The sequence below is a fragment of the Amycolatopsis orientalis DSM 43388 genome (genome assembly GCF_000411975.1).
Lineage (GTDB): Bacteria > Actinomycetota > Actinomycetes > Mycobacteriales > Pseudonocardiaceae > Amycolatopsis > Amycolatopsis orientalis_D.
In genome coordinates this window covers 115,344-169,294 of the sequence record NZ_ASXG01000077.1, presented here as the reverse complement: position 1 = coordinate 169,294, position 53,951 = coordinate 115,344, and the positions used below count along the sequence as shown (strand labels likewise).

The 53,951-nt window shown below is 68.9% G+C and carries 66 protein-coding genes and 1 pseudogene (1 of these 67 only partly in view); 9 read left to right on the top strand and 58 right to left on the bottom strand.

Annotated features, from left to right (window positions below; translation table 11 throughout):
• Positions 1–430: 430 nt before the first annotated feature.
• The 4 genes from L942_RS15000 to shbA form a co-directional block, all read right to left on the bottom strand.
• A complete protein-coding gene (locus tag L942_RS15000) occupies positions 431–814 on the bottom strand; it encodes a DUF6188 family protein (RefSeq protein WP_037360311.1) in 384 nt (127 codons plus the stop codon).
• Between the two features lie 2 nt (positions 815–816).
• Positions 817–1,992 carry a putative T7SS-secreted protein gene (locus L942_RS44910; RefSeq protein WP_200862816.1) on the bottom strand — a complete coding sequence of 392 codons (1,176 nt, stop codon included), beginning with the start codon at positions 1,990–1,992 and terminating at the stop codon, positions 817–819.
• Positions 1,982–2,326 (bottom strand): hypothetical protein, encoded by a 345-nt coding sequence (locus tag L942_RS44285; RefSeq protein ID WP_051165973.1) that lies wholly within the window; start codon positions 2,324–2,326, stop codon positions 1,982–1,984. The genes L942_RS44910 and L942_RS44285 overlap by 11 nt, the downstream gene beginning before the upstream one ends.
• A 382-nt stretch (positions 2,327–2,708) precedes the next feature.
• Positions 2,709–3,197 (bottom strand): RNA polymerase sigma factor ShbA, encoded by a 489-nt coding sequence (gene shbA, locus L942_RS14985; RefSeq protein ID WP_037360309.1) that lies wholly within the window; start codon positions 3,195–3,197, stop codon positions 2,709–2,711.
• Between shbA and L942_RS14980 the strand changes: the two genes are divergently transcribed.
• Together L942_RS14980 and L942_RS14975 are read left to right on the top strand one after the other, a co-directional pair.
• Complete coding sequence (locus tag L942_RS14980) at positions 3,187–3,708, top strand: DUF1345 domain-containing protein (RefSeq protein WP_081655071.1); 522 nt, start codon at positions 3,187–3,189, stop codon at positions 3,706–3,708. The two genes, shbA and L942_RS14980, sit on opposite strands and share 11 nt — an antisense overlap.
• Positions 3,709–3,717: 9 nt before the next feature.
• Complete coding sequence (locus L942_RS14975) at positions 3,718–4,695, top strand: cation diffusion facilitator family transporter (protein ID WP_037360305.1); 978 nt, start codon at positions 3,718–3,720, stop codon at positions 4,693–4,695.
• Between the two features lie 3 nt (positions 4,696–4,698).
• On the opposite strand, the gene L942_RS14970 is transcribed toward L942_RS14975, so the two are convergent.
• Genes L942_RS14970 through dnaK form a run of 8 tightly spaced genes read right to left on the bottom strand, consistent with a single transcriptional unit; the run spans position 4,699 to position 13,866 of the window.
• Positions 4,699–6,093 (bottom strand): glucose-6-phosphate dehydrogenase, encoded by a 1,395-nt coding sequence (locus tag L942_RS14970; RefSeq protein ID WP_037360301.1) that lies wholly within the window; start codon positions 6,091–6,093, stop codon positions 4,699–4,701.
• Positions 6,090–6,434 (bottom strand): hypothetical protein, encoded by a 345-nt coding sequence (locus tag L942_RS14965; RefSeq protein ID WP_037360298.1) that lies wholly within the window; start codon positions 6,432–6,434, stop codon positions 6,090–6,092. Before L942_RS14965 ends, L942_RS14970 begins: the two co-directional genes overlap by 4 nt.
• A complete protein-coding gene (locus L942_RS14960) occupies positions 6,427–7,614 on the bottom strand; it encodes a PucR family transcriptional regulator (RefSeq protein ID WP_037360296.1) in 1,188 nt (395 codons plus the stop codon). Before L942_RS14960 ends, L942_RS14965 begins: the two co-directional genes overlap by 8 nt.
• Positions 7,615–7,642: 28 nt before the next feature.
• Positions 7,643–10,267, bottom strand: coding sequence for an ATP-dependent chaperone ClpB (clpB, locus tag L942_RS14955; RefSeq protein ID WP_037360294.1), 2,625 nt, complete (start codon positions 10,265–10,267; stop codon positions 7,643–7,645).
• Between the two features lie 2 nt (positions 10,268–10,269).
• Positions 10,270–10,581, bottom strand: coding sequence for a chaperone modulator CbpM (locus tag L942_RS14950; RefSeq protein WP_051165970.1), 312 nt, complete (start codon positions 10,579–10,581; stop codon positions 10,270–10,272).
• Complete coding sequence (locus tag L942_RS14945) at positions 10,578–11,495, bottom strand: DnaJ C-terminal domain-containing protein (RefSeq protein WP_037360292.1); 918 nt, start codon at positions 11,493–11,495, stop codon at positions 10,578–10,580. Before L942_RS14945 ends, L942_RS14950 begins: the two co-directional genes overlap by 4 nt.
• On the bottom strand, positions 11,495–11,980 hold the full coding sequence (locus L942_RS14940) for a nucleotide exchange factor GrpE (RefSeq protein ID WP_081655070.1): 486 nt from the start codon (positions 11,978–11,980) through the stop codon (positions 11,495–11,497). Before L942_RS14940 ends, L942_RS14945 begins: the two co-directional genes overlap by 1 nt.
• 5 nt (positions 11,981–11,985) lie before the next feature.
• Entirely contained in the window at positions 11,986–13,866 is a 1,881-nt protein-coding gene (dnaK, locus tag L942_RS14935) for a molecular chaperone DnaK (protein ID WP_037360289.1), read from the bottom strand.
• Between the two features lie 187 nt (positions 13,867–14,053).
• Between dnaK and L942_RS14930 the strand changes: the two genes are divergently transcribed.
• Positions 14,054–14,266 carry a hypothetical protein gene (locus L942_RS14930; protein WP_037360287.1) on the top strand — a complete coding sequence of 71 codons (213 nt, stop codon included), beginning with the start codon at positions 14,054–14,056 and terminating at the stop codon, positions 14,264–14,266.
• A 35-nt stretch (positions 14,267–14,301) separates the two neighbouring features.
• Here the strand turns inward: L942_RS14930 and L942_RS14925 are convergent, their stop codons facing one another.
• From L942_RS14925 to L942_RS14895, 7 genes and pseudogenes are all read right to left on the bottom strand, one after another.
• Positions 14,302–15,060, bottom strand: coding sequence for a glycoside hydrolase family 75 protein (locus L942_RS14925; RefSeq protein WP_235079134.1), 759 nt, complete (start codon positions 15,058–15,060; stop codon positions 14,302–14,304).
• A gap of 392 nt (positions 15,061–15,452) precedes the next feature.
• A pseudogene (locus L942_RS45390) lies at positions 15,453–15,671 on the bottom strand (hypothetical protein); the annotation flags it as partial.
• A gap of 69 nt (positions 15,672–15,740) precedes the next feature.
• Positions 15,741–16,643 carry an NADP-dependent oxidoreductase gene (locus L942_RS14915; protein ID WP_037360279.1) on the bottom strand — a complete coding sequence of 301 codons (903 nt, stop codon included), beginning with the start codon at positions 16,641–16,643 and terminating at the stop codon, positions 15,741–15,743.
• Positions 16,644–16,838: 195 nt separating this feature from the next.
• A complete protein-coding gene (locus L942_RS14910) occupies positions 16,839–17,555 on the bottom strand; it encodes a TetR/AcrR family transcriptional regulator (RefSeq protein ID WP_037360276.1) in 717 nt (238 codons plus the stop codon).
• A gap of 204 nt (positions 17,556–17,759) precedes the next feature.
• Positions 17,760–19,358 (bottom strand): ABC-F family ATP-binding cassette domain-containing protein, encoded by a 1,599-nt coding sequence (locus L942_RS14905; protein WP_037360274.1) that lies wholly within the window; start codon positions 19,356–19,358, stop codon positions 17,760–17,762.
• 270 nt (positions 19,359–19,628) lie between these two features.
• Positions 19,629–20,045 (bottom strand): Dabb family protein, encoded by a 417-nt coding sequence (locus L942_RS14900; RefSeq protein WP_037360271.1) that lies wholly within the window; start codon positions 20,043–20,045, stop codon positions 19,629–19,631.
• A gap of 12 nt (positions 20,046–20,057) precedes the next feature.
• Complete coding sequence (locus L942_RS14895) at positions 20,058–20,900, bottom strand: SDR family oxidoreductase (protein ID WP_037360268.1); 843 nt, start codon at positions 20,898–20,900, stop codon at positions 20,058–20,060.
• Between the two features lie 114 nt (positions 20,901–21,014).
• Between L942_RS14895 and L942_RS14890 the strand changes: the two genes are divergently transcribed.
• Positions 21,015–23,675, top strand: a complete 2,661-nt coding sequence (locus tag L942_RS14890) for an AAA family ATPase (RefSeq protein WP_037360265.1) — start codon at positions 21,015–21,017, stop codon at positions 23,673–23,675.
• Here L942_RS14890 and L942_RS14885 read toward each other — a convergent pair.
• From L942_RS14885 to L942_RS14870, 4 genes are read right to left on the bottom strand one after another with little or no spacing between them, the layout of a single operon-like run.
• Positions 23,672–23,947 carry a hypothetical protein gene (locus L942_RS14885; protein ID WP_037360262.1) on the bottom strand — a complete coding sequence of 92 codons (276 nt, stop codon included), beginning with the start codon at positions 23,945–23,947 and terminating at the stop codon, positions 23,672–23,674. The two genes, L942_RS14890 and L942_RS14885, sit on opposite strands and share 4 nt — an antisense overlap.
• Complete coding sequence (locus L942_RS14880) at positions 23,944–24,393, bottom strand: membrane protein (protein ID WP_037360260.1); 450 nt, start codon at positions 24,391–24,393, stop codon at positions 23,944–23,946. The genes L942_RS14885 and L942_RS14880 overlap by 4 nt, the downstream gene beginning before the upstream one ends.
• Positions 24,390–24,695 carry a hypothetical protein gene (locus L942_RS14875; protein WP_037360257.1) on the bottom strand — a complete coding sequence of 102 codons (306 nt, stop codon included), beginning with the start codon at positions 24,693–24,695 and terminating at the stop codon, positions 24,390–24,392. Before L942_RS14875 ends, L942_RS14880 begins: the two co-directional genes overlap by 4 nt.
• Before the next feature lie 10 nt (positions 24,696–24,705).
• Positions 24,706–25,347, bottom strand: coding sequence for a DJ-1/PfpI family protein (locus tag L942_RS14870; protein WP_037360253.1), 642 nt, complete (start codon positions 25,345–25,347; stop codon positions 24,706–24,708).
• A 122-nt stretch (positions 25,348–25,469) separates the two neighbouring features.
• On the opposite strand from L942_RS14870, the gene L942_RS14865 reads away from it, so the two are divergent.
• Positions 25,470–26,438, top strand: coding sequence for a GlxA family transcriptional regulator (locus L942_RS14865; RefSeq protein ID WP_037360251.1), 969 nt, complete (start codon positions 25,470–25,472; stop codon positions 26,436–26,438).
• Positions 26,439–26,709: 271 nt separating this feature from the next.
• Positions 26,710–27,363: a TetR/AcrR family transcriptional regulator gene (locus tag L942_RS14860; RefSeq protein ID WP_051165967.1), complete on the top strand. Its 654-nt coding sequence runs from the start codon at positions 26,710–26,712 to the stop codon at positions 27,361–27,363.
• On the opposite strand, the gene L942_RS14855 is transcribed toward L942_RS14860, so the two are convergent.
• Positions 27,311–28,501: an MFS transporter gene (locus tag L942_RS14855; protein ID WP_051165984.1), complete on the bottom strand. Its 1,191-nt coding sequence runs from the start codon at positions 28,499–28,501 to the stop codon at positions 27,311–27,313. The two genes, L942_RS14860 and L942_RS14855, sit on opposite strands and share 53 nt — an antisense overlap.
• A gap of 98 nt (positions 28,502–28,599) precedes the next feature.
• Between L942_RS14855 and L942_RS14850 the strand changes: the two genes are divergently transcribed.
• Entirely contained in the window at positions 28,600–29,250 is a 651-nt protein-coding gene (locus L942_RS14850) for a hypothetical protein (RefSeq protein WP_326929339.1), read from the top strand.
• 66 nt (positions 29,251–29,316) lie between these two features.
• Here the strand turns inward: L942_RS14850 and L942_RS14845 are convergent, their stop codons facing one another.
• Positions 29,317–30,621 carry a carboxylesterase/lipase family protein gene (locus L942_RS14845; protein WP_037360249.1) on the bottom strand — a complete coding sequence of 435 codons (1,305 nt, stop codon included), beginning with the start codon at positions 30,619–30,621 and terminating at the stop codon, positions 29,317–29,319.
• A 10-nt stretch (positions 30,622–30,631) separates the two neighbouring features.
• Complete coding sequence (locus tag L942_RS14840; protein ID WP_037360247.1) at positions 30,632–31,537, bottom strand: MBL fold metallo-hydrolase; 906 nt, start codon at positions 31,535–31,537, stop codon at positions 30,632–30,634.
• A gap of 102 nt (positions 31,538–31,639) precedes the next feature.
• Here L942_RS14840 and L942_RS14835 point away from each other — a divergent pair, with 102 nt between their 5' ends.
• A complete protein-coding gene (locus L942_RS14835) occupies positions 31,640–32,551 on the top strand; it encodes a helix-turn-helix domain-containing protein (protein WP_051165966.1) in 912 nt (303 codons plus the stop codon).
• Here the strand turns inward: L942_RS14835 and L942_RS14830 are convergent.
• The 27 genes from L942_RS14830 to L942_RS44905 all read right to left on the bottom strand — a co-directional run bounded on the left by L942_RS14830 (position 32,478) and on the right by L942_RS44905 (position 49,976).
• Entirely contained in the window at positions 32,478–34,052 is a 1,575-nt protein-coding gene (locus L942_RS14830) for a hypothetical protein (protein WP_235079133.1), read from the bottom strand. The two genes, L942_RS14835 and L942_RS14830, sit on opposite strands and share 74 nt — an antisense overlap.
• 790 nt (positions 34,053–34,842) lie before the next feature.
• On the bottom strand, positions 34,843–35,289 hold the full coding sequence (gene rplO / locus L942_RS14825; RefSeq protein WP_037360245.1) for a 50S ribosomal protein L15: 447 nt from the start codon (positions 35,287–35,289) through the stop codon (positions 34,843–34,845).
• Positions 35,286–35,471: a 50S ribosomal protein L30 gene (gene rpmD / locus L942_RS14820; RefSeq protein ID WP_004558875.1), complete on the bottom strand. Its 186-nt coding sequence runs from the start codon at positions 35,469–35,471 to the stop codon at positions 35,286–35,288. The genes rplO and rpmD overlap by 4 nt, the downstream gene beginning before the upstream one ends.
• A gap of 1 nt (position 35,472) precedes the next feature.
• On the bottom strand, positions 35,473–36,114 hold the full coding sequence (rpsE, locus tag L942_RS14815) for a 30S ribosomal protein S5 (RefSeq protein WP_009072328.1): 642 nt from the start codon (positions 36,112–36,114) through the stop codon (positions 35,473–35,475).
• A 31-nt stretch (positions 36,115–36,145) separates the two neighbouring features.
• Positions 36,146–36,547, bottom strand: a complete 402-nt coding sequence (rplR, locus tag L942_RS14810) for a 50S ribosomal protein L18 (protein ID WP_037360242.1) — start codon at positions 36,545–36,547, stop codon at positions 36,146–36,148.
• Complete coding sequence (gene rplF, locus L942_RS14805) at positions 36,547–37,086, bottom strand: 50S ribosomal protein L6 (protein WP_009072324.1); 540 nt, start codon at positions 37,084–37,086, stop codon at positions 36,547–36,549. The genes rplR and rplF overlap by 1 nt, the downstream gene beginning before the upstream one ends.
• 16 nt (positions 37,087–37,102) lie before the next feature.
• The gene (gene rpsH, locus L942_RS14800) at positions 37,103–37,501 is read right to left on the bottom strand and encodes a 30S ribosomal protein S8 (protein WP_009072322.1); all 399 of its coding nucleotides are present in this window, start codon (positions 37,499–37,501) and stop codon (positions 37,103–37,105) included.
• Positions 37,502–37,607: 106 nt separating this feature from the next.
• Positions 37,608–37,793, bottom strand: coding sequence for a type Z 30S ribosomal protein S14 (locus L942_RS14795; RefSeq protein ID WP_009072321.1), 186 nt, complete (start codon positions 37,791–37,793; stop codon positions 37,608–37,610).
• A 1-nt stretch (position 37,794) separates the two neighbouring features.
• Positions 37,795–38,358: a 50S ribosomal protein L5 gene (rplE, locus tag L942_RS14790; protein WP_009072319.1), complete on the bottom strand. Its 564-nt coding sequence runs from the start codon at positions 38,356–38,358 to the stop codon at positions 37,795–37,797.
• A 1-nt stretch (position 38,359) separates the two neighbouring features.
• A complete protein-coding gene (gene rplX, locus L942_RS14785; protein ID WP_009072317.1) occupies positions 38,360–38,674 on the bottom strand; it encodes a 50S ribosomal protein L24 in 315 nt (104 codons plus the stop codon).
• Entirely contained in the window at positions 38,674–39,042 is a 369-nt protein-coding gene (gene rplN, locus L942_RS14780; protein ID WP_004558867.1) for a 50S ribosomal protein L14, read from the bottom strand. The genes rplX and rplN overlap by 1 nt, the downstream gene beginning before the upstream one ends.
• Positions 39,043–39,117: 75 nt before the next feature.
• Positions 39,118–39,396 (bottom strand): 30S ribosomal protein S17, encoded by a 279-nt coding sequence (gene rpsQ / locus L942_RS14775; protein WP_009072315.1) that lies wholly within the window; start codon positions 39,394–39,396, stop codon positions 39,118–39,120.
• The gene (gene rpmC, locus L942_RS14770) at positions 39,393–39,638 is read right to left on the bottom strand and encodes a 50S ribosomal protein L29 (protein WP_009072314.1); all 246 of its coding nucleotides are present in this window, start codon (positions 39,636–39,638) and stop codon (positions 39,393–39,395) included. The genes rpsQ and rpmC overlap by 4 nt, the downstream gene beginning before the upstream one ends.
• Positions 39,638–40,054, bottom strand: coding sequence for a 50S ribosomal protein L16 (rplP, locus tag L942_RS14765; protein WP_009072313.1), 417 nt, complete (start codon positions 40,052–40,054; stop codon positions 39,638–39,640). Before rplP ends, rpmC begins: the two co-directional genes overlap by 1 nt.
• A 3-nt stretch (positions 40,055–40,057) precedes the next feature.
• Positions 40,058–40,903 (bottom strand): 30S ribosomal protein S3, encoded by an 846-nt coding sequence (gene rpsC / locus L942_RS14760; protein WP_037360238.1) that lies wholly within the window; start codon positions 40,901–40,903, stop codon positions 40,058–40,060.
• Positions 40,903–41,316: a 50S ribosomal protein L22 gene (gene rplV, locus L942_RS14755; RefSeq protein ID WP_037360236.1), complete on the bottom strand. Its 414-nt coding sequence runs from the start codon at positions 41,314–41,316 to the stop codon at positions 40,903–40,905. The genes rpsC and rplV overlap by 1 nt, the downstream gene beginning before the upstream one ends.
• A 28-nt stretch (positions 41,317–41,344) precedes the next feature.
• On the bottom strand, positions 41,345–41,626 hold the full coding sequence (gene rpsS, locus L942_RS14750; RefSeq protein WP_003102083.1) for a 30S ribosomal protein S19: 282 nt from the start codon (positions 41,624–41,626) through the stop codon (positions 41,345–41,347).
• Positions 41,627–41,644: 18 nt separating this feature from the next.
• Positions 41,645–42,478, bottom strand: coding sequence for a 50S ribosomal protein L2 (gene rplB, locus L942_RS14745; protein ID WP_037360233.1), 834 nt, complete (start codon positions 42,476–42,478; stop codon positions 41,645–41,647).
• Between the two features lie 15 nt (positions 42,479–42,493).
• Complete coding sequence (rplW, locus tag L942_RS14740) at positions 42,494–42,805, bottom strand: 50S ribosomal protein L23 (protein ID WP_009072304.1); 312 nt, start codon at positions 42,803–42,805, stop codon at positions 42,494–42,496.
• Positions 42,802–43,491, bottom strand: a complete 690-nt coding sequence (rplD, locus tag L942_RS14735) for a 50S ribosomal protein L4 (protein WP_037360231.1) — start codon at positions 43,489–43,491, stop codon at positions 42,802–42,804. Before rplD ends, rplW begins: the two co-directional genes overlap by 4 nt.
• A gap of 2 nt (positions 43,492–43,493) precedes the next feature.
• Positions 43,494–44,144, bottom strand: a complete 651-nt coding sequence (gene rplC / locus L942_RS14730; protein ID WP_037360228.1) for a 50S ribosomal protein L3 — start codon at positions 44,142–44,144, stop codon at positions 43,494–43,496.
• Between the two features lie 30 nt (positions 44,145–44,174).
• Positions 44,175–44,480, bottom strand: coding sequence for a 30S ribosomal protein S10 (gene rpsJ, locus L942_RS14725; RefSeq protein WP_003102098.1), 306 nt, complete (start codon positions 44,478–44,480; stop codon positions 44,175–44,177).
• Between the two features lie 387 nt (positions 44,481–44,867).
• A complete protein-coding gene (gene tuf, locus L942_RS14720; RefSeq protein WP_037360226.1) occupies positions 44,868–46,061 on the bottom strand; it encodes an elongation factor Tu in 1,194 nt (397 codons plus the stop codon).
• Between the two features lie 126 nt (positions 46,062–46,187).
• A complete protein-coding gene (gene fusA / locus L942_RS14715; protein ID WP_037360223.1) occupies positions 46,188–48,287 on the bottom strand; it encodes an elongation factor G in 2,100 nt (699 codons plus the stop codon).
• 63 nt (positions 48,288–48,350) lie between these two features.
• Positions 48,351–48,821: a 30S ribosomal protein S7 gene (gene rpsG, locus L942_RS14710; protein ID WP_009072291.1), complete on the bottom strand. Its 471-nt coding sequence runs from the start codon at positions 48,819–48,821 to the stop codon at positions 48,351–48,353.
• Positions 48,821–49,195: a 30S ribosomal protein S12 gene (rpsL, locus tag L942_RS14705; protein WP_003102113.1), complete on the bottom strand. Its 375-nt coding sequence runs from the start codon at positions 49,193–49,195 to the stop codon at positions 48,821–48,823. The genes rpsG and rpsL overlap by 1 nt, the downstream gene beginning before the upstream one ends.
• A 628-nt stretch (positions 49,196–49,823) precedes the next feature.
• Positions 49,824–49,976, bottom strand: a complete 153-nt coding sequence (locus L942_RS44905; RefSeq protein ID WP_101436018.1) for a hypothetical protein — start codon at positions 49,974–49,976, stop codon at positions 49,824–49,826.
• Positions 49,977–50,050: 74 nt separating this feature from the next.
• Between L942_RS44905 and L942_RS14700 the strand changes: the two genes are divergently transcribed.
• Complete coding sequence (locus L942_RS14700; RefSeq protein ID WP_037360408.1) at positions 50,051–50,539, top strand: GNAT family N-acetyltransferase; 489 nt, start codon at positions 50,051–50,053, stop codon at positions 50,537–50,539.
• On the opposite strand, the gene L942_RS14695 is transcribed toward L942_RS14700, so the two are convergent.
• The 5 genes from L942_RS14695 to L942_RS14675 form a co-directional block, all read right to left on the bottom strand.
• Complete coding sequence (locus tag L942_RS14695; protein ID WP_037360221.1) at positions 50,532–51,023, bottom strand: MmpS family transport accessory protein; 492 nt, start codon at positions 51,021–51,023, stop codon at positions 50,532–50,534. The genes L942_RS14700 and L942_RS14695 overlap by 8 nt on opposite strands.
• Before the next feature lie 76 nt (positions 51,024–51,099).
• Positions 51,100–51,333: a hypothetical protein gene (locus tag L942_RS14690; protein ID WP_037360219.1), complete on the bottom strand. Its 234-nt coding sequence runs from the start codon at positions 51,331–51,333 to the stop codon at positions 51,100–51,102.
• An 18-nt stretch (positions 51,334–51,351) separates the two neighbouring features.
• The gene (locus L942_RS45385; protein WP_037360217.1) at positions 51,352–51,750 is read right to left on the bottom strand and encodes a hypothetical protein; all 399 of its coding nucleotides are present in this window, start codon (positions 51,748–51,750) and stop codon (positions 51,352–51,354) included.
• Between the two features lie 32 nt (positions 51,751–51,782).
• Positions 51,783–53,543, bottom strand: coding sequence for a hypothetical protein (locus tag L942_RS14680; RefSeq protein ID WP_037360215.1), 1,761 nt, complete (start codon positions 53,541–53,543; stop codon positions 51,783–51,785).
• 60 nt (positions 53,544–53,603) lie between these two features.
• On the bottom strand, positions 53,604–53,951 hold the end of the coding sequence (locus tag L942_RS14675; RefSeq protein WP_235079130.1) for a selenium-binding family protein. 1,515 nt of this gene lie beyond the right edge of the window; 348 of the gene's 1,863 nt are visible here — the last part of the coding sequence; its start codon lies beyond the right edge, outside the window; its stop codon occupies positions 53,604–53,606.

Sequence of the window (53,951 nt, the reverse complement as noted above, 5' to 3'; positions counted from 1 at the left end):
CAACGGGATCGGCTGGAAGCTCCAGTGCGCGCAGCAACCGGGCGGCCTTCTCTGTCTGGTTGTCGGCAACACCCACCCACGCCCCGCTCGCACGGAGGGCAACCAACGCCAGCCGGGCACCTACGCTTCCCTCGATCGCCTCGCCGGCACCGGCATACCTCACGCCGCTGCCGCTCGGCTGCGAGGTCGAAACCGGGCCGCAGCATTTGGAAGGCCTCGGCGTTGTTCAGCGCTGACGCCGTGACGGTGCGCCGGGGGACGCCGAGCTCATCCGTCCATCTGCCAAGCTCGACGCTGTCGTCCAACGAAGGCTCGCCAGGGCCGAGCACGACCGGCTCGATCGCAATACGCCCGGCTATCTCGATGTCCCGCCACCCGGAACGTAGCCAACCACCTTCTCACCATCGCGCGGGGCGGCGGGCGAACCTCGTCAAGGGGCGTCGGGCTTGGCGTCCCAGGTTGCGAGTTCTCCGCCAGGCATGGAGACGACCAGGAATCCGTCGGGCCCGGATACTGTCCAGGCTTCGTATTCGTCGTCTTTCTCCGCCTGGATCGCGGCTCCGTTGCCGAATGCGATTCGCAGTGTGCCAGAATCGTCGGCATCGGATTTCACCACGACTTGAGACACCAAGACATCCATCGGCTGGAATGATTCTTGCGGATCGCTCTCCGGGGAAAAACTATACTGCTTCCCCGGCACGTTGAAGCTGAACGGCGATTCGATGCGCGCCGTGTAGTCGTCGGAGAAACGCAGAACGGCACTGTATTCGACCGTTACGGTGAGCAGCTTCTTTCCCTCAAGGCCGAGATTCACGGCTACCATCCTTCCGGCGTCGGGTACGATCCGTCTGCATTGCGTGGGATATGGGTTTCCGCCCGGGATCCCGGCTTGCCGTCAAGTTTAACGGGCTGGTTGTGTTCGTTGGTGAACTTGACGTAGCCGTTCGGGTATCGCGGATCCGCGCCGGGTTCCATGACTCGGACGGAATTCGCGTCGCCGGAGGAACCAGGTTTCTGCCAGACGGTTCCCTTGCCATTGTTGGACGGCCGGGAGGCCCAGCCGTCCTGGGCGCCCGCCGGCGGCGACGAGTCCGCAGCAGAACTTCCCGCGCTCTCGCTGCTGCTGTTGACTTTGAGCGGTTCAACCCGGTCGTCGCCGGCGGCGTGACCTGCCAGATCTGTGACAGCAGCCCCCGTCATCGAGACCCCGGCCGCGATGCCCGCCGCGGAGGCGATGTTGAGCGGTACGCCGGCGACCGCGCCGACGCCCGTCGCGTCCAGGGCACCGCCCAAGCCTTCCCCGGCGCCGCTGATCACGGTCAGGCCGATGCCGCCCGCAGCTGCGAGGGTATCGAGGGGGTGGTTGAGCATGGCGTTCCCGGCCGACGCCATCGCGTTGACCACATCCGCGCCGGCCTGCGCGAGCGTATCCCCTACGTCGTCGAGCCAGCTTGATTTCTGCGGCGCCTGACCTGCACGGTCACGCAGGGTCTGCGCGGTGATGTTGCCGCTGTCCGCGAGCTGGGCGCGGGCGCGGTTGAGCGCGTCCCGAGCGGCTTGCCGCTGCCTCTCACCTGTATCGGTGAAGACAGGCGGAGGCTGGTTGTTCGCCTGTGCCTGTGCGGCCGCCTGGTCGTAGGATGCCTTGGCCTGCTGTGTCGCGGCTTGGCCTTGGTTCCACAGGGAGACGGCCTCGGCCGCCTGAGCTTGCGCCCATCGCAGTGTGCCGGCGTAGTCGTTCAGCGCCCCGCTCGCGGCTTGCAGGGAGTCGGCCGCCGCGTACCACTTTCCGGGTTCGTACGAGAATTTGTCGTGGAACGCGGTTGCGGCCGGGCCCTGCCAGGCACCGGTGTCGATCGCCTTCAGGCCGTCGGCCGCACCACCGGCCTCTCCCGCGCGTGCTTGCAGGACGCGCGCGTTCTGTTCGATCGCCTCCGGGTTGCCGGGGATCAGGGCGGCCGGGTCCTGGGTTTCGCCGAGCTCAGCCATCATTGACCGCCCGCTGACCGGGATCGGTCCGGAGGGTCCGGGCTGTCGCATCGTCGATGCCGCGGTACGCGTTCGCGGCCCTGGTAAGGGCGGCGCCGATCTTGTCGGCGTCGTCGGTGAGGATGTCGAGGCCGTCGGACCACCGCGTACAGAAGTCCATCAACCCGTCGTGCACACCCTGATGGCCATACAACTCCGCCTCACCGCACAGACCGCGGAGCTGGAACCCCTGTTGGTCTGTGACGCTACGGCTGATCCCGCTCCCGGCCTCCGCCACCTTGTCGACGTCGACGTGGAATCCCGGCCCGTCTACCACTGAAACGACCCCCTCCGACACTCTCCGTACTCGGCCATCCTCTCTATCGGACCACACGATAAGCAACCACGGGGTCACTTTGTGCAGGTTTCCCACCTGCGCCGATGCGATCCCGATGCCGCCCGGTCGATGTCGTCGCAGGTTGAGGGGATGCGCGACATGCAGAATCTGGCGCCGGAACGCCGCATGGTGTCGATCCTCGCGCACACGCGGCAACACCGGCGTCGGGGTCGCGCGCAGCTTCGGCGGTGGGTGCGTCGGTTCTCGACGGCTCCTGCCAGCGAGCAGGCGTGTTCACAGGTGGGGTCGTTGGGCGGATCCAGACAATCGCTCCCGTGGTCGGCTATCAAGCCTCGCTCACGAAGGATCTCGCTGGCGTCGGCGGGGACGGGGTGGTCCTTGGTCATCGCTGCCGGGTCACCCGTCGGCGGAGGCTGTTGAGCGCACGGTGCTGGGCAACGCGCACTGCGCCGGGCGTGGACGACAGGAGTTCGGCGGTCTCCTCCGAGGTCATTTCCCCCATGATGCGGTGCACGAGGATGTCCTGATGTTTCTCCGGCAACGTGCCGATGAGCTCTCGCACCATCTGCCGCATCTCTGCCTGCAACAGCGCCTGTTCGGGGCCGTTGCCGGGATCCGCTCGCTCGGGGACGTCGGCGACGGCCGTGGATGGCTCGCGGCGCTGTTTTCGGTGAAAGTCCGCGATCTTGTGGGCTGCGATGCCGAACATGAAGGAGAGAAAGCTCTTGCCTTCGTCCCGGTAAGATGGGAGCGCGGTGAACACCGCGAGCAGCACATCTTGCGCGACGTCGTCGGCTGAGGCGTAGCCCTGGCGAGAGGGGCCGATTCGGGCTCGGCAGTACCGGATCACCTTCGGCTGGATGGTGGCCATCGCCGCGGCCGCGGCCGTGTTCGTCGTCTCCGGCTGGCTCGCGTTGTGGCCCATGGCGGCAGACCGGACCCGCCGATACGCGCGTCGCGAGGACCTTCGTCCGGCGGTTGAAGAAATGATCGTGGTCACCGCCGCGCTGTGCGGATTGGCCGGCATCGTGGTGTTGCTGGTCTCCGGACAGTCGGCCGGACCCGCGACCGCGGCCGTCGCGCTCGGCGGCGTGTTTTCCGTGTGGGCGGCTTTGCATCTCATGTACGCGACGCGTTACGCGGACCTGTACTACGCGGAATCGTCCGCCGGGATCGACTTCAATTCCGGCAATCCGCCCGCGTATCGCGATTTCTTCTACTTCAGCTACAACCTCGGCATGACTTACCAGGTGTCCGACACCAGCGTGTCCAGTTCGACGATCCGCGCCGTCGTGCTGCGGCACACGCTGCTGTCGTACGTGTTCGGCACGGTGATCCTGGCCGCCACGATCAATCTTGTCGCCGGAATCGTCACCCACTAAGGACCGAGCATGACCGCATCGCGGCCCAGCCAGGCGGGCGAGAGCCTGACGACCGTTCTCGTCGCGTTGAGTTCCAATGTGCTGATCGCGGCGGCGAAAACCGCGGTGGCGGCGGTCACCGGTTCGGCGGCGATGCTGGCCGAGGCGGCGCATTCCTGGGCGGACACCGGCAACGAGGTGTTCCTGCTCGTCGGCGAACGCAAGGCGGGCAAGAGCCCGGACGAGACCCATCCGCTCGGCTACGGCCGGGGCGGGTACGTGTGGTCGATGTTCGCCGCGTTCGGCCTTTTCACCGTCGGCGCGGCGGTCTCGGTCTGGCACGGGATCCAGTCGCTGCGCGCGCCGGAGGAAACGTCCTCGTACGCCTGGGCTTACGCGGTGCTGGGAATCTCCTTCGTACTCGAGGGAACCTCGTTCGCCCAGGCGCTGCGCCAGACCCGGCGCGGCGCGCTGACCCGCAAGCTCCGGCCCCTGCGGTACGTGCGCGTCACGTCCAACCCGGTGCTGCGGGCGGTGTTCGCCGAGGACCTTTCGGCGCTCATCGGACTGCTCATCGCCGGGTCGAGCATTCTGGCCCACCAGCTGACCGGCGACGCTCGCTGGGACGCGCTCGGCTCTATCCTGGTGGGAATCCTGCTCGGAGCGGTCGCGATTTTCCTCATCATGCGCAACATGGACTTCCTCACCGGGGAGAAGGTCACTCCATTGGCCCGCAATCGCGCGTTGCGGATCCTGCTGGAGCACGACGCGGTCGAGCGGGTCAGTTTCCTGCACATGGAATGGGTGGGCGCGGACAAGATTTTCCTGGTCGCCGCGGTCGACCTGACGGGCGACGCACCCGAATCCGCGGTCGCGGCCCGGCTGAACGAGGTGCAGGACGCGCTCAACGACCGCCCGGAAATCCAGCGGGCGGTGCTGACGCTGGCGCGTCCCGGCGATCCGACCGACCTGCGGCCCGCTCCGCTCCCCGAGTGGTATGTCGAGTGAGGTTCACGCCGGCGAAGGCAGCCAGGGCGGTTGCCAGGCCGGGCATCCGTCCACCAGCTCGTCCGCGGCGGAAGGCCCCCACGTTCCCGGCGCGTACGACCGGGCCGGACGGGGATAAGCCAGTGCCGGCCGCAGGATCCGCCAGCTCTCCTCCACCGCGTCCTGCCAGGCGAACAGCCGGTCGTCGCCGGACAGGGCGTCGGCGAGCAGGCGTTCGTAGGGCGAGCGCGGGGTGCCCAGGTCCCGTTCGAAGGTGGTGTCCAGGCGCACCGGCCGCCATTGCTCCGCACTGTCCAATCCGGACAGCCGGAGCCGGAACGCCGGGTCCGGCGAGATCCGCACCACCAGCTGGTTGGCCTCGACCCGCGCGGCGTCCGGCAGGAAGCGCAGCCGCGGCGTGTCTTCGAAGATCAGCCGGACCTCGGTGGCGCTCGCGGGAAGGCATTTGCCCGCGCGCAGGAAGATCGGCACCCCGGCCCAGCGCCAGTCGTCGATCGCCAGCTTCAGCGCGACGTACGTTTCGGTGTCCGACCCGGCGGCCACCCCGGGCACGCCGTGGTAGCCCTCGTATTGGCCCCGCACGCAGTCGCCCGGCTCGACGGCCGGGATCGCCCGGAACACTTCGAGTTTCTTCGCGCGCAGATCCGCCACGCTCGACCCGACCGGCGCGTCCATCGCCACCAGCGCCAGCAGTTGCAGCAGATGGTTTTGCACGACGTCGCGCAGCGCCCCGACCTGATCGTAGAACCGTCCGCGCCCGGCCACGTCCAGTTTCTCCGCCATCGTGATCTGGATGGCGGCCACGCTGTCGCGGTCCCACAGTCGCGCGAGCACGTGGTTGGCGAACCGCAGGTATTCGATCTCGGTGACCGGTTCCTTGCCGAGGAAGTGGTCGACCAGCAACAGCTGCCGCTCGTCCAGGACTGCGTCCAGGCGACGGCGTAGTTCCTGCGCGGAAGCCAGGTCGGTGCCGAAGGGCTTCTCCAGTGCTACGCGAGCGTCAGCCAGCAGGCCCGCGGCGGCCAGCCGCTCGACGACGGGGGCGAACAGCGACGGCGGCAACGCCAGGTAGTAGAGAGGGCGGCCGGTGGCGGCCAGGCGTTCGGCGAGTCCCTCGTACAGCTCCGGATCAGCGGCACCCCCGCTCAGGTAGGACAACCGCCGAGCCAGGCGGGCGAACACCGCCGGGTCGAAGTCGTTGACGGCCTTCTCGAGGGACCGGCGGGCCAATTCGGTGAACTCCGCCCGCGACAGGCGCGCGGTGGCGGTGCCGATGACGGGACAGCGCAGTTCGCCGCGCTGTTCCAGCCGGTAGAGCGCGGGAAGGGTCATCTTCGCCGCGAGATCGCCGGTGATCCCGAAAATCACCAGAGCTCCGGCATTCCACCCCGCGGTCATAGAAGATCCGTCTCGTCCGGGGCGACCTCGCAGGTGCGTTCGCGGCCCAGCGGCGCGGACACCGAAGTGACCGTTCCGGTGCCGCAGCCGCGCCAGGCCACGGTGATGCCCTGCGGCTCGTCGCGGCTCGATCCGATCGGGCCGCGGGCGGCGGTTTCGGCGGGACCGACGTGGTACGTGCGGATGTCGTCCTGGCCGGTGCCGTCGACCCGGGTCACCTCGTAGGCGAAGATCGCGACGCGCTGTCCGGCGGCCGGGAAGTCCGGCGGCCACGGGTTGTCGAACAGCCCGCCGCTGGGGGTACCGAGGGTTTTCGCGGTGATCTGGGGTGCGTCAGTCATGGTCCATCCCTTTGAGAGTGTCGATGCGCAGCGCGTGCATCGCGGCGACAAGCTCGGCCAGATCGCGAGGATCGGTGAGCGTCCGGTCGGTGAGTTCGCGGATCCGCCGCAGCCGGTAGCGGACGGTGTTGGCGTGGCAGTGCAGGGTCTGTCCGGCGCGTTCGGTGGAGCCGCCGTCGGCGAAGTACGTGTGGAGGGTTTTCAGGAGCAGGTCGCGTTCGTCGGCGGGCAGATCCAGCACCGGGCCGAAGACGTGGTCGCCGAGCCGCTGGCCTTCGTCGGGGTCGTTGGCGACGAGCGCGGCCAGCGGGCTGGGATCGAACGCGCGGACCTCGACGCGTTCCGGCGGAATCCCGGCCAGCGCGGTCCGCGCCAGGTGAAGCGCACGCGGGGTGTCGGCCAGCGACGGGTACAGCGGGCTGACCCCGGTGCGGGTCGACGCCACCTCGCCGAGCACGGTGAGCAGCGCGGGGTATTGCTCGTCGCGCACCGACACCAGACCGGCTTGCAGCGCTGGGGTGAGCTGCCACGCCGACACCATGCCGAGCTGTCCGAGCCGCCGTTCGACGCCGACCAGGCTCTCCTCGGCCAGCCCGCGGGTCTCGGCCGCGACGACGGCGAGTCTCCCGTCGGGAGGCAGCCCGAGCAGCCGTCCGGCCTCCCACGGCCCGGCTCCGGAGAGCCGCTGGCCGGTGAACAGTGCCTCGGCCAGCGCCGAGCGACGGCGTTGCTGCGCGGCGAGAAGCTCCGCGCTCGCCGCCCGGTACGCCTCGGTCACGCGGACCGCGTGCTCGTCGGTGACCTGCCAAAGCAGGCTCGCCGCGTCGACCAGCGCCTCGGTGCGGCCGATCTCCCGCGCGTGCGCGGCCAGCAGATCCCACAGCATCGCGCAGCCGATCCGGTACACCTGCAGCACTTCCGGCAGCGGCGCGCCCTGGTGTGCGCGCCGGCTGCCGGTCTCCTGCGGCGCGCCCTGGTCCGGGTCTTCGCGCCCGTCGAGCGCGTCGACCAGGAACCGGATGTTGACCGCGATCGAACGGTGCAGGTCGGCGCGCGGCACGATCGTCTCGTCCCGGTAGAGGTCGATCCGCTCGCCCGCCGCCGCGCAGATGCCGTCGATCAGCCGCGGCAGCCGCGGACGGACCCAGCCGACGAGTTCGGCGATCCCGCCACTGGTCATCGGGCCGCCCGCGAGGCCGCGCCGCGGCTCATGCCGCCGCCTCGCGGTCCCGGCAGGTCACGGTGAGCACGCCGTCGTCCAAGCCGACCTCGACGACCGTGTTGTCGTGCGCTTCGCCGCCGAGCAGCGCGCGCCCGATCCGGGTCTCGACCTCGCGGGCGAGGAACCGCCGCAGCGGCCGCGCGCCGTACACCGGGTCGAAGCCCTGCTCCGCGATGAACCGCAGCGCTTTGTCGGACACTTCCAGGGTCATGTTCTGCTCGGCCAGCCGCTTGCGCAGCTCGCCCAGCATCAGCTCGACGACCCGTTCGATCTCCGGCAGCGTCAACGGTTTGAACAGCACGATGTCGTCGATGCGGTTGAGGAACTCCGGCCGGAAATGCCCGCGCAGCGCCGCCATCACCTCCTCGCGCGCGGACTCGGTGATCTCGCCCTCGTCGTTCACCCCCTCGATCAGGAAATGCGCGCCGATGTTGGACGTCATGATGATCACCGTGTTGCGGAAATCGACCGTGCGGCCCTGCGCGTCGGTCAGCCGCCCGTCGTCGAGCACCTGCAGCAGCGTGTTGAACACGTCTGCGTGCGCCTTCTCGATCTCGTCGAACAGCACCACCGAATACGGCTTCCGCCGCACGGCTTCGGTCAGCTGCCCGCCCTCGTCGTAGCCGACATACCCGGGCGGCGCGCCGACCAGCCGCGACACCGTGTGCCGCTCCTGGTACTCGCTCATGTCGATCCGGACGATGTTGTCCTCGGTGTCGAACAAATCCGCCGCCAGCGCCTTCGCCAGCTCGGTCTTGCCGACCCCGGTCGGGCCCAGGAACAGGAACGACCCGATCGGCCGGCGCGGGTCCTTGATCCGCGACCGCGCCCGGATGATCGCGTCCGCGACCAGCCGCACCGCCTCGTCCTGCCCGATCACCCGCTCGTGCAGCAATTCGTCCAGGCGCAGCAGCTTCTCCCGCTCGCCCTCCTGCAGCCGGCTGACCGGAATCCCGGTCCAGCGCGACACGACCGCCGCGATCTCCTCCTCGGTCACGACCTCGCGCAGCAACCGGGTGCCCGCCTGCCGCGTCGCGAGCAGTTCCTCCTCGCCCTCCAGCCTGCGCTCCAGCTCGGGGAGCTTGCCGTGGCGCAATTCGGCGGCCTTGTTCAGGTCGTAGGCCCGCTCGGCCGCGTCGGCGTCCCGGCTGACCTGCTCGATCTCCTCCCGCAGCGCCTGCACCTTGTGCAGCGCGGACCGTTCGGCCTCCCATTGGGTCCGCATCCCGCCGGCCTCGGCCCGCAGATCGACCAGCTCCCGGCGCAGCTCCTCCAGCCGGGACTTGCTCGCCGCGTCGGTTTCCTTCGCCAGCGCGGCTTCCTCGATCTCGGTGCGGGTCAGCCGCCGGCTCAGCTCGTCCAGCTCGGCGGGCATCGAATCGATCTCCGTGCGCAGCATCGCGCACGCCTCGTCCACCAGGTCGATCGCCTTGTCCGGCAGGAACCGGTCCGAAATGTAGCGATGGCTCAGCACCACCGCCGCGACCAGCGCGCTGTCCTGGATCTTCACGCCGTGAAACACCTCGAGCCGCTCGCGCAGCCCGCGCAGGATCGAGATCGCGTCCTCGACCGACGGCTCGTCCACCAGGACCGGCTGGAACCGGCGCTCCAGCGCGGCGTCCTTCTCGATGTACTTGCGGTACTCGTCCGCCGTCGTCGCGCCGATCATGTGCAGTTCGCCGCGCGCCAGCATGGGTTTGAGCATGTTGCCCGCGTCCATCGCACCTTCGGTCGCTCCCGCGCCCACGACGGTGTGCAACTCGTCGACGAACAGCAGGATCCGGCCCTCGGCCGCGGTCACCTCGGTGAGCACGGCCTTCAACCGCTCCTCGAACTCGCCCCGGTACTTCGCGCCCGCGACCAGCGCGCCGAGGTCGAGCGAGAACACCGTCTTGCCTTTGAGCCCTTCCGGCACGTCGCCGCGGTCGATGCGCTGCGCGAGCCCTTCGACGATCGCGGTCTTGCCCACGCCCGGATCGCCGGTCAGCACCGGGTTGTTCTTCGTTTTGCGCGAAAGGATCTGGATCACCCGGCGGATCTCCGCGTCGCGCCCGATGACCGGGTCCAGCTTCCCCGCCGCCGCGTCCGCGACGAGATCGCGACCGTACTTTTCCAAAGCCTCGTAAGCCGATTCCGGCGTCGCCGACGTCACCCGCTGATTCCCCCGCACCTTCCGCAGCACCTCCAGGAACTTGTCCCGCGTCAGCCCCTGTGCTCGCAAGAGCCGTCCCGCCGCGCTGGAGCTGCCTTCCTCCAGCAGCGCCGCGACGAGGTGCTCGACGGACACGTAATCGTCTTTGAGCCGGCCCGCTTCGCGATCGGCCGCGTCGAGCACCCGGGCCAGGCGGGCGGTCACCCGGGTTTCGCCGGGCGCGACCCCGGGTCCGCTCACCTTGGGACGCCGGGCGAGTTCCGCTTCCAGGTCCTGCCGGAGGCGGGCCGGGTCCGCGCCCGCCTCGTCCAGCAGCCGGGACGCCAGCCCGTCGGGCTGGTCGAGCAACGCGAGCAGCAGGTGCTCACCGTCGACCTCCGGCTGGCCGTACCGCAGCGCAGCGGTCTGCGCGTCGTGCAGTGCTTCCTGGGATTTTTGGGTGAGCCGGTTGGGATCCATGGTCAGTCTCCGCTGCGTCGGGATCGGGTACGGAGGTCCGCTTCGAGTTCCGCGATGCGGTCGAGCAGGTCAGCGACCAGGCCGACCGCGGCGTAGTTCAGCGAGAACCCGGCGCGCAGCCGCTGGATCCGGGCCGCCGCGGCCACCTGCGCCACCGGATACCACCAGTCGCCGCGGGCGTCCTCGACCGGTTCCAGCAGGCCCAGCACGGTGAACCGGCGGACCAGCTCCGGGTGCAGGCCGGTCGCGTGCGCGAACGTCGGCAGGTCCAGATGCGCCGCGGCGGGGCGGCGGCGCACGAGCGCGTAGGTCATCCCGGCCTCCTCGGGTTGTGGTCGGTCGCCGCGGCCAGGTCCTCGTAGAGCTTGCGCTGCTCGTCGGTGAGTTCCTTGGGGACGACGATCTTGACCGCGGCGTACAGATCGCCGGGCTTTCCCCGGGTGTTCGGAATGCCTCGCCCGCGCAACCGCAGCTTCCGCCCGCTCGAGGTTCCCGGCGCGATCTTCAGCTTCGCCTCGCCGCCGCCGGGGAGATCCATCGCGACGGTCGCGCCCAGCGCCGCTTCCGAGGGCAGCAACGGAAGATCCACCGTGACGTCCCGGCCGTCGACCTGATAACGCTTGTCCGGCACCAGATGCACCACCAGGTACAGGTCGCCGCGCGGCGCGCCTTCGCCGCTGCCGTAACCGCCTTGCCCGGCCAGCCGGATGCGTTTGCCGTTGCTCACCCCGGCCGGGATGTGCACGTCCACCGTGCGCGAGCCTTCCGGACCGTCGAGGGTGAACGAACGCCGTCCGCCGTGGTAGGCCTCGCTCAGGCTGATCTCGATTCCGGCTTCCTGATCGGCACCCGGAATCGGGCCGCGCTGACGGCCGAATCCGCCGCCGAACATGCCGCCGAAGAGGTCCTCGAAGTCGACCCCTTCCGCGCTCCGGAAGCCGGAGAATCCTCCGGAGCCCGCCTTGGCCCGGGCGTAGGTCTCCGGGTCCATGTCCGGCGGAACCTGCCGGAAGTCCTTGCCGAACGCGTCGTAGCGCTTGCGCTTCTCCGGTTCGGACAGCACGTCGTATGCCTCGGAGACGGCTTTGAACTTCTCCTCCGCCCCCGGATCCTTGTTCACGTCCGGGTGGTACTTGCGGGCGAGTTTGCGATACGCCTTCTGGATCTCGTCCTGGCTCGCCGTCCGGGAGACGCCGAGCAGCTGGTAAAAGTCCTCGCTGTCGCTCATCAATCCGCCTTCGCGACCACGACCGCCGCGGGCCGCAGCTGGTTCTCGGCATCGCCGTACCCCGGGCGCACGACCTCGACCACCGTGCCCGGCTCGACGCCGACCGCCGGAACGACCGACACCGCTTCGTGCAGCTGCGGATCGAACGGGGTCCCGTGGTCGTCCCCGTGCCGGGGGAAACCGAGGTTGGCCATCGCCTGGTCCGCCTGCGCGCGCACCGCTTCGACCCCGGAGACGACGGCTTTGGGGTCCGCCTCGGCGTGCCCGATGGCCAGGTCCAGATTGTCGAGCACGGTCAGCAGTTCCTTGGCCGCTCGTTTGCGTTCCTGGTGCCGCACCTGCAAGGTGTCGCGCACGGTGCGCTTGCGGAGGTTGTCCAGATCGGCCATCGCGGTGCGCCAGTTGTTCTCCAGTTCGGCGACCCGGGACTGGAGCCAAGCCACGTCGGGGGTGTCTTCCGGTTCCGTCTCCTGCGTGTTCTCCATGGCGGTCAGGAGGTGGTGAATTCGGCGTCGACGACGTCGTCACCGTCGTCGTTCCCCGCCGAACGCGCACCCGGCGAGTCGCCGGCGGCGGACGCGACCGCGGACAGACCGTGGAACAGCTGCTGCAGTTCCGAGGTCGTCGAACGCAGCTTCTCCAGGCTCGGTTCGTCCTGCTTGAGGAGGTCGCGGGCATCCACGGCGAGGTTCTCCGCGCGCGCCTTTTCGTTGACCGGCACCGCGTCGCCGAGTTCGGCGATGCTTTTCTCCACCTGGTAGACGGCGCTGTCCAGAGTGTTGCGCGCCTCGACGATCTCGCGCAGCTTGGCGTCCTCGGCCCGGTGCGCCTCGGCGTCGGCGACCATGCGGTCCACCTCCGCGGAGTCCAGATTGGAGCTTTCGGAGATGGTGATGGTCTGCTCCCGGCCGGAATTGGTGTCCTTGGCCGAGACGTTGAGAATGCCGTTGGCGTCGATGTCGTAGGTGACCTCGATCTGCGGCACCCCGCGCGGGGCCGGCGGGATGTTCTCCAGCCGGAACCGGCCGAGCACGCGGTTGTCCGCGGCCTTCTCGCGCTCGCCCTGCAGCACGACGATGTCCGCCGCGGCCTGGTTGTCCTCCGCGGTGGAGAAGGTTTCCTTGCGCCGGGCCGGGATCGTGGTGTTGCGCTCGATGACCTTGGTCATCACGCCGCCCATCGTCTCGATGCCGAGCGAAAGCGGGGTGACGTCCAGCAGCAGGACGTCCTTGGCCTCGCCCTTGATGATGGCCGCCTGGATCGCCGCGCCGAGGGCGACGACCTCGTCCGGGTTGACCGTCATGTTCGGGTCTTTGCCGCCGGTCATCCGCCGCACCAGCGCCTGCACCGCCGGGATCCGCGTCGAACCGCCGACCAGGATCACCTCGTCGATGTCGTTCGCGGTCAGCTTCGCGTCGGCCAGCGCGCGCTCCACCGGCACCTTGCAGCGCTCGACGAGGTCCGCGGTGATCTGGTCGAACGTCGACCGCATCAGCGTCGTGTTCAGGTGTTTCGGCCCGGACGCGTCCGCGGTGATGAAGGGCAGGTTGATCGTGGTCTGGGCGACCGAAGACAGCTCTTCCTTCGCCTTGGACCCGGCCTCGAACAACCGCTGCAGCGCCTGCGGATCCGCGCGCAGGTCGATGCCGTTCTCGCGCTCGAACTGGTCCGCGAGATGGTCGACGACCCGGCGGTCGAAGTCGTCGCCGCCCAGATGCGTGTCGCCTGCGGTGGACCGGACCTCGACCACGCCGTCGCCGATGTCCAGCACGCTGACGTCGAACGTGCCGCCGCCGAGGTCGAACACCAGCACCGTCTCGTGCTGCTTCTTGTCCAGCCCGTAAGCCAGCGCCGCTGCGGTCGGCTCGTTGATGATCCGCAGCACTTCGAGCCCGGCGATGCGGCCCGCGTCCTTCGTCGCCTGCCGCTGCGCGTCGTTGAAGTAGGCCGGAACCGTGATGACGGCCTCGGTGACCTTCTCCCCCAGGAACTTCGACGCGTCGTCCACGAGCTTGCGCAGCACCAGCGCCGAAACCTCCTCCGGCGCGTATTTCTTGCCGTGCACGTCGAACCGCACCGCGTCGTCCGGCCCCGGCACGACGTCGTAGGAAACCGCGTCGATCTCGCTGGCCACCTCGTCGAACCGGCGGCCGATGAACCGCTTCGCCGACGAGATCGTGCCCTTCGGATTCATGATCGCCTGCCGCCGCGCGAGCTGCCCGACCAGCCGCTCGCCGGAATCGGTGTAGGCGACCACCGACGGGGTCGTCCGCGCGCCGTCCGCATTGGCGATCACCTCGGGCTGGCCGCCCTCCAGCACCGCGATGACCGAGTTGGTCGTCCCCAGGTCGATGCCCACCGCTTTGGCCACGACGCCGTTCCTTTCTCGGGCTATTCCCGGCCCGAAAACCTCCGGACCGGACGAGTTCGAGGTCTGGTGTACTGGAGCGGGAAAGGGCCGTCAAACCGGAATAATCTCCAGACATGCGTTTTCCTGCGCGCTTGCCGGGCGATTGTGGGAGGTGCCAAAGAATATTGTTGTGCGACACAATCGAGGGGTGATCGAATTGCTCGCGGCGGGTGTGTCAGCCGAGGCCGGCGGCGTCGTCTTCGGCTCCGGCCGCGCTGCCTGCGCCAAGCCCGGAGCAGGCCGAGAGACGATCTCTCCGCCGCGCCTGCCGGTGCGGAAATTGCGCGATGCCCCGGCGAGCTGGCCGCACCCGGCGAACCCCGGAAACGCCGAATGCGGTCACCGCCGGCTTCGGCAGTGACCGCATTCGTTGGTCAGATAAATACTTTCCGGGAACTAGATTCCCATGCTCGCGCCGAGACTGTCCAGCGCCTTGTTGACCATGCCCTGAGCGTTGGCGTTCAGAGTGGAGTTCGTCCCGTTCACGACCCAGTCCGAGCCGGAGAAGATCACCACGGTCACGCCGTTGTCCACGCCGCCGTCAGTGCCGCTGCTGTTGATGCCGAGCAGCGAAGCCGCCTTCACCGACGCCTCGCCCAATTCGCGCGAGTCGTTGTCCGAGGTGTCCTGGCCGTTGGCCGTCTGCGTGTCGCCGAAGATCGCGCCGATGACCTTGCTCTTGTAGAACATCAACGCGAACTGCCGGCCGCTGATGCCGTGTTCCTTGTAGAAGAAATGCGGGCACGGGCTCTTCTTGTCGTAGCAGTCGTCGCCGAGGACGTAGAACGGCACGTGGTGCGCGCCGAGGTATTTTCCGTTGCTGTCCTTGAAAGTCGTCGTGCCCTGGTGGTCGGGATCGGGGTCGGGGTCGCTGCCGTCGGTGTCGACGGCCAGCCCGGAACCGTAGGCGTAGACGCCCTTGGCGACCTGGTAGACGTTGACGTCCTTGGCCCGCGTCATGGTGTTGATGTGCGGTTTGGAGTTGACCTTGTTCGCGTCCGTGCTGTTCTTCTTCACACCGGCCAGCACCTGCGCGGCCGTATAGGACTTGGCGGTGGCGGCGGCGGTTTCCGCGTGCGCGGAATTGACCGCGAGCGGCACGGCGAGCGCCAGAGCGGCGCCGACCACCGCGAAACGCCTACGGGAGGATGACATGACCGGGCGACCTCCAGCCTTCATTAGGAAAACTTCCTAACATAGTGAACCATCCGTGACCGGCCGCTGTCACGAGGTGAACCGGAGAAAATCGGCGACGGGACCCTGGCGCTGGGAGTCTGCGCGAAGCGGCTCCCGCTGACCGGAACGACGGCCGCCTGAATGTCCACGAACACTCGGACAAAACAGGCAGATTCCGGGAGGGTTCGGTACGACATAAGGATCAAGCCGGAGAACACAGTGCCCGCCAGGACCAGATCGACTACCGACAGGAACGCCCGTAGCGAGCTAACGCCCAGCGTGTTCGCGGGATAGGAGGCGAGGAAGGCCGCAGGCACCCCAGTCCCGGTGACGCCGGGGCAGGTACGCCGCGCCGCGGACCCGATCGAGGATCACCCGCAGCACCAGCGGATGGGGCGGCGCAGCGTTCGATAGCCACAAAGGCGGCGATGAGCACAACGCGCGCGAGCACCGGCGAACGCGATCGCCGCGATGATCAGGTTCGCGTAGAGGCACCACCGCCACGACAGGCCCTGCGTGAGGACGCCGCCCAGCAGCAATCCCACTGCCCCGCCCGCGCCGGAGATCGCGCCGCATACGCCGAACGCGCGACCGCGTTCCTTGGCGTCGTCGGCGAAAGGTCAGGATTCATGAAGTTCTCTCGCTGGAGTGCGGGCCCGTCAACCGGGCAGAAGGACGAGCTTTCCGCGTACACGGCCCGATTCGCCGACCCGGTGCGCTTCCGCGACGTCGGCCAGCGGGAAGGTCTGTCCGACTGGCAGGGTGAACTTCCCGACTTCGATCAGCTCGCCGAGTTGAGCTAGCACGTACAACGCGTGTCCGCCGTCGCCGCGGCTGAACCGCACGCCGTACTGCTCGGCACCGGCGAAATCGGCGACGGTGAGGACGTGCTCCGGGCCGCCCGCGAGCTGAATCAGCTCCGGCAGAATCCCGCTTCCGGCGACGTCCAGCGCCCGGTCGACACCGTCGGGTGCGAGCGCACGGACGCGGTCTGACATCCCCGGTCCGTACGCAACAGGTTCCGCACCGAGCGAGCGCAGAAAGTCATGGGTGGCAAGGCTTCCCGTGCCGATCACCAGGGTGCCGCGAGCCACGGCGAGCTGAACCGCAGCACTGCCGACGCTGCCGGAAGCACCGTTGATGAGCAGAGTCGCGCCGCTTTCGACACCGAGCTGATCGAGCGCACGCGCAGCGGTCTCAGCCGCAGCGGGCAGTGCGGCTGCTGCGGCGAAGCTGAGCGACGGCGGGATGGGCGCGTAGCAGGACAGCACGGTCAATTCCGCTTGTGCGCCACCGGAAGCAGCGAACCCGAACACGCGGTCTCCGCGCAGGACATCCGTGACGCCCTCGCCGAGTTCGTCCACGACGCCCGCCGCTTCGTACCCCATGGTCTGCGGGAGTTCCTGGTCCATCAGGCCCTGGCGCTTCTTCCAGTCGCTGGCGTTGATTCCCGCGGCGCGCACGGAGATCCGGACCTCGCCGGGGCCCGGATGCGGATCCGGCACGTCGACGAGTTCGAGAACTTCCGGGCCGCCGAAGCGGCTGAACCGGACCGATTTCACGAGGTGCTCCCTTCTCGGGGAGGGGCGAAGAGGCCAGGCACGGGAAATCGGGACCCGCCAGGACTTGAACGAACACTGTTCTACCAACGAACAGCGTTCTTGTCAACGCGCGAGGCGCTCCGGCAGGGGCGGAATGACGGGATTTCGGCTGAGCGCCGGGTGGCAAGAACGCTGACCCCAGCAGTGGAGGATCGCTTATCGGCGGGCCAGACCGTCGAGCATCACCTCGAGGGTGAAGTCGAACCGGTCATGGCCCTCGCCGGCCGTCAGCTGAGCGGCATGACTCGCGGTGTACGGAAATTCCTCGGCGGGCAGCGACGCGAGCCGCCGCCGCATCTCGTCTCGGCCGACCACCCAGACGGCATCCTTTTCCGCCACCCGCCGACGCACGATCGACGTCTCGAGACAGTAGGCGGCCACGTAGAGCAGCAGCGAATCCACGCCCCAAGCCGCGGCCTGGGCCGGGACGCCGCCGTTCCGCAGGATGGCCAGCATTCCCTCGGTGAGCCGCGCGGTGTCGAGGTCGGTGGGCGCCACCGCGAACGCGGCGCCGGAGATCCCGGGGTAGGCCAGATACAGGTCGCGCAACTGGACGCACACCTCGCGAATCTGCGCACGCCATTTCGCCGCCTCCGGCTTCGGCACGACGATTTTCGCGCTCAACCGCGCGATGAGCAGCTCGTCGAGGTCGGTTTTGTTGACCACGTGCGCGTAAAGCGAGGCGGGGCCAGTGTTGAGGGCGTCGGCCACGCGGCGCATGGACAACGCCTCATACCCCTCGGCGGCGATGATCCCCAGCGCGGCGTCGACAACCTGCTCGACGGTGATCGGCACCGTGCGCCGCCGGGGTTTCGGGCTGGCTCCGGGTTTCGGCGGCTGATGCCGTGCCGCACGCCGTTCCTTGGGGTCCACGCGCCCACCCTATCCTGGCCGTTCGTTGAACGAACACTGTTCGCCCGGGAACCGCTCGGCTGGCCGCCGAAGTCCAGCGACGGCAACACCACACCACTGTCGCCGAACAATGCGGCGCGGAATGACCGGCCTAATCCTGCTAGCCGGAGCCGCCGCCCGGTGCACGAGATCCGGAGCGACGGCTGAGCACCCCGCGGACGACCCCTACCCCGCCTCGACCTCCTCCACCGCCGAGCCGAGCCGCACCCATCTCGTCGCACCGATCGTGTGCAGGAACGGGAGGTCGTGGCTGACCACGATCAGCGCGCCCGCGTACGACTTCAGCGCCTGTGACAGCTGCCGGACACTGGCGAGGTCCAGGTTGTTCGTCGGTTCGTCCAGCAGCAGCAATTGCGGTGCCGGTTCGGCCAGGAGCAGCGTCGCCAATGTCGCCCGGAAACGTTCGCCGCCGGAAAGGCTTCCGGCTGGCTGGTCGGCTCGGCCGCCGCGCAGCAAGAACCGGGCGAGGTGGGCACGGATCTCGTTGTCCGACGCGGAGGGGGCCGCCCGCGCCACGTTCTGCGCCGCCGACACCGTGTCGTCCAGGAGGTCTAGCCGTTGCGGCAGCCAGCGCACCGGCACCGGGACCTGGACCGCTCCGGAGCGCGGCTCGATCGCCCCGGCGATCGTCTCCAGCAGCGTGGTCTTGCCGGAACCGTTCGGTCCCACCAGCGCGATCCGTTCCGGTCCGCGCAGCGCGAGGTTCACCGCGAGGCCGTTCCGAAGCTCCACATCGGACAGGGTGAGCACTTCTTTTCCGGACGGCACCGAGGTGTCCGGAAGATCGATCCGGATCTCGGCATCGGCGCGAACCGCTTCCTCCGCCTCCTTCACCCGGTCCTTCGCCTCCGCCACCTTGTCGAGGTGCAGCGTGCGGTGCTTGCCCGCGGCGATTTCCGCGTCCTCCTGCCGTTTGCGCATCCGCACCTTGGGCTCGCGCTTGTTTTCCCACTGCTTCCGGCCGTACCGGGCCCGCCGATCCAGTTTCGTCCGCGCCTCGATCAGCTCCCGCTTCTGCCGTTTCAGATCCGACTCCGCGGCCCGCAGCATCCGCGCGGCCGCTTCCTGCTGGACGGCCACCGCCGCCTCGTAATCCTCCAGATTGCCGCCATAGAAGGTCATCTCCCCGGACCGGAGCTCTCCGATCCGGTCGACGTGGCGCAGCAGCTCACGGTCGTGAGATACCAGCACCAGCACTCCTTTCCACGCCCGGACCGCCTCGCCGACCAGCCGCCGGGCCCGCAGGTCCAGGTTGTTGGTCGGTTCGTCGAGCACGAGCACGTCCGGCTGCCGCAGAAACTGCGCGGCGAGGCCGAGCAGGATCAGTTCGCCGCCGGACAGCTCTCCCGCCCGGACGTCGAGGGCGACGTGCGCGAGGCCGAACTGGTCGAGGATCGCGCGGGTGCGTTCCTCGACGTCCCACTGCTCGCCGACGGTCGCGAAATGGCGTTCGTCGGCTTCCCCGCGTTCGATCGCGTCGAGTGCCGCTCGGACGTCGGCCAGGCCGAGCACCTGGTCGACGCGGCGTTCGGCGGCGAGGGCCAGGTTCTGCGGCAGGTAGCCGAGTTCGCCGGACACGCTGATCGAGCCGGCCGCCGGACGCAGTTCGCCGGCGACCAGGCGGAGAAGGGTGGATTTCCCGGACCCGTTCCGGCCGATCAAGCCGGTGCGGCCCTCGCCGATCGCCAGCGAGAACCGGTCGAAGACAACGTCGCCGTCCGGCCAGGCGAAGCTGAGGTCCGAGCACAAAATGGACGAAGACACAGGCGTACCTCCCCGTTCGCGATGGACAAGAACGCGGAGACACCGCGCGGGCACACCCAGGTACGGGACGGATTGCCGTCATCCGAGGCCAGACGCGCGCGACGGGCGGAAGAAACCCGGGATCGCGGTGTCCATACACCTCAGAAGATCAAGGCACCTCTCCGATGAACGGCAGCAACTGACCGCAGCATACGCACCGAGCCGGGCGGCACGCGACCGAATTAACCGCGGCGGGGCGCGGTTCCCGGAAGAGACCGCGCCCGTTGTCTGTCAGTTGCCGTGTTTCCCCGGTGCCGCGCTGCCGGTGTACTCGGCGAGGCCGGAGATGAGGTCCGCGATGTCCGGCACGTTCTCGAACCGGCTCCGGTGCACCTCGGCGATCTTGGCGCCGATCTCCGGGTCCGGGTCGTCGGTGATGTCGGACGACACGAACTCCCGCACCAGCGGAAGCCCGACCCGGTCCAGTTCCAAGTGCGCGGGATGGTTCAGGTACTCCGCGTACCCCTCGATGTCCTCGATCACCAATACGGTGCCCAGCTCGTACTTGCCGCCGAAATCGGCGCCGACGATCCGTGTCCTGACGGCCGGGATCGCCGCGAACAGCTCGTGCATTTTCGCGACGACAGCGGCCTTTTCCTCCGGCGTGACCTCAGGCTTGAGCGCGAACCGGATGCTGTGGTAAATCATCGGAATTGCCTTTCAGAAGGCCGCGAACGCGGCGGCGTAGTCGTGGGCGAAATCGGTGAGGTCACGGGCCGGGCGTCCGGTGAGGTCAGCGACCGAGTCGTGCACCTCGGCGGCCTCGCCCCGGGAATAGTGCGCGTAGTCCTCGACCAGGCCGCTGATCTGCCACGACGGGAGCAGCCCGGTCAGCGCGGCGGCGAACTGGTCGGCGGGCGCGTCGCGGAAGACGATGTCCCGTCCGGTGGCGGAGGAGAGTGCTTCGGCGATCTGGGCGTGGGTCACCGCGCGCGGGCCGGTGAGGGTATAGGTGCGGCCGGAGTGCCCGGTGGTGGTCAGTACCGCAGCGGCGGCGGCTGAGATATCTCTGGTGTCGATCGCGCTGACGGGCGCGTCGCCGATGGGCGCGGCGAGGAAGCCTTGCGCGACGGTGGCGGAGAAGTTGAGCAGCGCCTGCAGGTAGAGGTTGGGGCGGAGCACGGTGTAGTCGAGCCCGAGCTTCTCGACGTGCGCCTCGACTTCGGCGTGCCAGCGCAGGAACCGCACCGGCGAATCGGCGCGGGCGGCGTACTGGGAGAGCAGCACGAGCCGGCCGACCCCGGCGTCGCGCGCCAGGTTCGCGAACTGGATCTGCAGCTCGGCGGCGTCCGGCGCGGACGGGCTGTTGAGGAAGACCGCGTCGACCCCCTTCAGCGCCACGGCGATCGAGGCCGGGTCCCGCAGGTCGGCGACCACGGTCTCCACCCCGTCGAGCGGGCGGCCCCGCGTCATCGCGCGGACGGTGCTGCCGCGGGCTTGCAGAGCGGGAATCAGCGCGGACCCGACGGTTCCGGTCGCGCCGGTGACGAGCACAGTGTCCATTGTGGAACTTCCTTTCCTCGGCTGGCCTGCCCCACCATCGCCGGGAAGCCCGCTCGCTCGCGTCGGTGACAATCGCCTACTTCGCCTGCCTAGGGCTGTCCTAAGGTTCGGACCATGCCCACGACGTCCTCCCTCCTCGGCCGGCACGACGAGATCGAGCGCCTCCTCGCGCTGGTCCGGGCAGCGGAACAAGGCGAGGGCGGGGTGCTCGTCCTGCGTGGCGAGCCGGGCATCGGCAAGAGCGCGCTGCTGGACCACGTCGAGCAGGCGGCGGACCGGTTCCAGCGCATCCGCGCGTCCGGTTCGGAGTTCGAGGGCGAGCTGCCGTTCGCCGCGCTGCACCAGCTGTGCGTTCCCGTGCTGACGCATCTCGACTCCCTCGCGACGCCCTACCGCGACTCCCTCCTGGTCGCGTTAGGCCTGGCAGAGGGCGCGCCGGACCCGTTCCGCGTCGGCCTCGCCGCCCTCGAACTGCTCGCCTCAGCCGCGGCGGAGCGTCCGCTGCTCTGCCTGATCGACGACGCGCACTGGCTGGACGCCGCCTCGGCGCGCGCGTTGACGTTCCTCGCCAGGCGCATCGCGGCCGAACCGATCGCGATGGTGTTCGCCGCCCGCGACCAGGAGCCGGTCCCCGGGCTCGACGAACTGCCCGGGCTGGCCATCCGCGGGCTGAGCGACGCGCACGCCCGCGACCTGCTGGCGCGGGAGAAGACCGGGACGCTGGACGAGCGGGTGCGCGATCGCCTGCTCGCCGAGGCGCGCGGCAATCCGCTGGCCCTGATCGAGCTGCCGAAAGCAGGCGGTTTCGCGCTGCCGACGCCGTCGCCGGTCGCGAGCCGGATCGAGCGGAGTTTCCTCTCTCGCATGGCGGACCTGCCCCCGGACGCGCGGGAACTGCTGGTTCTCGCCAGCGCCGACCCCACCGGCGACCCGGCCCTGCTCTGGGCGGCCGCCCGGCGGCTGAACCTCGACGTGTCCGCCGCGAGCGCCGCGGCGGAGGCGTCCGGGCTGATCCAGTTCGACACCCGCGCGCGGTTCTGTCATCCGCTCGCGCGCTCGGCCGCTTATCGCGCGGCTGAGCCACCACAGCGGCGGGCGGCCCATCGGGCGCTGGCCGACTCGACCGACCCCGACACGGCTGAAGACCGGCGCGCTTGGCACCGTGCGCAGGCCACCGCCGGGCCGGACGAGGAGGTCGCGGCGGAGCTGGAGACGTCGGCGTCCCGCGCGCAAGCCCGGGGCGGCGTAGCGGCCGCCGCCGCGTTCCTCGAACGGGCCGCCGCGCTGTCGCTCGGCCACGGCAAGAAGGTCGAGCGCACTCTCGCCGCCGCCCAAGCGACCCTCGCAGCCGGCCGTGCGGAAGCCGCAGCGGGCCTCCTGACCAGCATCGACACCTCGACGTTGGCGATCCCCCAACGCGCCTCCGCCGAACTCCTGCGCGGGCAGATCGCCTTCGTCCAGGGCGCGGACGGGGCGGTTCGCGGCGCGGAAATCATCCTGCGGGCCGCGCAGCAGCTCCCCGCCACCGATCGGGAACGGTCGCGCGAGTTCTTGGTCGCGGCGCTGGAGATGGGGCTCGTCGTCGGGAGGGCCGCGGGCGTGCTGGACCGGGTGCTCGCCGCGGCTCCCACGGCCGGACCGCCGGACCTGCTCACCGCGCTCGTGCGCTTGACCGCCGAAGGGCACCGTGCCGGGATCCCGGCGATCCGGCAAGCCCTCGCCGGCGACGACTGGACCCGTACCCCCGCACTGGCCACCGTGCTCGCGGGCGAACTGTGGGATCTCGACCTGCACCGGACGATCGTCGACTGGCTGACGCGGACGGGACAGACGACCGGCTCGCCGATGACCGTCCGGCTCGGGCTGTCGCAGGCCGCGCTCTCCGCGGTGTTCGCCGGGAACTTCGGCCAGGCGATGGCCGCGATCGCCGAGGAAGAAGCCATCGCCGACGCCCTCGGCGACCCTCCGCAGCTCTATCCCCGGATGCACCTGGCGGCGATCCGCGGACGCCGGCAGGAGGTGTTCGACCTGTTCGCCGAGGCGACGAGTCGGCAGACCGGCCAGCTGACCGCGAACGCGCACTGGGCGATGGCCGTGCTGCACAACGGCCTCGGCGACTACCCCGCCGCCCTGGAGTCCGCGACGCACGCGGTCGCGAGCGGCGATCTCTTCCTCACCGGCATCGCGCTGCCCGAGCAAATCGAGGCCGCCGTGCGGTGCGGGGAGGACGCCGTCGCCCGGTCCGCGCTGGACGCGCTGGCCGAGCGCGCGGAACCGGCGGGCACCGACTTCGCGCTCGGCGTCGCGGCTGGGGCGCGGGCGATGGTCAACGACGCGGAGGATGACTACGTCGCGGCGCTCTCGTATCTCGCCGACAGCCCGCTTTCCGTGCAGACTGCGCGAGCGCACTTGCGGTACGGGGAATGGCTGCGCCGCGCGGGTCGTCGCCGAGACGCCCGTGCGCAGTTGCGTGCGGCGCATGAGCAGTTGTCGAACATCGGACTGGAAGCCTTCGCCCGACGGGCCGCCGACGAGCTGCGCGCGACCGGGGAAGTGGCGCGCAGCCGTTCGGCGCATACCTATGACCGGCTGACGATGCAAGAAATGCACATCGCGCGCGAGGTCGCTGCCGGGGCGACTTCCAAGGAGGTGGCTACCCGGTTGTTCCTCAGTCCGCGGACGGTGGATGCGCACCTGCGGAATATCTTTCGGAAACTCGGGATCACGTCACGGAGACAGCTCAGAGACATGCCTGATCTCCGGGATCCGAGTTAGGCGCCTCCCGCCGAGGGAGTTCTCCGCGACGAAGCGGCCCGAGCGGAAAGAAGCCCGCCGATCCCCGGAAGCAACGCCAGCAGCCACACCCGATGGCGGCCGTCCATGACCAGCACCGCGGCGAGCACCGTTGCCGTGTAAGCCAATCCGTGCACCGGACCCAGCACCTGGGAAACCTCCGGCTGATGCACAGTGACGAGGTTTCCCAGCATCAGCACCAGCGTCACCAGCTCCACCGCACCGATGATTTCCAGAATCCTTCGCGGGCTCACAATCCCACTCCCGTCGTCGAGCCGGGGCGGTAGATCATCAACACGACCACCGCCGCCCAAAGCAGGTTGAAGATGCCGGTCGGCATTGCCAGGCGAACCGGCGCCGGCCGGTCCGAACCGAGTGCATCGACAATGCGTTTCTGTCCCGGCAGAACCACTCCGACCAAAATTCCGGCGGCGGCGACCGTCAGCACCAGCGAGACGATCAGCCAGGCATTTCCCAGCACGCCGATCCGGGCGCCAGTCGCGAGGCCGAAGACCGGGACCAGCGCCCCGAGCACCGCGTATACCCGAGTCGTGCGATGGAGAATCTGCACCGTCGCGGCCTTCTTCGGGTCGTCGGAGGCGAGCCGGGCCGCGCTCGGGAACATGCTCGCGGCGACGGCGACCGGGCCGATGGCGAGGATGGCGGCCAGTACGTGCACGGAAAGCAGGAAAGCGTTCACGCGGAGATCCGTTCACCGGTCACGCTCGTGCGCGGGAGCCGTCCGGCACGGGATTCGCCGGAGAGGGAATCGCCGTCGACTACGACGGAATAGTCGAGGTTGAGGCGCATCGGCCGGGTGATGCGCTGCCGCCAGCTAAACCGGTTTCCCTCGGCCTCGAGATCGGTAAGCGGAGTAGTTTCCCCGAATCCGCTCGCGCTGCCGCGGAGCACGCCGTCCGTTTCTTCGAAGGTATAAGTGGCTTCCATGGTGCCGATCGGGGTTTTCATCCGCAGCAGCCAGGTGCCGGCAATGGTGTTCATCTGTTTCCCTTCAGTGCGACGCTTTCCAGGTGGTGCCGCGCCGTTCGTATTCGAAAAGCTCTTCGACGGCGTGCGCGGTGTGCGAGCCGAAATCCCGCTCCAGCACGTACAGAGCCACATCGAGCCCGGAAGTAACGCCACCGCCGCTGATCAGGTCGCCGTCGTCCACGACGCGGGCACGGACGGTGTGCACGCCGGTCGCGTCGAGCAGGTCGATGCCGAGCGCGTGCGTCGTCGCGGTGCGGCCTTCGAGCAATCCCGCCATCGCCAACGCGAGCGAACCCCCGCATACGGTCGCGATCGTGCAGTCCGGATTGTCGAACGCGCGACGCAGCAACGGCATGGCGTCGCTCGACGCGAAGTGCGACAGAAGGACCGGGATGGTTTCGACGCCCGCGTCGGGATCGCCGTCCACCGGGCCAGCGGCTCCGGGGACCAGGACGTAGCCGGGTGCGTCCGGGTCCAACGCGGCGGTCGCGGTCAGAGTGAGCCCGGGATTGCCGGAGCCCACGACGCCGGGGCCGTCCGCGCTCACGAGTTCGACGGCGAGCTTGCCCCCGAGAAAGCCGCTTCCCGCCGTGAGCACCTCGAACGGCGCGACGACGTCGAGCGGGTCGAACCCGTCGAAGAGAACGAACTGGGCCCGAAGCATGAGTGGTTCCTTTCGCTGGACGCTTTCCTCCATCGAAAGGCATCCGCGATGATCTCCACAGTGGCTATCTGGACAGCTTCCACTCAGATCTGGCCACCGCACAGATGGCTTATTCTGCAGGGATGTACACCACAGCGGTGCTCGCCCTGCCGGACGCGATTGCCTTCGATCTGGCCACGCCGATCGAGACCTTCGGCCGCGTGCGCCTCCCCGACGGCCGGCCGGGGTACCGGACGCTGGTGGCCGGTCCGGAGCACGAGGTCACCGCGGGCCCGTTGCGACTGGCGGTCGACGAGGGCCTCGACGCCCTCCAGCGCGTCGACCTCATCGTGGTGCCCGGGCGGAACAACCCGCTGGCGCCGACCCCGCCAGCCGTCCTGGACGCATTGCGCGCGGCCGCGGACCGCGGTACGCGCATCGCGTCGATCTGCGTCGGGGCGTTCACCCTCGCCGAGGCGGGATTGCTCGACGGCCGGGACGCGACCACGCATTGGCTCGCCGCCGACGAATTCGCCAGGAGATACCCGGCGGTCCGAGTGAATCCCGACGTGCTTTACACCGACAACGGGAAAATCCTCACGTCCGCCGGAGCCGTGGCCGGAATCGATCTGTGCCTGCACATTGTCCAGAACGATTACGGAAGCGTCGTCGCGGCCGACGCCGCCCGCCTCGCTGTCGCGCCCTTGCACCGGCCCGGCGGACAGGCGCAATACATCGTCCGCAACCGCGCGCCCCGCCGCCCGACCGCACTCGACCGGGTATTGCCGTGGATCGAGGAAAACGCGTACCGGGACCTCTCGCTCGCCGATCTCGCCGACGCGGCGGGACTGAGCGTGCGCACACTCACCAGGCGCTTCAAGGAAGAAACCGGGCAAAGTCCCATGCAATGGGTGGCCGGGGTGCGCATCCGGCAGGCACAGGAACTGCTCGAAACCACCGACCACACCGTCGACCGGATCGCCGCGCAGACCGGATTTCCCACGACGAGCAATTTCCGTTCCCAGTTCGGCCACGTCGTCGGTGTTACGCCGGGCGCATACCGGAAGGTATTCCGGACGGAACCGAACCGGACAGCCGAGGAGTTCCGCTGATCGAAGACGACGCCGGTCTTCTTGCCGGAAACGGGCGACCGGATCCCGTGCCGCCGGGACGCGAGCGGAACCAGCGCCCGGCGGCAGCACGGGACACCGCGGGGATGCCGGGTACTCCATCGTACGGCCGCCCGGACGAACCAGCGCCGCCGAATGCCGTCGCGCGCATTCCTTACTGGAATTCCGCGAATATCCGGCAACCATTCGGAATATGGCAGTCCGCCGGACTGGTAGGATCGCGAGATAACCGCGGACAGGAAGGACCCGCGCGGTGCCTCGCGCTGCAGAGCCGGAAACGGCCGCCGAATCCGCCGGCGTCTACCGGAGCCGCTTCACCGGAGCGCTGGAGTCGCTGCTCGCGGAAAAACGCTTCCCGAAGATCACCATCGGCGACCTCGTCGGCCGGGCACACACGTCTCGCCGCGGCTTCTACGAGCATTTCGCATCCAAGGAAGCGTGCCTGCTCGCCCTGCTCAAGGAAGCGGCGGAGAGCGGAGCCGCGCAGGTCTCCGCCGCGGTCGACCGCAGCGCGCCCTGGCAGACGCAACTGCGCCAGCTCGTCACGGCGTGGATCGGCGTCGTCGATGCCCGGCCGGCCGTCATGCTGAGCTACCTCCGCGACGTGCCGCTGCTGGACACCCCGCTCGCCGCAAGCTTGAACCACGACGCGTATGTCAACGTCGTACGCACCGTCTCGGCTGGCACCGAATTTCGGAAATCGGGCGGAGCCGCATTGTCACGGGCCCGAGCGGTGATCCTGTGCGGAGGGCTGGAAAAGCTAGCGGAAGATGCGTTGCGGCACGGCGAGTCGGTGGACGCGCATCTCGAAGAAGCCGTGCAGGCTGCGATTCTTCTCGCCGGTTCGGGAGACCTCACTTCACCGGAACTGATACCGCGCCCACCCGAGTCCGGTACGCCAGAGTGAGGACAGCCGCGCCAGCGATAGCCGCCGTGGTGCCCAATGCGGTCAGCGGCCAGCCCAGTTGCTCGGCCGCCGTCGCACCGAACGCGGTGCCGAGGCTTCCCCCAGCGAAATACACCACCATGTACGCGCTGTTGAACCGCGCGGGTGCGCTGGGCTCGATCGCCAGCACCGTGCTCTGGTTCGCGACTTGAGCACCGAAAAGCCCCGCGTCGAACAAAGCCAAGCAGAGCACGGTCGAAACGGTGCTCGGCAAGGCAATCGCAAGCATCGCGCTCGCCACGCCAGCAAGACCCAACCCGCAGAGGATGACCCGGCGCGCACCGACGCGATCAGTCCACGCGCCCGCGATCCGGGTGGCGAAAATGCCCAATATGCCAGCGAAAGCGTACAGCCCGATGCGCTCAGCGGAATACGAAAAGGGCGGCTTCGACAGCGCTACCGCGATCCCAGACCACACCGCGCAGAACGCGAAGAACCAGAGCGCGCCCCGGACCGCCGCGAGCCGGAGCGCCGGATACTTCAGGTATAGCCCAGGAATCGAGCGTAACGTGGCGAAGTAGCCGCGATTGTGCGCACCGGCCACCGGAGGAAGCACAAGCAGCACCGCGCCAGCGACCGCAGCGCATCCGGCGGCGAAAACGCCCAGCATCGCGCGCCAGCCGATCAGGTCGGCCAGCCAGCCGCCGACGACGCGGCCCGCGAGGATGCCCGCCGAGATGCCAGCGGTGACGATTCCCAGCGCGGTCGCCCGCCGGTCCGGGCTGGCCAGCCGGGCGGTCACCGAACTCAGCCCGGCCCCGACCGACGAGCACGCCCCGAGCACGCCGACCACCAGGCCGAGCACCCACACCTGGCCGGCGATCGCGTTCAGCCCCAACGCGATCGCGAGTGCGCCGAACTGCACGGAAAGGACGCAGCGCGGCGGAAACTGATCGACGAGCGGCACCAGCAGCGCGAGTCCGCAGAGGTAACCGACCGGCCCGCACGCGAGCGCGACGCCGACCGCGCCGAGCGAAGTGCCGAGAGCGCCGGATACCTCGGCGATCGCAGGCTGCAACGGGTAGATAGCCGCGGTGCCCAATGCGGCGGCAAGCGAGACGAACCAGATGATCGGGCCGCGAAGGAAGTCTGAATGCACCGGCCGAGCGTAAAAAGCGCGGAGCGGGAAACGCTGGCGAGAAACCGCCATCACCCTGGCTCCCGTGAAGGACCGGACAACGGCGCCGCGATTGTGGGATGATCGAGTTCCATGACGACACGATCACCGGTGGCCGCCGCGCCGCCGCGCTCGAGAGAGTTGCCGAGCCCACCCGGCCCGTCATGACCGGCGAGCGGGCGCGGCAGGTCGACATCGGCCGTCTTCCCGACGACGTCGTGGCCCTCGTCGACGCACTCGGGCCGGGCGAAAACCTAGTCCTCACCCGGGACGGCCTCCCGGTCGCGGCGATCTCCAGCGCTGGTCCCCGGCCCGGGCCGCCGCGAACGGACGACGCCGACGTCACCGTGGTCGCCACGGCGATGAAGCTGTCCGCCTCGGCCCGAAGGGCGCTCTCGGCCGAACTCGGCCCGGGCTACCTCGTGCTGGATCTGCATTCGGCCCCCGCCACCGCCGACGTGCTGCTCGTGCCGCCGGTGAGCCCGCAGCTGATCGGGAATCTCCGGGCGAAGTTCCCGAAGGCCCGGGTCGTCCTCGCCGAGGTCGAGGACGCGGAGCTCGGCATCAGCTACCACGGGCCGGTCCGGCGGCTGCTCGACGCCGGCGCGGAGACCTACCTGACCTCGGCGAACGTGCCGCATCTGGCGCGACAGCTCGACCACACCGTCACCCGGCGGCAGCAGCTCGGCCGAAGGGCCGCCGCGCCGCTGGAGATCAGTCCGGGGACGTGACGAGCCGCGGAGGAGCCAACCCGACCAGCTTCACCGGCAGCGCGCCCGGTCCGGCGGAAAGCCGTTTCAGCCGACGAAACTGTGCGGCTTCCCCGCCGCCCAGCCCGGATTCCCGCTCCGCGCGAACGCCACCCAAGCCGCATGCACCTCCGCCGCCAGACCGGCCGGAGCGGGATCCGGGCCGAGCAGGCCGGTGTCGCCGTGCAGCCAGGGCTCGTCGGCGAGATCGAACACGAACGGCAGCTCGACGGTGTGCGCGGCGCCGAGCCGGCCGTCGAGGGCGGTCGAGTGGTAGCCGAACGAATAGCGGTAGGTGCGGCCGCCGGCGATCTGCGCGTGCGCCTGTGCCAACCGGGCGGTGCCCGCGCCGAACAGCCGCTCGCCCAGCTCGTCCGCGGTGTCGTCCGGTTTTCCTTGCGGCACCAGGTAAAGCCGCCCCTCCTCGGTGTTCGTGCCGAGCAGCAGGTCGACGTCGCACACCAGGCGGTCGGCCGGTTGCGCGGGCAGCACCAGGCTGAACGGGCTGAGCCCGGCCAGCGGATCCGGTGCGGTGCTGGTGTCCAGGTCAAGACCGGCCAGTGCGGGCAAGATCTCCAGGAGCCGCGCGTCCGGGATCTCCGCGAACGCCGTCGCGGTCGGAGCGACGCCCAAGGCCGCCGCGGCCGCCGACGTGACCCGTCGCGCCTGTTCCGGGGTGAACGCGCCCGTTCCGCTTCCGCTTTGGACGATCGCGCGGCGGAACAACCCCTTGGCCTCCGACGTCGCCAGCAGCGCACCGGTGAGCGTGCCGCCCGCGGACTGCCCGAAGACCGTCACGTTCGCCGGATCGCCCCCGAACGCGGCGATCGAATCGCGTACCCACCGGAGTGCGGCCAGGACGTCGAGCAACCCGCGATTGTCCGGAGCGCCCTCCAGCGCGAGGAAGCCGGGAATGCCGAGGCGGTAGTTCACCGTCACGAGGACGACGCCGTCTCGGGCGAAGGCCCTGCCGTCGTAGAGCGCGGCGCGCGTCGACCCGGTGACGAACCCGCCGCCGTGCACGAACACCATGACCGGGCGCTTGCCCGAGTCCGCGGCTGGAGTGCGGACGTCGACCGTCAGGTATTCGTCGCCGGGCACCCATCCCGGCCCGAAGTACGGGGTCAGGTCCAGCCGCCCGAAGTCCCGGACCGGCTGTGGCGCCGTCGGCGACGGCTGGGTCCCGTCCCGCGCCCCGGACCAGCCCGGATGCGGCGCGGGAGGAGCGAACCGGCCGGGACCGGCCGGGGCGGCCGCGTAGGGAATGGCCCGGTACAGTTCGCCGGCTTCGTCCGCACGGCCCCGGACGGCGCCCGAGGCGGTCTCGACGACTGGATTTTCCTTCTGACGCATGGGAAACCTTTCAGGAGATCCGGGAGAACCCGGCCCACTTCTTGATCGCGAACTTCGCCCCGTCCCGTTCGACCTCCGCCGCGCCGGAGCCGGGGAAGTGCGCCGGGAGCAGGAGCGCGTTGTCCTCGGCCGCCCGGCCGAGCAATGCGCGCCGGGTGGCCCTGGCCTCCGCCGGGTCCTCGCAGAAACAAGAATTGGTCTCCGGTTCCACGATCTGCAGGGGCGTGTGCACCAGATCGCCGACGAACAACGCCCGGTCGCCGCCGGAATCCAGGGTCAGCACCGACGAGCCGGGGGTATGTCCGGGGGCGAGGTCGAGGCGCAGGTTCCGGTCGATCCGGTACGTCCCGTCCCAGAGCTCGACCTGTCCCGCCCGCCGCACCGGCGCGACGCTGTCCTCGAAGACGTTCTGGTTCCCGCGGCCGAGCACGGTCTCGTTTTCGTTGGCCGGGTCCCAGAATTCGAAGTCCCGCAACGGCATCAGGTACGTGGCGTTCGGGAAGGTCGGCACCCAGGTGCGGCCCTCCAAGCGGGTGTTCCAGCCGACGTGGTCGATATGCAAATGGGTGTTGATGACGACATCCACGTCCTCGGGCGAGATCCCAGCGGCGGCGAGGTGGTCGAGGTAGCTGGTGTCGAGGCGATTCCATACCGGGGCGTACGGCCGGTCCTTGTGGTTGCCGACGCCGGTGTCGACCAGGATCACGCGGCCCTCGCTGCGCAGCAGCCACGACTGGACGGCCGACTGGCATTCGCCGGTCTCCGGATCCCAGAAATCAGGGGCCAGCCAGCCGCGGTGCTCGTCCCACGAACCCGCCGGGCTGTCCGGGAAGAACTCGTCCGGGCTCATCTCGACCGAACCGCGGAACTCCTTGACGCGGGCGACCGCGACGTCGCCCAGAATGATCTCGTCCATACGGCCGAGCCTGCGCGGCCAGGCGCGCCCGGACCACTCCCGCGTTGTCCTACCCCGCGCAGGGTGTGGCAGTGCTATTTCACGCGGCGGATAGTGGATTCCATGACCGCGGGCCCGCTAGGAGATTTCCTGCACGCACGACGTGCTCGGCTGCGTCCCTCCGACGTCGGCCTGCCGGAGGCGGGCCCGCGCCGTCGCGTCGCCGGCCTGCGCCGAGAAGAGCTGGCGCAGCTGGCCGGGGTGAGCGTCTCGTACTACACGCGGCTGGAGCAGGGCCTCTCCCGCGGCGCGTCCGCCGAGGTGCTCGACGCGATCGCGCGCGCCCTGCAACTGGACACCCACGAGCGCGCCCACCTCGACCGCCTCGCCGACGCGTCCCGCCGCACGCCCCAGCCGCGCCGCCCGCGCCCGGAAAAGCTGGCCGACGAAACGCGCGATCTCCTCCGCGCCCTCGACGGCGTACCCGCGCTGGTGCTGGGCCGCCGGACGGACGTGCTGGCGTGGAACACCCTCGGGCACGCGCTGCTGGCCGGGCACCTGGACCTGGCCCAACGCCCCAACCTGAGCCGGATGCTGTTCTTGGACCCGCATTGCCGCGAGCTGTACGCGGATTGGAAACGCAAGGCGCGCGCAGTCGTCGGCAACCTGCGCATCACCGTCGGCAAGCATCCGGACGACCCGCTGCTGGCCGAGCTGATCGGCGAGCTGACGATGAAAAGCCCGGAGTTCGTCTCACTGTGGCGGGACCACCGCGTCAGCCCCTGCGACGCCGACGCCTACGAGCTGCGGCATCCGGTGGTCGGCCGGGTGACGGTAACGCAGCAGACGCTGTCGGTGGCCCGGTCGCCGGAGCAGGTGCTGATCGTGTGCACGACGCCGGAGGGGTCGGCTTCGGCGGAAGCGTTGACGCTGCTTCGGCAGCTCAGCGGCCCGGAACAGCTCAGAACGGCAACTGCCGCCGCAACCGGTTCAACCAGCGTTCGACCGTGTCCTCCGGATGCCCCGGATCGTTAGCGGGCGCGGCCTGGGCGACCGCCTCCTGGACGTGCGTGCCGACCGTCTCCGCGTACTGCGGCAACACGTACACCACCTGCCAGTAACCCTCGCGCAGCAGCACGGAGTCGACCCGCACGTACCCGGCGGTGCCGCGAGCCAGGTCGAAGCCGTATCGCCCAGCCGTCGGCACCGGATCGACGGAAGTGACCACGACCACCGTCGGGTGGGCCTTCGCGACCACGTCGGTCGGGTCGGCTCCGTGCGCGATCGCGCGGTCGTTCAGGCCGATGTAGTCGATCGATTCCCAACCGCTGAAGTATGGGATGGCACCCGCGTCGGTCACTGCGAGTGTGCGCCTCGCGACCGGGACTTCCGCCTTCGCGAGGCCTTTGCCGATCGCGACGTGCGCCCGCTGGAGGTCTGGTCCGTAGTTCGCGATCGCGCCCAGGTCCGGAGCCGTCGCACCCGCCCACGCCGACCAGCCGACGGCGACCGCGCCCAGAACCGAGCCGGCGACGCGGCTGCCCATTGCCCCGACGGCCAGCGCGGCGCCCAAGCACAGCACTGGCACGGCGTGGTCCGCGAAGCGATCCAGGTAGTCCATGGTCGGGCCGGAGACCGCGTACGTCACGTACGTGACCCCGACAGTCACCACCAGTAGCACGCCAACCGCGCGCGTGGCCCGGCGAAACAGCAGCGAGAAGGTGAGCAGCAGCAACGGCAGTAGGACGAGCGTCGTGTGCTTCGTCCAGAGCCAGCCGAGCGAGAGGTTGCCGAACTTCACGTAGAAGGTGTTCGGCAGCAGTTGGCCGTAGAACTGCCAGCGCCAGACGAAATAGCCCGCGCCTGCCAGCGCCGCGGCCGCCGTCCACAGCCACTGCGCCCGGCCGCGCTGGCGGACCAGCCACCACAGCACGACCGGCAGCGCGGCCAGTGCGCCCTCCGGGCGGATCATGCCGAGCAGCACCAGCAGAACCGGCGGCTCCCACGCACGCACCCGCGTTCCGTCGAGCACGCGCAGCCCCAACACGACGACCCGCAGCAACACGGCGGCGAACGCGGCGGTTTCCAGGCCGCTGGTGAGGTGGAAATAGGTCGGAAGAAACACGACGTACGCGCCGGCCGCGACAAGCAGCCCCAGCATCCCGGCCCGGCGGTGCCCTTCGCGCAGGAGCATCGCCAAGGTGGCGAGCCCGAGCACCAGCGAGGTCAGCTTCGTGAACAACGGCAGCGCGACGCCGAGCACCGAACCCAGCGCGCCCCACACGACCCAGGCGAAGTTCGTGAACCCCTCGACCGGCGGGCCCTGCAGATTCCACACCGGACCGTTCCCGGCCGCGAGATTCGCCGAGTAGCGGTAGCTGATGTACGCGTCGTCGACAGTGAAGAACCAGGCCGCCCACGCACCGACGAGGAACACGACGAGCAGCCCGAGCGACACGACCACCGCCGGAATGTTGCGCTTCGGGCGATCGACTTCCGGCACTGTCGCGTCGAGCTCGGCGTGGACGGCCGTCATACCCTGCTCCCCTGGCGTTGGACAACGCCGTCACCTTACCGGGTGAACTTTCGCAAGCTTTCGCGTGCGGTGAGTTACCGAGGCGGGATTCAGCAGCTCACCCCGGCGGTGGCTGGGCCGGGCCCGGTGGAGCAGCACCGTCACCGCGCCCGCTCGCGGCGAAGGTCACCCGCAAGCATCCCCACCACACCGGTGCCAGCAACGACAGCGTTTCGGACACCGCGCACACCCACCGCCCCCGAGCTACCGCCCTACGTCACTGCCCGCACCCCAGCAGGCGAAGCCTTTCGCCGCGGCGGCCGTCATCCCGTCGCAGATCGCGATACGACGACCACCGTCACTCAAAGCGCGGGACCCAGCACTTGCCGGAACCGTCCAGAAAGCGGCCAGAGCACACCCATTCGATCACCTAAGAAAACTGCACCACACCAAACAGGTGACCCCGCCAGACAATTTCGAAATCATCAATTCCACGCCTTACCTCAGCATATCCCTTCCCGATCCTGAGGCTTTGAATATCCCGAAACCGGCCCAAAACCGCACCAACCCACCCAAGCATCGAGGCACCCAGCCCCCGCCCTGCACCCCGATACGAAGCCTCCCTGCGGTTCGGGGGTGCTTGTCAAGGCATCTTTCCCGCCTTGACAAGCACCCCCGAACCGTCAGCACAATCGGGCTTCGGGGTGCCCCACGCCACTCACCACAGCAATGTCGCCCGCCAGGGCGACGAGCCGAAACAGAAAACGGGCCCGCCCGGAAAAACCGGACGGGCCCGCTTCAACGCATCAGATCAGCTGACGGTGGCCGAACCACCAGCAGCCTCGATCTTCTCCTTGGCAGAGCCGGAGAACGCGTGCGCGGTCAGCTCGAGCTTGACCCCGTTCAGGTCCCCGTTGCCGAGCACCTTGACGAGCTTGCCCTTGCGCACGAGACCGTGCTGAGCCAGCTCCTCCGGACCGACCTTGCCGCCGTCGGCGAACACCCGGGCGATGTCGCCCACGTTCACCGGCTGGTACTCGGTGCGGAACCGGTTCTTGAACCCACGCAGCTTCGGCAGCCGCATGTGGATGGGCATCTGCCCACCCTCGAAACCGGCGGGCACGTTCTTCCGGGCCTTGGTGCCCTTCGTGCCGCGGCCCGCCGTCTTGCCCTTCGAGCCCTCACCACGGCCGACGCGGATCTTGTCGCGCTTGGCGCCAGGAGCCGGACGAAGGTGGTGGATCTTGATGGCGGTCATGCCTGGACCTCCTCGACCTCCACCAGGTGGCGGACGGTGTGGATCAGGCCGCGCACCTGGGGGGTGTCCTCACGCACGACGCTCTGGCGGATCTTGCGCAGCCCGAGGGTGCGCAGCGACTCGCGGTGAGCGTGCTTCGTGCCGATCTTGCTCTTGACCTGAGTGACCTTGAGCTGAGCCATGTCAGACCCCCTGGCCGGCACGCTGGCGCAGCATCCGGGCCGGCGCGACGTCCTCGAGCGGCAGACCGCGGCGAGCGGCCACCTCCTCCGGACGCTGCAGACCCTTCAGGGCCGCCACGGTCGCGTGCACGATGTTGATGGCGTTGTCGGAGCCGAGCGACTTCGACAGCACGTCGTGGACGCCCGCGCACTCCAGCACCGCGCGCACCGGGCCACCGGCGATGACGCCGGTACCAGCGGAGGCGGGACGGAGCAGCACGACGCCGGCGGCTTCCTCACCCTGGATCGGGTGCGGAATGGTGCCGGCGACGCGCGGAACGCGGAAGAAGTTCTTCTTCGCTTCCTCGACGCCCTTGGCGATGGCCGCGGGAACTTCCTTGGCCTTGCCGTAGCCGACGCCGACCTGGCCGTCGCCGTCGCCGACGACCACCAGAGCGGTGAAGCTGAAGCGACGACCGCCCTTGACGACCTTGGCGACGCGGTTGATCGTCACGACCTTCTCAAGGTGCGGGGTCTTGTCCTGGGCCGCCCCGCCACGGCCGCCGTCGCGCCGGTCGCGACGGTCCCGACGGTCACCGCGGTCGTTGCCGCCCTGACCCGGTCCGCCCTGGCCGCCGCCGAATTGCCGTGTACGTCCCGGCATCAGGCTTTCCTTCCATTCACGAGCATGTGCATCAGAACTTCAACCCCGCCTCGCGGGCGGCGTCGGCGAGCGCGGCGATGCGGCCGTGGTAGGCGTTGCCGCCACGGTCGAACACCACGGCTTCGATGCCGGCGTCCTTGGCGCGCGAAGCGACCAGTTCGCCGACCTTGGCCGCCTTGGCCTTCTTGTCGCCCTCGAAGGACCGCAGGTCCGCCTCGAGGGTGGACGCCGACGCCAGCGTGTGACCGGCGAGGTCGTCGATCACCTGCACGGTGATGTGCCGCGAGGACCGCTTGACGACCATGCGCGGACGCACCGGCGTGCCGCTGATCTTCTTGCGGAGGCGGAAGTGCCGACGGGCCTTGGCGACGCGGCGGCGGGTCGAGATGTCCTTGCCGACCGGCTTGCGCTTCGTGGTAGTCGTGTCGCTCATCACTTACCCGTCTTTCCGACCTTGCGGCGGATCTTCTCACCCTCGTAGCGCAGGCCCTTGCCCTTGTACGGGTCCGGGCGGCGCAGCTTGCGGATGACCGCGGCGGTCTGGCCGACCTTCTGCTTGTCGATGCCGGACACCGAGAACCGGGTGGGCGACTCGACCTTGAAGGTGATGCCTTCCGGAGCCTCGATCTTGACCGGGTGGCTGTAGCCGAGCGCGAACTCGAGGTCCGAGCCCTTGGCCTGCACGCGGTAACCGACGCCGTGGATTTCCAGCTTCTTCTCGTAGCCCTCGGTCACGCCCACCACGAGGTTGTTCACCAACGTGCGGGTGAGGCCGTGCAGGGCGCGGCTGGTGCGCTCGTCGTCCGGGCGCTTCACCAGCAGCGCGCCGTCCTCGCCGCGCTCGACGGTGATCGGCTCGGCGACAGTGTGCTCCAAGGTGCCCTTCGGCCCCTTGACCTTGACGTTCTGGCCGTCGATGGTCACCTCGACCCCGGAGGGGACGGAGACCGGCAGCTTTCCGATGCGTGACATGTCTGTGCCCCCTTCCTTACCAGACGTAGGCGAGGACTTCGCCGCCCACGTTGTTGCGCTTGGCCTGCCGGTCGGTCTGCAGACCCGCGGACGTCGAGATGATCGCGACGCCGAGGCCGCCGAGCACGGACGGCAGTTCGGTCGATTTTGCGTAGACCCGCAGACCCGGCTTGGAGACGCGGCGAAGGCCGGCGATGCTCCGCTCGCGGTTGGGGCCGTACTTCAGCTCGACGACCAGGTTCTTGTGCTTCTCGCCCGGCTCGTCGCGGTAGCTCGCGATGTAGCCCTCGCGCTTGAGGATCTCGGCGATGTTCGCCTTGATCTTCGAGTGCGGAAGCACGACCTCGTCGTGGTAAGCCGAGTTCGCGTTGCGCAGACGGGTCAAGAAGTCTGCGATCGGGTCGGTCATCGTCATGGTGACCTGTCAACCTTTCTCGCCTGGTTCCCCGCCTCGCCCGGCCGGAACGGTGTCCGGCCGGGTCGGCGGGGCCTGTGGCGAACTGGGAATAGAGTTTCGAGCCTTACCAGCTGGACTTGTGAACGCCGGGCAGTTCACCTGCGTGCGCCATTTCCCGGAGGCAGATCCGGCACAGGCCGAACTTGCGGTAGACCGAGTGCGGACGCCCGCACCGGTTGCAACGGGTGTAGGCGCGCACCGCGAACTTCGGCTTCTTCGAGGCCTTGCTGATCAGCGCTTTCTTGGCCATCTCAGTTCTCCTTGAACGGGAAACCGAGCTTGCGCAGCAGCGCCCGGCCCTCGTCGTCGGTGGTGGCGGTGGTGACGACGGTGACGTCCATGCCACGGGGGCGGTCGATGTCGTCCGGGTTGATCTCGTGGAACATCGACTGCTCGTTGAGACCGAACGTGTAGTTGCCGTTGCCGTCGAACTGCTTGGCCGAAAGCCCGCGGAAGTCGCGGATACGGGGCAGCGCGATGGTCAGCAGCCGGTCGAGGAATTCCCACATCCGGTCGCCGCGCAGGGTGACCCGCGCGCCGATCGGCTGGCCCTCGCGCAGCTTGAACTGCGCGATGGACTTGCGGGCCTTGCGGATCTCCGGCTTCTGCCCGGTGATCAGGGCGAGGTCGCGGACCGCGCCGTCGATCAGCTTGCTGTCCCGGGCGGCGTCCCCGACACCCATGTTCACGACAATCTTCACGACGCCGGGAATCTGGTGCACGTTGGGGATGGAGAACTCCTTCTGGAGCTCGCCCTTGATCTCTTCGCGGTACCGGGTCTTCAGACGCGGCACGATCTTCTCTGCGGTGGTCATGTCAGATGTCCTTGCCGTTCCGGCGCGAGACCCGGACCTTCTTGCCGTCCTCGCCGATGCGGTAGCCCACCCGGGTCGGCTTGCCGTCCGAGTCCACGACCATCACGTTCGAGACGTGGATGGGCGCTTCCTGGGTCACGATGCCGCCGGACTGCGCGCCGCGCTGGGTCTGGGTGATCCGGGTGTGCTTCTTGATCCGGTTGACCCCCTCGACCAGAACGCGCTCGCGGTCCGGGTAGGCCTGGATGACCTTGCCCTTGGCGCCCTTGTCCTTGCCGGCGATAACGACGACCGTGTCGCCCTTCTTCACCTTCATCACAGCACCTCCGGCGCGAGCGAAATGATCTTCATGAACTTTCGGTCGCGCAGCTCGCGGCCCACCGGGCCGAAGATGCGGGTGCCCCGGGGCTCGTTGTCGTTCTTGATGAGCACGGCGGCGTTCTCGTCGAACCGGATGTAGGAACCGTCCGGACGACGACGCTCCTTCACCGTGCGGACGATGACAGCCTTGACGACATCGCCCTTCTTCACCCCGGCGGCCGGGATGGCGTCCTTCACGGTGGCGACGATGATGTCGCCGATGCCGGCGTAGCGCCGCCCGGAGCCGCCGAGCACGCGGATGCAAAGGATTTCCTTCGCCCCGGTGTTGTCGGCAACCCGAAGCCGCGACTCCTGCTGGATCACGTCAACTCCTGTATGTCGCGCTGGTTCTCGCCTTCCGGCGAGCCTTGCGGAACCAAGGACTCCGAGGAGCCCTGCTTACTTGGCCTTCTCCACGACCTGCACCAGACGCCAGCGCTTGGTCGCCGACAGCGGCCGGGTCTCCATCAGGGTGACCCGGTCGCCCACGCCCGCCTCGTTGTTCTCGTCGTGCACCTTCACCTTGGAGGTGGTGCGGACGACCTTCGAGTAGCGCGGGTGCTTCTTGCGGTCTTCGAGCTCGACCACGATCGTCTTGTCCATCTTGTCCGAGACGACGTAACCCTCGCGGACCTTGCGGTAGTTCCGGACGGTCTTCTCGGTGGCTGCCTCGCTCATGCGGCACCTTCACTTTCGGCGTCGGGAGCCACGGAAAGCCCGAGCTCGCGCTCGCGCATGACCGTGTAGATCCGCGCGATGTCCGTGCGGACGGTGCGCAGCCGACGGTTGTTGTCCAGCTGCCCGGTCGCCATCTGGAAGCGGAGGTTGAAGAGCTCCTCCTTGTATTCCTTCAGACGCAGCACGAGCTCTTCGGCGGTGAGCTCACGCAGCTCGGATGCCTGTGCGGCTCCGTTAGCCATCAGAACTCACCTTCCCGGGTCACGATGCGGCACTTCATGGGCAGCTTGTGGATCGCGCGGCGGAGCGCCTCGCGGGCGGTCTCCTCGTTCGGGAAGCTGATCTCGAACATCACGCGGCCCGGCTTCACGTTGGCGATCCACCACTCGGGCGAACCCTTACCGGAACCCATGCGGGTTTCCGCCGGCTTCTTGGTCAGCGGGCGGTCCGGGTAGATCGTCGTCCACACCTTGCCGCCACGCTTGATGTGACGGGTCATGGCGATACGAGCGGACTCGATCTGCCGGTTCGTCACGTAGCTGTGCTCAAGCGCCTGGATGCCGTACTCGCCGAAGTTGACCTTGGTACCGCCCTTGGCGGCGCCGTGGCGCTTCGGGGAGTGCTGCTTGCGGTGCTTGACCCTGCGCGGGATGAGCACGTCTCAGCCCTCCGTCTTTTCTGCGGTCTCAGCGGCGGGAGCCGCTTCGGTCGCGTTGTCGCTCTTCGCGGCGGCAGCGGCGCGTCCGGCCTCGGTCGAGGTCGGGGTCGTGCCCGACGAGCCGGAACGGCGCGGCCGGGACGGCCGGTCGCCGCGGTCGCGGCGCGGCGCGCGGTCCGCTGCCGACGCGGCGGCGTCGCGCTCGGCGCGCGCCTTCAGTCCGCCGACCAGCTCGCCCTTGTAGATCCACACCTTCACGCCGATGCGGCCGAACGTCGTCTTGGCCTCGAAGAAGCCGTAGTCGATGTCCGCGCGCAGCGTGTGCAGCGGAACCCGGCCGTCGCGGTAGTGCTCGGAACGGGACATCTCGGCACCGCCGAGACGACCGCCGCACTGCACGCGAATGCCCTTGACCTGCGGCGAGCGCATGGAGGTCTGGATCGCCTTGCGCATCGCGCGGCGGAACGCCACGCGGTTGCTCAGCTGCTCCGCGACACCCTGGGCGACCAGCTGCGCGTCGGCCTCGGGGTTCTTCACCTCGAGGATGTTCAGCTGGACCTGCTTCTTGGTCAGCTTCTCCAGCGCGCCGCGGATCCGGTCGGCCTCCGCGCCGCGGCGGCCGATGACGATGCCCGGCCGGGCGGTGTGGATGTCGACGCGGACGCGGTCACGGGTGCGCTCGATCTCGACCTTGGAGATGCCGGCGCGCTCCATGCCGGTGGAGAGCAGCTTGCGGATCTTGACGTCCTCGGCCACGTACTCCGCGTACTGCTTGTCGGCGTACCAGCGCGACTTCCAGTCAGTGGTGATACCCAGGCGGAAGCCGTGCGGGTTGATCTTCTGGCCCACTACCGGCCACCTGCCTTCTTGTTGCTCTTCTTCTCCGCAGGCCGCGACTCGACCACCACGGTGATGTGGCTGGTGCGCTTGCGGATCCGGTACGCACGGCCCTGGGCACGCGGACGGATGCGCTTGAGGGTCGGGCCCTCGTCGGCGGTCGCGGACTTGATCCAGAGCGTCTCCGGGTCCAGCTGGAGGTTGTTCTCGGCGTTGGCCGCCGCGCTGGCGATGACCTTCGCGAGCGGCGTGCTGGCCGCCTGCGGCGCGAACCGGAGGACGGCCAAGGCCTCGCTGACGCTACGACCCTTGACGAGCTCGATCACCCGGCGCACCTTCATCGGCGAGTCCCGGACGAAACGAGCCCGCGCGACGGCCGAGGGCAGCTCTTCGGCTGCGGCCGTGGCGTTTGACTGGGCGTTCATCTGCTTCCCTTAACTTTCTCTGGCCCGCTCAGCGGCGGCGCGACTTGCGGTCGTCCTTGATGTGGCCCTTGAAGGTCCGCGTCGGGGCGAACTCGCCCAGCTTGTGACCCACCATCGCCTCGGTGACGAACACCGGGACGTGCTTGCGGCCGTCGTGCACCGCGATCGTGTGCCCGAGGAAGTCCGGGATGATCGTGGAGCGCCGCGACCAAGTCTTGATCACGGTCTTCTTGCCCGATTCGTTCAGCGCGTCCACCTTCTTGAGCAGGTGGTCGTCCACGAACGGGCCCTTCTTAAGGCTGCGTGGCATGTGCTTCTACCTCCCTGCTCAGCGCTTCTTGCCGGTGCGCCGGCGGCGGACGATCAATTTGTCGGACGGCTTGCTCTTGCGCGTGCGGCCCTCGGGCTTGCCGTTCGGGTTCACCGGGTGGCGACCACCGGACGTCTTGCCCTCACCACCGCCGTGCGGGTGGTCGACCGGGTTCATCACGACACCGCGGACAGTCGGGCGCTTGCCGCGCCAGCGGTTGCGGCCCGCCTTGCCCCAGTTGATGTTCGAGTGCTCCGAGTTGCCGACCTCGCCGACGGTCGCGCGGTTGCGCACGTCCACGTTGCGGATCTCGCCCGAGGGGAGACGCAGCTGGGCGTAGGGACCGTCCTTGGCGACGAGCTGCACGCGGGCACCGGCGGACCGGGCCATCTTCGCGCCGCCGCCGGGGCGGAGCTCGATGGCGTGGACCACGGTGCCGACCGGGATGTTGCGCAGCGGCAGGTTGTTGCCCGGCTTGATGTCGGCGCGGGGGCCGTTCTCGACCGTGTCGCCCTGCTTCAGCTTGTCCGGCGCGATGATGTAGCGCTTCTCGCCGTCGGCGTAGTGCAGCAGCGCGATGCGCGCGGTGCGGTTGGGGTCGTACTCGATGTGCGCGACCTTGGCCGGCACGCCGTCCTTGTCGTGGCGACGGAAGTCGATCACGCGGTAGGCGCGCTTGTGGCCACCGCCCTTGTGCCGGGTGGTGATCTTGCCCGAAGCGTTGCGGCCGCCGGTCTTGCTCAGCGGACGCAGCAGCGACTTCTCCGGCGTGGACCGGGTGATCTCGGCGAAGTCCGAGACGCTCGAACCGCGACGACCCGGGGTCGTCGGCTTGTACTTGCGGATGCCCATACTCAGCTCAGTCCTTTACGCGGTGGGTCCGCCGAAGATCTCGATCGCCTTGCTTTCCGGCGAAAGAGTCACGATGGCGCGCTTGGTGTCCTTGCGCTTGCCGAAGCCGGTACGAGTCCGCTTCCGCTTGCCCTGGCGGTTGGCCGTGTTGACGCTGACGACCTTCACGCCGAACACCTTCTCGACCGCGATCTTGATCTGGGTCTTGTTGGCGTCCGGACGGACGATGAACGTGTACTTGTGGTCCTCGAGCAGCCCGTAGGACTTCTCGGAGATCACCGGCGCGAGCAGGATGTCGCGGGGGTCCGGGATGGCGACCGAGCTCACTTCTCGTCACTCCCTTCCGAAACCTCGCTCGAACGCGCGAGGGCCTTGACGACCTTCCCGCGGACGGGACCTGCCACGAACGCGTCGTAGGCGGCCTTGGTGAACACGACGTCGTCGTTGACCAGGACGTCGTAGGTGTTGAGCTGGTCAGCCCAGATCAGGTGCACGTACGGCAGGTTCCGCGCGGACACCCAGGCGAGCTCCTCGTCGCGGTGCAGGACCACGAGAACGCGCTTGGCCTGGGTCGCGGCGGCGATCGCCGCCTTGGCGGACTTGGTCGACGGCTTCTCGCCGGTGACCAGTTCCGTCACGACGTGCAGCTGTCCGGCGCGGGCCCGGTCGGAGAGGGCGCCACGCAGGGCGGCGGCCTTCATCTTCTTCGGGGTCCGCTGGGTGTAGTCGCGCGGCGTGGGGCCGTGCACGACGCCACCGCCGGCGAACTGGGGCGCGCGGGTCGAACCCTGGCGGGCGCGACCGGTGCCCTTCTGCCGGTACGGCTTCTTGCCGCCACCGGAGACCTCACCGCGGGTCTTCGTGTCGTGCGTGCCCTGGCGCGCGGCGGCCAGCTGGGCCACCACGACCTGGTGCATCAGCGCGACGTTGGCCTGCACGTCGAAGATCTCCCCGGGGAGCTCGACGGTGCCGTCGGCTTTACCGGCCGGGGTCTTCAGCTCGACGCTCGTCATCGTCAGTTACCACCCTTCGCGGCGCTGCGCACGAACAGCAGGCCGCCCTTGGGACCGGGCACCGCGCCCTTGATCAGCAGCAGGCCGTCCTCGGCACGCACCGCGTGCACGGTCAGGCCCTGCGTGGTGACCCGGTCGCTACCCATCCGGCCCGCCATCCGCAGGCCCTTGAACACGCGGCCCGGCGTGGCGCAGCCGCCGATGGAACCCGGCTTGCGGTGCACGGCCTGCGCACCGTGGCTCGCGCCCTGGCCCTTGAAGCCGTGGCGCTTCATGACACCGGCGTAGCCCTTGCCCTTGCTGGTCCCGGTCACGTCGACCGTGGTGCCGGCCTCGAACACCTCGGCGGTGATCTCCTGGCCGACCTCGTAGGTCTCGGCGTCGGTGGTGCGCAGCTCGGCGAGGTGCCGGCGCGGCGTCACGCCCGCCTTCTCGAAGTGGCCGGTGCGCGGCTTGTTCACCTTGCGCGGGTCGACCGCGCCGAACGCCAGCTGCACGGCCGCGTAGCCGTCCTTCTCGGTGGTCCGGACCTGGGTCACCACGTTCGGACCGGCCTTGACGACAGTGACCGGGACGACCCGGTTCTGTTCGTCGAAGACCTGGGTCATGCCGAGCTTGGTGCCCAGGATGCCCTTCATTTGCCTGTCAGACATGAGTTCTTATCTCCGCCGCTCGCCCAACGCTTACTGGATGTTGACGTCGACGCTCGCCGGAAGGTCGATGCGCATGAGCGCGTCCACCGTCTTCGGCGTCGGGTCGAGGATGTCGATCAGACGCTTGTGCGTGCGCATCTCGAAGTGCTCGCGCGAGTCCTTGTACTTGTGCGGCGAGCGGATGACGCAGTAAACGTTCTTCTCGGTAGGCAGCGGCACCGGCCCGACAACACGGGCGCCGGTGCGCGTGACCGTTTCCACGATCTTGCGCGCCGAGGTGTCGATCGCCTCGTGGTCGTAGGCCTTGAGCCGGATGCGGATCTTCTGTCCCGCCATGGTGGCTGCGTTCCTTGTCGTCTCGTGCCGCTTTGTCTCGTCAACCTGGGCCGGAACCCGGGTTTCAGCAGTTCAACGGCCCTGTCCCCGGTCCACGCGGTCGGGCGTGTCGCGCCCGCCGCACAGACGGATCCCTAAGGATCGTCGTCTTGCCTGGTCTTCCTCTACGTGAGGAGGCCGCGGGCCCACCCGAAGGTCGTCCCTACTGGCCTTTGCCCGCTAGCCTCACCCGAAGGAAGAGCTCCACGGACCGTGGCCACTCGTGCCAGGGCGGCCGGAACCCGTAAGGATTCGGCCGCCCCAGGACGAGCAACCTGAATAGTGTCGCACACGTGAGTTGACGCCCTGAACTCGGGGGTGTATTGGCCCGAGTTCAGGGCGCCGACGTCACTTGATGATCTTGGTAACCTGGCCCGCGCCGACGGTCCGGCCACCCTCGCGGATGGCGAAGCGCAGACCCTCGTCCATGGCGACCGGCTGGATCAGCACGACGCTGATGTCCGTGTTGTCGCCCGGCATGACCATCTCGGTGCCCTCGGGGAGGGTCACGACGCCGGTCACGTCCGTGGTGCGGAAGTAGAACTGCGGGCGGTAGTTGTTGAAGAACGGGGTGTGCCGGCCGCCCTCGTCCTTGGACAGGATGTAGACCCGGCCCTCGAACTCGGTGTGCGGGGTGGTGGTGCCCGGCTTCACGACGACCTGGCCGCGCTCGACGTCCTCGCGCTTGATGCCGCGGAGCAGGAGGCCGACGTTGTCGCCCGCCTGGCCCGAGTCGAGCAGCTTGCGGAACATCTCGACACCGGTGACGGTGGTCTTGGTCGACTTCTCGCGGATACCCACGATCTCGACCTCTTCGTTCACGTTGACCTGGCCGCGCTCCACGCGACCGGTCACGACGGTGCCGCGACCGGTGATGGTGAAGACGTCCTCGATCGGCATCAGGAACGGCTTGTCGAGCTCACGCACCGGGTCCGGCACGTTGTCGTCGACGGCGTGCATCAGCTCGAGCACGGCGTCGGCCCACTTCTGGTCGCCCTCGAGGGCCTTGAGGCCGGACACGCGCACGACCGGCGCGTCGTCGCCCGGGAACTCCTGCGAGGACAGCAGCTCGCGGACCTCCAGCTCGACGAGCTCGAGGATTTCCTCGTCGTCGACCATGTCGGCCTTGTTCAGCGCCACGACGATGTAGGGCACGCCGACCTGGCGGGCCAGCAGCACGTGCTCGCGGGTCTGCGGCATCGGGCCGTCGGTCGCCGCGACCACCAGGATCGCGCCGTCCATCTGCGCGGCACCGGTGATCATGTTCTTGATGTAGTCAGCGTGACCGGGGGCGTCCACGTGCGCGTAGTGCCGCTTCTCGGTCTGGTACTCGACGTGCGAGATGTTGATCGTGATACCGCGCTGCTTCTCTTCCGGCGCGTTGTCGATCTGGTCGAACGCACGGGCCTCGTTCAGCTCCGGGTACGCGTCGTGCAGAACCTTGGTGATCGCCGCGGTCAGCGTGGTCTTGCCGTGGTCGACGTGACCGATGGTGCCGATGTTGACGTGCGGCTTGCTCCGCTCGAACTTCGCCTTCGCCACTGGAATGTCCTCCTGGACTGGATTTCGCTTTGTGCCCGGGGGCCGACGTGGCTGCCGGCCCCCGATTCGTTCTTCGTCGTGCTGCGGACGGTCAGGAGTGTTCCTTAAGCCCGCGAGCGGAGGGGATTACTCCCCCGTCGCCTTCGCGATGATTTCCTTCGCGACGTTCGCGGGAACCTCGGCGTAGGAGTCGAACACCATGGAGTAGTTCGCCCGGCCCTGGGTACGAGACCGCAGGTCGCCGACGTAGCCGAACATCTCCGACAGCGGGACCAGTGCCTTGACGACACGGGTACCGGCGCGCTCCTCCATGGCCTGGATCTGGCCACGGCGGGAGTTGAGGTCGCCGATCACGTCACCCATGTAGTCCTCGGGAGTCGTGACCTCGACGGCCATCATCGGCTCGAGGATGACCGGGCCGGCCTTCTTCGCGGCTTCCTTCATCGCCATGGAACCGGCGATCTTGAACGCCATTTCAGAAGAGTCGACCTCGTGGTACGCGCCATCCAACAAGGTGAACTTCAACCCGACGAGCGGGTAGCCGGCCAGCACGCCGTACTGCATGGCGTCCTGGGCGCCCGCGTCGACCGACGGGATGTACTCCCGCGGCACGCGGCCACCGGTCACCTTGTTGTCGAACTCGTAGAGAGCACCGTCGGTGCGCTCGAGCGGCTCCAGCTTCACGATGACCTTCGCGAACTGGCCGGAACCACCGGTCTGCTTCTTGTGGACGTATTCGAGCTTGTCCACGGTCTTCTTGATGGTCTCGCGGTAGGCGACCTGCGGCTTGCCGATGTTCGCCTCGACCTTGTAGTCGGACTTCATCCGGTTGACGAGCACCTCGAGGTGGAGCTCGCCCATGCCGGCGATGATCGTCTGACCGGTCTCCTCGTCCAGGTTGACCTGGAACGTGGGGTCCTCCTCGGCGAGCTTCTGGATCGCCAGGGAGAGCTTCTCCTGGTCGGCCTTCGTCTTCGGCTCGATGGCCACCTTGATGACCGGGTCCGGGAAGGTCATCGACTCGAGGACGACCGGGTTCTGCGCGTCCGCCAGGGTGTCACCGGTCGTGGTGTCCTTCAGGCCGATGACCGCGTAGATGTGGCCGGCCAGGGCCTCGTCGACCGGGTTCTCCTTGTTGGAGTGCATCTGGAAGATCTTCCCGATGCGCTCCTTGCGCTCCTTGGTCGCGTTGACGACCTGGGCGCCGGCGGCGACCTTGCCCGAGTAGACCCGGATGTAGGTCAGCTTCCCGAAGAACGGGTGCGCGGCGATCTTGAACGCGAGCGCGGAGAACGGCTCCTCGGTCGTCGCGTGGCGGGTGACCGGGGTCTCGCCGTCCGGCAGCAGGCCCTCGACCGGCGGCACGTCCAGCGGGGACGGCAGGTAGTCGATGACCGCGTCCAGCATCGGCTGCACGCCCTTGTTCTTGAACGCGGAGCCGGCCAGGACCGGGAACGCCTCGCGGGTGACGACGAGCTTGCGGATGCCGTTCTTGATCTCGTCCTGGGTCAGCTCCTCGCCCTCGAGGAACTTCTCCATGAGCGCGTCGTCGGTCTCGGCGACGGTCTCGATCAGCTTCTCGCGGTACTCGGCCGCGCGGTCGGCCAGCTCGGCCGGGATGTCCTCGACGGCGTAGTCCTCGCCCTTCTTGACCTCGCCGCGCCAGACCAGGGCCTTCATCCGGACCAGGTCGATGACGCCCTCGAAGTCGTTCTCCGCGCCGATCGGCAGCTGGATGGCCAGCGGCCGGACGCCGAGACGGTCCTCGATGGTCTTCAGGGTGTAGTAGAAGTCCGCACCCAGCTTGTCCATCTTGTTGACGAAGCAGATGCGCGGGACGTCGTACTTGTCCGCCTGCCGCCAGACCTGCTCGGACTGCGGCTCGACGCCTTCCTTGCCGTCGAAGACGGCGACCGCGCCGTCGAGCACCCGCAGGTTGCGCTCCACCTCGACGGTGAAGTCGACGTGCCCGGGGGTGTCGATCAGGTTGATCTGGTAGTCGTTCCAGAAGGTGGTGGTCGCAGCCGAGGTGATGGTGATGCCCCGCTTCTGCTCCTCCTCCATCCAGTCCATCGTGGCGGCGCCGTCGTGGACTTCGCCGAGCTTGTAGTTGATCCCGGTGTAGAACAGGATCCGCTCGGTGGTGGTGGTCTTACCGGCGTCGATGTGCGCCATGATGCCGATGTTGCGGACCTTGTTGAGGTCGGTCAGCACTTCACGTGCCACGAGAATGTTCCCCTGTCTCGAACGTGGGGCCCGGCATGGCTTCTATCGGCAGCCGGGCGGTCATCACCAGCGGTAGTGCGCGAAGGCCTTGTTGGACTCGGCCATCTTGTGCGTGTCTTCGCGGCGCTTGACGCTGGCGCCAAGGCCGTTGCTCGCGTCCAGCAGCTCGTTCTGCAGACGCTCGATCATCGTCTTCTCGCGGCGCTGCTGCGAGAAGGAGACCAGCCAGCGCAGGGCCAGCGTGGTGGAGCGGCCGGGCTTGACCTCGATCGGCACCTGGTAGGTGGCGCCACCGACGCGGCGGCTCTTCACCTCGATGGTGGGCTTCACGTTGTCGAGCGCGCGCTTCAGCGTGACGACCGGGTCGGTGCCGGTCTTCTCGCGAGCGCCTTCCAGCGCGCCGTACACGATGCGCTCGGCCAGGGACCGCTTGCCGTCCTTCAGCACCTTGTTCACCAGCTGGGTGACCAGCGGGGAGGCGTAGACGGGGTCGGAGATCAGCGGCCGCTTCGGCGCCGGACCCTTGCGAGGCATTAGCTCTTCTCCTTCTTCGCGCCGTACCGGCTGCGCGCCTGCTTGCGGTTCTTCACACCCTGGGTGTCGAGCGAACCGCGGATGATCTTGTACCGAACACCCGGCAGGTCCTTCACACGACCGCCGCGCACGAGCACCATCGAGTGCTCCTGGAGGTTGTGACCCTCACCGGGGATGTATGCGGTGACCTCGATGCCGCTGGTCAGCTTCACACGAGCAACCTTGCGCAGGGCCGAGTTCGGCTTCTTCGGGGTCGTGGTGTACACGCGGGTGCACACGCCACGACGCTGCGGGCTCCCCTTGAGGGCCGCGGTCTTCTGCTTGGCAGCCTTGTCCTGGCGGCCCTTGCGGACCAGCTGCTGGATCGTGGGCAATGGACCAGCTTCCTGTCGTGATCTTGCTTCTTCGTGTCTTCACCGGTCCCCGCGGTCGGGCGTGTCGGCCCGCGTCACGGTCTCGCGACCGGTAACTTCCCGGAGGGATTTTCCGTCGGAACCCCACGTGGCGAGGCCGGTGAACCGGGTGCAAAAGCACCCCGCTCATGCCCAACGGCACGCGGAGCGGCCCGACGCCTGCCGGGCACGGTCTCCAAAGATACCCGTCCGCTCGCGGAGCGGTCCGGGCGGGGGGTCGCTACGGTCGCCGACCGGTCATCGTAACCCCAGATCGGGGCCTCGGGCCGGTGCCGCGCGGGACTTCCCGGCATACAGAACGCGCCGTCGCGGGACGCTATTCCCGAGCGGGTCGCCGCGGTCAGAGCGCATTCCGGTTCGCCTGGCGAGACGGTGCGACCAAGGAATGGACTCGCGGCGAGCGTCCTTCGCCGGAGGACCCGGAGCGGCTCGCGGCGGCGTCAAAAACGCGAGAGAAATTCGTCGGCGGCAAGGAGAAGAGCCGCCGGAGGCTCCACAATGGAGCGGGTCCCGGGGGTGACGATCGCCTCACCGGGACGGAGCGCGAAACCCGGCCCGGCGGCGTGCACCCGCCGGGCCGGGCCGCGGGTCAGTCCTCGTCCGGCTTCGCGTGGTCGGGCTTGCCCGGGTTGGGGTCGCGCGACAGATCGATCAGCGGGTGCACTCCAGCCCCCTCCGGCGCGGCATGGCTGCCGCCGGTCTTCTTGTCCCCCGGCTGGTCGACGTTCTCGCTGCCGTCCATGTCGCCTCCTCGTTCGGTTCCCCTGCCGTGCTGCACGGTACCTGCCGGGGAAATCGGTGGACGGGCTCCCCAAGATGAGGGACGTGGACTGGAAGATCAGCGAAATCCGGCCCGGGGAACCCGAGGCCGCGGCCATCCTGCGCGAGTACCTGGACGAGGTCGCGTCGCGGTATTACGGCCGTCCGGCGACGCCCGCAGAGGTGGACGAGGCGCTGGCGGAGGAGCCCAGCGACGGCCTCGTCGCGCCGACCGGGGCGTTCCTGATGGCCTGTCGGGACGGGAAGCCCGCCGGTTGCGCCGGGGTCCGGATGGTCGAGCCGGGGCTGAGCGCGCTGACGAAGGTGTATATCCGCCCGGAGCATCGCGGGCAGGGAGGCGGGAAGCTGATCGTCGCGGCAGCCGAGGAAGCGGCGAAGCGGCTCGGCTCGGTCCGGATGCGGCTCGACACCCGGCACGATCTGGTCGAAGCACGCGCGCTGTACGCGTCGATGGGTTATGCGGAGGTCGAGGCGTTCAACGACGACAAGTACGCCGAGCACTGGTTCGCCAAGGACCTCAGCTGAGCCGTCCCGCGCAGCTGGCGACCTCCCCGTCGGCGGCTTTCGCGGACCGCGCCAGCACGCCGTTCACCGAGATCCGGCACTCGACCGGGCCGCTCGACTGGCCCATCAGCTGCACGGTCGGCGCCACGGCCGTCTTCGGCCAGGTCAGCGTCTTGCTCCAGGGCAGCGGCACGGACAGCTCTTGGTGCACCAGGCCGAGGCCGTTGTCGTCGTAAACCACGGTGGCGGTGCCGGAGCCGGCGAGTTCGTAGGTGATCTGCCAGCTGGACGGGGCGGGCGCGACCGGGGCGGTCGACGTCGTCGGGGCCAGGGTGCGGGTCACCGTGCGGTCCGGGGCGCGCTGCGGCACCGCGGCGGTCGGCGCGGTCACCGCGACCGGGGCGGGTGCGGGGTCGTCGCCAGTGCCGAGGATCACTACCGTCGCGGCGACGGCGGCCACCGCGATGCCGGCGATCGCGAGCCGGCCGATCAGCTGTCTGTCCATGTTCCTTCTTTCGCCAGGCCCCGCCCAGGGCCGCCGGTGGCTCCCCGGGACGAGGGGAGCCACCGGCGGAGCCGGGTCAGCCGGGCAGGATCCGGCCGGGGACGCCGTTCAGCGACTGGATGAGACCCAGCACGGGCACGCCCGCCGGCGCGAACGTCCAGATGTTGTTCAGGTTCGACGTGTCCGGTTCGTCGACGACGGTGACCCCGGGCTGGTCCTGCGTGGCGGCCAGCGCGGGAGCGGCGGCGCCGAGCACTGCGGCCCCGGCGAGCGCGGTGGCGGCGACTGCGCGGACGACTGTCTTCTTCATGGCTTTCTCCTTAAGTCGTCAGGAAACAGCGGTGACGAGGTTGAACACCGGCGCGAGAAGCTCGGCCGGGGCTTGGGTGGTCGGGCCGAGGAGGCTGCCCGCGTCGAGGCCGGGGACGACCCAGACCGACGGGCCGCCGCCGGCCGGCGCGCCCGGGAGTCCGGGCAGGCCCGGGGTGGGCAGGTTCGGCAGGGAGGGCAGGCCGCCGCTCGGGAGCGAGGGCAGTCCTCCAGCTGGCAGCGAAGGGAGCCCGCCGGTCGGCAGGGAGGGCAGTCCGCCGGTCGGAAGCGAGGGCAGGCCCGCGGCGTGTGTGCCGGGAACGGCGGGGGTGGCGGCGCTGGCCGCTCCCCCGGCGAATCCGGCGAACGCCCCGGCCGCGGCGAGCGGCAGCAGGATCCGGGCGGCAGTGCGTTTCATCAGGGGTTTCCTTTCTTCGGGGAACTGCGGGGTCAGCGGAGCGCGCCGCTGATCGGGACGATGGTTCCGTCGGGGATCCACTGCCCGGCGTAGTCGCGCGCGGCCTGCATGCCGGGCGCGTGCGGTTCGTTCGGGTACATCGGCATCGCGTTGACCTGCGCGGCCGCGAACAGCTGCACCTCGCCGTTCACCGCTGTCCACTGTGGACCGAGCCAGGTCCGGAACCCGCCCAGCGACGGGCTTTCGCCGCCGAAGCTGTTGCCGACGGCCACCGCGTAGCTGACCGCGAGCTGGTCGCGCGGGTCGAAGCGCAGCGGCAGGGCCGCGCTGGCCACGGTGTTCACGATGGGTCCGTTGAGCAGCCACGGAGCGAGGTACAGGCCGAACTGGTGGGTTGGTTTGAGCCGCTGCGATTCGGCGGCGCGGCTCATCGCGAGGTATCCGTCGCTCCAGCCGGAGACGACCACGAGCGCGGTGTCCGCCGCCGCGTCCGGGCGCACCGGCAGGCCGACGCGGGCAGCGGTGTCGCGGACGAGCTGCGCGGCCTGTACGCCGCGCGGCGACCGGTCCTCGACCAGGGTGATCGCCGAGGGCTTCCGCGAGGCGAGGAATTCGACCAGCTTCACCAGCGAACCGCGGTCCTCCGGCGACAACGCCTCCGAGGGGCAGCCGGTAAGTACGTCGCGTTTCTCCGCCACCAGACCGCCGAGCGCCGCTTCCGCGCATTCCGGCGCGTCGGCGTCCGACACCGCTGGGCCTGCCTCGGTACCCGCGTCGACGTCGACCGTCGTGGTCGCGTCGCCCTTGTGCACCACGAGAGTGCTGCGTCCGGGCGGCAGGTCCACCTCGGCCCAGCTGCCTTCCGCGCCGGCCCGCGCGGCCGCGGTGGTCACGATCCCGCCCTCGACCCCGGCGGACAGGTCCGTGCCCGCACTCGCCGGGAAGTGCACCAGGTTGCGTCCGGGCCGTTGCGGGCTGACCAGCACCGGAACGGTTGCGCCGCCGACTGCCGCGTCCGCCAGCAGCGGTACTCCGGGCACGGGCAGCGGCGCTGGCTGCGGCACCGCGGCGAGCGCACTCCACGCGACGAAGCCGAGCGCGACACCAGCGACGCCGTAGCGATAACCGTGAAGAGAAGCGTTGCGGGACAACAAGATTGCCGACACCACGGTGACCGCCGCCGGCAGCAGGACCACCACGAGCAGCGAGATGCCGAAGAGCGTTTCGTACAGCCGTCGGTCGAAGGCGACCCCGGAGACGCCGAGTTGCACGACGCCCGCGAGAGTCAACAGCCCGGCGAGGCTGACCGACAGCGGACCGACGCGCAACGGCGTCGAGCGCCACTCCTCGGTCGGTATCCACGCCGACAGCAGCGTCACACCGAACCACAGTGCGGCTGCGGCGACGTACACGGTGTCGATGGCGAAGGAGATACCTGTGCCATCGACGGAGGTTTCCAGCACCACGAGCACGACCAGCGCGAGCGAAGCCCAACGGCCCACCGAGGGCCACCGAAGCAGCACCGGCACCGCCAACGCGAGCACGATGTGGACGATCAGCGCGACGAGGTTGACGTCGACCGTCGCCGCCGACACCGCGGCCAGCACCGCCGATCCGACCCCCAGCGCGCCGGTGGTGAGCCACAGCTTGCGCGGCAGCGGACCGACGAGCGGGCGCAGGATCCCGGTGCCGGCGAGGAAAGCCGTCGCCAGCAGCAGTATCAACCGCAATACGAGCGCGGCACTGTCCACACCGGACGATCCGGTGACGACCGGAGTGACGTGGTGATCCATGGAGACCTTCTTCGGGGAGAATCCCGGCGCGCGGACGGGCGCCCGCGCGCCGGGAAGGAGTTACTTCACGTTCTGGTCGGCGACCACGAACAGCTCGGAGTGCGGCTTGGCGTTGCCGAAGTCCCCGTGCGGCCACGACTTCCGGTTGAAGTTGATGCCGACCTGGCCGGTGAATTCGTCGCGGAAGTTCTGGTCGACCGCGAGCTTCCCGTCCGGCGACAGGTTCAGCAGGTTGACCTTGTGGTCACCGTCCAAACCGGACCGCGCGACGAAGTAGTTCGACACCGCGAGGTGCTGCGGCTGCGTGGTTTCGTGGTAGAAACCGTCCGGGCCGAGCGCGAAGTTGTCGTACGCGCCCCAGTGCGGGCCGGCCCCTGGCACACCCGGGTTGATCGGCGCGGAGCCGAC

Excerpts from the sequence above, each read along its gene's own strand:
- clpB (WP_037360294.1), bottom strand. The coding sequence starts at position 10,267 with ATGGATCCCAACCGGCTCACCCAAAAATCCCAGGAAGCACTGCACGAC.
- L942_RS44905 (WP_101436018.1), bottom strand. The coding sequence starts at position 49,976 with ATGGACGGCAGCGAGAACGTCGACCAGCCGGGGGACAAGAAGACCGGC.
- rplD (WP_037360231.1), bottom strand. The coding sequence starts at position 43,491 with ATGACGAGCGTCGAGCTGAAGACCCCGGCCGGTAAAGCCGACGGCACC.
- rpsE (WP_009072328.1), bottom strand. The coding sequence starts at position 36,114 with ATGCCGGGACGTACACGGCAATTCGGCGGCGGCCAGGGCGGACCGGGT.
- L942_RS14945 (WP_037360292.1), bottom strand. The coding sequence starts at position 11,495 with ATGAGCGACAGCGAGGACTTTTACCAGCTGCTCGGCGTCTCCCGGACG.
- L942_RS14900 (WP_037360271.1), bottom strand. The coding sequence starts at position 20,045 with ATGATTTACCACAGCATCCGGTTCGCGCTCAAGCCTGAGGTCACGCCG.
- L942_RS14960 (WP_037360296.1), bottom strand. The coding sequence starts at position 7,614 with ATGACCAGTGGCGGGATCGCCGAACTCGTCGGCTGGGTCCGTCCGCGG.
- rplF (WP_009072324.1), bottom strand. The coding sequence starts at position 37,086 with ATGTCACGCATCGGAAAGCTGCCGGTCTCCGTCCCCTCCGGGGTCGAG.
- L942_RS14980 (WP_081655071.1), top strand. The coding sequence starts at position 3,187 with ATGGTGGCCATCGCCGCGGCCGCGGCCGTGTTCGTCGTCTCCGGCTGG.
- shbA (WP_037360309.1), bottom strand. The coding sequence starts at position 3,197 with ATGGCCACCATCCAGCCGAAGGTGATCCGGTACTGCCGAGCCCGAATC.
- rpsH (WP_009072322.1), bottom strand. The coding sequence starts at position 37,501 with ATGACGATGACCGACCCGATCGCAGACTTCTTGACCCGTCTGCGCAAC.
- L942_RS14865 (WP_037360251.1), top strand. The coding sequence starts at position 25,470 with ATGTACACCACAGCGGTGCTCGCCCTGCCGGACGCGATTGCCTTCGAT.
- rplE (WP_009072319.1), bottom strand. The coding sequence starts at position 38,358 with ATGACCACCGCAGAGAAGATCGTGCCGCGTCTGAAGACCCGGTACCGC.
- L942_RS14795 (WP_009072321.1), bottom strand. The coding sequence starts at position 37,793 with ATGGCCAAGAAAGCGCTGATCAGCAAGGCCTCGAAGAAGCCGAAGTTC.
- rpsQ (WP_009072315.1), bottom strand. The coding sequence starts at position 39,396 with ATGAGCGAGGCAGCCACCGAGAAGACCGTCCGGAACTACCGCAAGGTC.
- L942_RS14925 (WP_235079134.1), bottom strand. The coding sequence starts at position 15,060 with ATGTCATCCTCCCGTAGGCGTTTCGCGGTGGTCGGCGCCGCTCTGGCG.
- L942_RS14940 (WP_081655070.1), bottom strand. The coding sequence starts at position 11,980 with ATGGAGAACACGCAGGAGACGGAACCGGAAGACACCCCCGACGTGGCT.
- L942_RS14840 (WP_037360247.1), bottom strand. The coding sequence starts at position 31,537 with ATGGACGAGATCATTCTGGGCGACGTCGCGGTCGCCCGCGTCAAGGAG.
- L942_RS14950 (WP_051165970.1), bottom strand. The coding sequence starts at position 10,581 with ATGACCTACGCGCTCGTGCGCCGCCGCCCCGCCGCGGCGCATCTGGAC.
- rpmD (WP_004558875.1), bottom strand. The coding sequence starts at position 35,471 with ATGGCTCAGCTCAAGGTCACTCAGGTCAAGAGCAAGATCGGCACGAAG.
- rplC (WP_037360228.1), bottom strand. The coding sequence starts at position 44,144 with ATGTCTGACAGGCAAATGAAGGGCATCCTGGGCACCAAGCTCGGCATG.
- rpsJ (WP_003102098.1), bottom strand. The coding sequence starts at position 44,480 with ATGGCGGGACAGAAGATCCGCATCCGGCTCAAGGCCTACGACCACGAG.
- L942_RS14970 (WP_037360301.1), bottom strand. The coding sequence starts at position 6,093 with ATGACCGCGGGGTGGAATGCCGGAGCTCTGGTGATTTTCGGGATCACC.
- rplO (WP_037360245.1), bottom strand. The coding sequence starts at position 35,289 with ATGACCGCCATCAAGATCCACCACCTTCGTCCGGCTCCTGGCGCCAAG.
- rplV (WP_037360236.1), bottom strand. The coding sequence starts at position 41,316 with ATGAACGCCCAGTCAAACGCCACGGCCGCAGCCGAAGAGCTGCCCTCG.
- rpmC (WP_009072314.1), bottom strand. The coding sequence starts at position 39,638 with ATGGCTAACGGAGCCGCACAGGCATCCGAGCTGCGTGAGCTCACCGCC.
- rplB (WP_037360233.1), bottom strand. The coding sequence starts at position 42,478 with ATGGGCATCCGCAAGTACAAGCCGACGACCCCGGGTCGTCGCGGTTCG.
- rplR (WP_037360242.1), bottom strand. The coding sequence starts at position 36,547 with ATGAGCGACACGACTACCACGAAGCGCAAGCCGGTCGGCAAGGACATC.
- L942_RS14835 (WP_051165966.1), top strand. The coding sequence starts at position 31,640 with ATGACCGCGGGCCCGCTAGGAGATTTCCTGCACGCACGACGTGCTCGG.
- L942_RS14975 (WP_037360305.1), top strand. The coding sequence starts at position 3,718 with ATGACCGCATCGCGGCCCAGCCAGGCGGGCGAGAGCCTGACGACCGTT.
- L942_RS14965 (WP_037360298.1), bottom strand. The coding sequence starts at position 6,434 with ATGACTGACGCACCCCAGATCACCGCGAAAACCCTCGGTACCCCCAGC.
- L942_RS14845 (WP_037360249.1), bottom strand. The coding sequence starts at position 30,621 with ATGCGTCAGAAGGAAAATCCAGTCGTCGAGACCGCCTCGGGCGCCGTC.
- L942_RS44910 (WP_200862816.1), bottom strand. The coding sequence starts at position 1,992 with ATGATGGCTGAGCTCGGCGAAACCCAGGACCCGGCCGCCCTGATCCCC.
- L942_RS14895 (WP_037360268.1), bottom strand. The coding sequence starts at position 20,900 with ATGGACACTGTGCTCGTCACCGGCGCGACCGGAACCGTCGGGTCCGCG.
- L942_RS14850 (WP_326929339.1), top strand. The coding sequence starts at position 28,600 with ATGATCGAGTTCCATGACGACACGATCACCGGTGGCCGCCGCGCCGCC.
- L942_RS14830 (WP_235079133.1), bottom strand. The coding sequence starts at position 34,052 with ATGACGGCCGTCCACGCCGAGCTCGACGCGACAGTGCCGGAAGTCGAT.
- L942_RS14870 (WP_037360253.1), bottom strand. The coding sequence starts at position 25,347 with ATGCTTCGGGCCCAGTTCGTTCTCTTCGACGGGTTCGACCCGCTCGAC.
- L942_RS14890 (WP_037360265.1), top strand. The coding sequence starts at position 21,015 with ATGCCCACGACGTCCTCCCTCCTCGGCCGGCACGACGAGATCGAGCGC.
- L942_RS14690 (WP_037360219.1), bottom strand. The coding sequence starts at position 51,333 with ATGAAGAAGACAGTCGTCCGCGCAGTCGCCGCCACCGCGCTCGCCGGG.
- L942_RS45385 (WP_037360217.1), bottom strand. The coding sequence starts at position 51,750 with ATGAAACGCACTGCCGCCCGGATCCTGCTGCCGCTCGCCGCGGCCGGG.
- L942_RS14875 (WP_037360257.1), bottom strand. The coding sequence starts at position 24,695 with ATGAACACCATTGCCGGCACCTGGCTGCTGCGGATGAAAACCCCGATC.
- rplX (WP_009072317.1), bottom strand. The coding sequence starts at position 38,674 with ATGAAGGTGAAGAAGGGCGACACGGTCGTCGTTATCGCCGGCAAGGAC.
- L942_RS14700 (WP_037360408.1), top strand. The coding sequence starts at position 50,051 with ATGAGGGACGTGGACTGGAAGATCAGCGAAATCCGGCCCGGGGAACCC.
- L942_RS14680 (WP_037360215.1), bottom strand. The coding sequence starts at position 53,543 with ATGGATCACCACGTCACTCCGGTCGTCACCGGATCGTCCGGTGTGGAC.
- rpsG (WP_009072291.1), bottom strand. The coding sequence starts at position 48,821 with ATGCCTCGCAAGGGTCCGGCGCCGAAGCGGCCGCTGATCTCCGACCCC.
- rpsS (WP_003102083.1), bottom strand. The coding sequence starts at position 41,626 with ATGCCACGCAGCCTTAAGAAGGGCCCGTTCGTGGACGACCACCTGCTC.
- L942_RS14695 (WP_037360221.1), bottom strand. The coding sequence starts at position 51,023 with ATGGACAGACAGCTGATCGGCCGGCTCGCGATCGCCGGCATCGCGGTG.